The organism is Helicobacter mehlei, from assembly GCF_007280785.1.
GTDB classification, from domain to species: domain Bacteria; phylum Campylobacterota; class Campylobacteria; order Campylobacterales; family Helicobacteraceae; genus Helicobacter; species Helicobacter mehlei.
Map to the genome: position 1 here is coordinate 57,672 of NZ_VKGC01000004.1, position 57,671 is coordinate 115,342.

Annotated in this window: 55 protein-coding genes and 1 tRNA gene (2 of these 56 cut by a window edge); 29 read left to right on the forward strand and 27 right to left on the reverse strand. The window is 46.4% G+C overall.

The genetic code is table 11. The annotated features are described in order from the left end of the window. The 4 genes in view from FNE76_RS02625 to FNE76_RS02640 are tightly spaced (at most 47 nt apart) and all read right to left on the reverse strand, a layout consistent with a single transcriptional unit that may run on beyond the window. On the reverse strand, positions 1-1,204 hold the 5' portion of the coding sequence (locus FNE76_RS02625) for a hypothetical protein (RefSeq protein ID WP_185962973.1). It extends 38 nt beyond the left edge of the window; 1,204 of the gene's 1,242 nt are visible here — the first part of the coding sequence; its start codon is at positions 1,202-1,204; its stop codon lies off the left edge, out of view. Next, on the reverse strand, positions 1,171-1,617 hold the full coding sequence (locus FNE76_RS02630) for a CoA-binding protein (RefSeq protein ID WP_120947901.1): 447 nt from the start codon (positions 1,615-1,617) through the stop codon (positions 1,171-1,173). Before FNE76_RS02630 ends, FNE76_RS02625 begins: the two co-directional genes overlap by 34 nt. A 47-nt stretch (positions 1,618-1,664) precedes the next feature. Further along, a complete protein-coding gene (locus tag FNE76_RS02635; RefSeq protein ID WP_143928362.1) occupies positions 1,665-2,558 on the reverse strand; it encodes a DMT family transporter in 894 nt (297 codons plus the stop codon). 33 nt (positions 2,559-2,591) lie between these two features. Further along, positions 2,592-3,740: a glycosyltransferase family protein gene (locus FNE76_RS02640; RefSeq protein WP_235852331.1), complete on the reverse strand. Its 1,149-nt coding sequence runs from the start codon at positions 3,738-3,740 to the stop codon at positions 2,592-2,594. Between the two features lie 131 nt (positions 3,741-3,871). Here FNE76_RS02640 and gabT point away from each other — a divergent pair, with 131 nt between their 5' ends. The 7 genes from gabT to FNE76_RS02675 all read left to right on the forward strand — a co-directional run bounded on the left by gabT (position 3,872) and on the right by FNE76_RS02675 (position 11,399). After that, positions 3,872-5,134, forward strand: coding sequence for a 4-aminobutyrate--2-oxoglutarate transaminase (gene gabT / locus FNE76_RS02645; protein ID WP_120947900.1), 1,263 nt, complete (start codon positions 3,872-3,874; stop codon positions 5,132-5,134). Then, the gene (locus FNE76_RS02650) at positions 5,131-6,564 is read left to right on the forward strand and encodes an NAD-dependent succinate-semialdehyde dehydrogenase (RefSeq protein WP_120947899.1); all 1,434 of its coding nucleotides are present in this window, start codon (positions 5,131-5,133) and stop codon (positions 6,562-6,564) included. Before gabT ends, FNE76_RS02650 begins: the two co-directional genes overlap by 4 nt. Positions 6,565-6,757: 193 nt before the next feature. Beyond that, complete coding sequence (glaH, locus tag FNE76_RS02655) at positions 6,758-7,717, forward strand: glutarate dioxygenase GlaH (protein ID WP_120947897.1); 960 nt, start codon at positions 6,758-6,760, stop codon at positions 7,715-7,717. 1 nt (position 7,718) lies between these two features. After that, positions 7,719-8,918, forward strand: a complete 1,200-nt coding sequence (lhgO, locus tag FNE76_RS02660; RefSeq protein WP_120947896.1) for an L-2-hydroxyglutarate oxidase — start codon at positions 7,719-7,721, stop codon at positions 8,916-8,918. A gap of 56 nt (positions 8,919-8,974) precedes the next feature. Further along, positions 8,975-9,463: a PAS domain-containing protein gene (locus FNE76_RS02665; RefSeq protein WP_120947895.1), complete on the forward strand. Its 489-nt coding sequence runs from the start codon at positions 8,975-8,977 to the stop codon at positions 9,461-9,463. 9 nt (positions 9,464-9,472) lie between these two features. Then, positions 9,473-10,612, forward strand: a complete 1,140-nt coding sequence (locus FNE76_RS02670; RefSeq protein ID WP_120947894.1) for a methyl-accepting chemotaxis protein — start codon at positions 9,473-9,475, stop codon at positions 10,610-10,612. Between the two features lie 55 nt (positions 10,613-10,667). After that, complete coding sequence (locus tag FNE76_RS02675; RefSeq protein ID WP_120947893.1) at positions 10,668-11,399, forward strand: hypothetical protein; 732 nt, start codon at positions 10,668-10,670, stop codon at positions 11,397-11,399. A gap of 71 nt (positions 11,400-11,470) precedes the next feature. On the opposite strand, the gene FNE76_RS02680 is transcribed toward FNE76_RS02675, so the two are convergent. The 9 genes from FNE76_RS02680 to FNE76_RS02725 all read right to left on the reverse strand — a co-directional run bounded on the left by FNE76_RS02680 (position 11,471) and on the right by FNE76_RS02725 (position 19,479). Then, positions 11,471-11,686: a hypothetical protein gene (locus FNE76_RS02680; RefSeq protein WP_120947892.1), complete on the reverse strand. Its 216-nt coding sequence runs from the start codon at positions 11,684-11,686 to the stop codon at positions 11,471-11,473. Positions 11,687-11,729: 43 nt separating this feature from the next. Next, positions 11,730-12,584, reverse strand: a complete 855-nt coding sequence (locus FNE76_RS02685; protein WP_120947891.1) for a transglutaminase-like domain-containing protein — start codon at positions 12,582-12,584, stop codon at positions 11,730-11,732. A gap of 18 nt (positions 12,585-12,602) precedes the next feature. Beyond that, entirely contained in the window at positions 12,603-14,084 is a 1,482-nt protein-coding gene (locus FNE76_RS02690) for a catalase (protein WP_120947890.1), read from the reverse strand. 193 nt (positions 14,085-14,277) lie between these two features. After that, positions 14,278-14,772 (reverse strand): DUF1104 domain-containing protein, encoded by a 495-nt coding sequence (locus FNE76_RS02695; RefSeq protein ID WP_120947889.1) that lies wholly within the window; start codon positions 14,770-14,772, stop codon positions 14,278-14,280. A 98-nt stretch (positions 14,773-14,870) separates the two neighbouring features. After that, entirely contained in the window at positions 14,871-15,488 is a 618-nt protein-coding gene (locus FNE76_RS02700; protein WP_120947888.1) for a DUF1104 domain-containing protein, read from the reverse strand. Between the two features lie 67 nt (positions 15,489-15,555). After that, complete coding sequence (locus FNE76_RS02705; RefSeq protein ID WP_143928363.1) at positions 15,556-15,840, reverse strand: hypothetical protein; 285 nt, start codon at positions 15,838-15,840, stop codon at positions 15,556-15,558. Between the two features lie 405 nt (positions 15,841-16,245). After that, positions 16,246-18,114 (reverse strand): molecular chaperone DnaK, encoded by a 1,869-nt coding sequence (dnaK, locus tag FNE76_RS02715; RefSeq protein ID WP_120947887.1) that lies wholly within the window; start codon positions 18,112-18,114, stop codon positions 16,246-16,248. Between the two features lie 21 nt (positions 18,115-18,135). Further along, on the reverse strand, positions 18,136-18,663 hold the full coding sequence (gene grpE, locus FNE76_RS02720; RefSeq protein WP_120947886.1) for a nucleotide exchange factor GrpE: 528 nt from the start codon (positions 18,661-18,663) through the stop codon (positions 18,136-18,138). A 15-nt stretch (positions 18,664-18,678) separates the two neighbouring features. Then, a complete protein-coding gene (locus FNE76_RS02725; RefSeq protein ID WP_120947950.1) occupies positions 18,679-19,479 on the reverse strand; it encodes an HrcA family transcriptional regulator in 801 nt (266 codons plus the stop codon). A gap of 289 nt (positions 19,480-19,768) precedes the next feature. Here FNE76_RS02725 and FNE76_RS02730 point away from each other — a divergent pair, with 289 nt between their 5' ends. After that, positions 19,769-20,755 (forward strand): asparaginase, encoded by a 987-nt coding sequence (locus tag FNE76_RS02730; protein WP_120947885.1) that lies wholly within the window; start codon positions 19,769-19,771, stop codon positions 20,753-20,755. Between the two features lie 50 nt (positions 20,756-20,805). Here FNE76_RS02730 and rseP read toward each other — a convergent pair whose 3' ends face one another. The 10 genes from rseP to ppk1 all read right to left on the reverse strand — a co-directional run bounded on the left by rseP (position 20,806) and on the right by ppk1 (position 30,963). Then, positions 20,806-21,846, reverse strand: a complete 1,041-nt coding sequence (gene rseP, locus FNE76_RS02735) for an RIP metalloprotease RseP (RefSeq protein ID WP_120947884.1) — start codon at positions 21,844-21,846, stop codon at positions 20,806-20,808. Continuing rightward, entirely contained in the window at positions 21,843-22,400 is a 558-nt protein-coding gene (pgsA, locus tag FNE76_RS02740; RefSeq protein WP_120947883.1) for a CDP-diacylglycerol--glycerol-3-phosphate 3-phosphatidyltransferase, read from the reverse strand. Before pgsA ends, rseP begins: the two co-directional genes overlap by 4 nt. 13 nt (positions 22,401-22,413) lie before the next feature. After that, a complete protein-coding gene (locus FNE76_RS02745) occupies positions 22,414-23,034 on the reverse strand; it encodes a hypothetical protein (protein ID WP_120947882.1) in 621 nt (206 codons plus the stop codon). A 32-nt stretch (positions 23,035-23,066) separates the two neighbouring features. After that, a complete protein-coding gene (locus FNE76_RS02750) occupies positions 23,067-23,714 on the reverse strand; it encodes a restriction endonuclease (protein WP_120947881.1) in 648 nt (215 codons plus the stop codon). Further along, positions 23,695-24,822: an Eco57I restriction-modification methylase domain-containing protein gene (locus tag FNE76_RS02755; protein ID WP_104640648.1), complete on the reverse strand. Its 1,128-nt coding sequence runs from the start codon at positions 24,820-24,822 to the stop codon at positions 23,695-23,697. The genes FNE76_RS02750 and FNE76_RS02755 overlap by 20 nt, the downstream gene beginning before the upstream one ends. 53 nt (positions 24,823-24,875) lie before the next feature. After that, entirely contained in the window at positions 24,876-25,661 is a 786-nt protein-coding gene (locus FNE76_RS02760) for an enoyl-ACP reductase (RefSeq protein ID WP_120947880.1), read from the reverse strand. Further along, positions 25,658-26,542, reverse strand: coding sequence for a 4-hydroxy-tetrahydrodipicolinate synthase (gene dapA, locus FNE76_RS02765; protein WP_185962975.1), 885 nt, complete (start codon positions 26,540-26,542; stop codon positions 25,658-25,660). The genes FNE76_RS02760 and dapA overlap by 4 nt, the downstream gene beginning before the upstream one ends. A 3-nt stretch (positions 26,543-26,545) precedes the next feature. Further along, positions 26,546-27,835, reverse strand: a complete 1,290-nt coding sequence (locus FNE76_RS02770) for a M16 family metallopeptidase (RefSeq protein WP_407925308.1) — start codon at positions 27,833-27,835, stop codon at positions 26,546-26,548. Positions 27,836-27,899: 64 nt separating this feature from the next. Beyond that, complete coding sequence (gene pyrD / locus FNE76_RS02775; protein ID WP_120947877.1) at positions 27,900-28,940, reverse strand: dihydroorotate dehydrogenase (quinone); 1,041 nt, start codon at positions 28,938-28,940, stop codon at positions 27,900-27,902. Next, entirely contained in the window at positions 28,933-30,963 is a 2,031-nt protein-coding gene (gene ppk1, locus FNE76_RS02780; RefSeq protein WP_120947876.1) for a polyphosphate kinase 1, read from the reverse strand. Before ppk1 ends, pyrD begins: the two co-directional genes overlap by 8 nt. 105 nt (positions 30,964-31,068) lie before the next feature. Here ppk1 and FNE76_RS02785 point away from each other — a divergent pair, with 105 nt between their 5' ends. The 3 genes from FNE76_RS02785 to FNE76_RS08225 are packed head-to-tail and all read left to right on the forward strand — an operon-like array spanning position 31,069 to position 32,486. Then, on the forward strand, positions 31,069-32,130 hold the full coding sequence (locus FNE76_RS02785; protein WP_120947875.1) for an SAM-dependent methyltransferase: 1,062 nt from the start codon (positions 31,069-31,071) through the stop codon (positions 32,128-32,130). A 38-nt stretch (positions 32,131-32,168) separates the two neighbouring features. After that, on the forward strand, positions 32,169-32,345 hold the full coding sequence (locus tag FNE76_RS08220) for a hypothetical protein (protein WP_162983060.1): 177 nt from the start codon (positions 32,169-32,171) through the stop codon (positions 32,343-32,345). A 3-nt stretch (positions 32,346-32,348) separates the two neighbouring features. After that, on the forward strand, positions 32,349-32,486 hold the full coding sequence (locus FNE76_RS08225; protein ID WP_162983059.1) for a hypothetical protein: 138 nt from the start codon (positions 32,349-32,351) through the stop codon (positions 32,484-32,486). Between the two features lie 2 nt (positions 32,487-32,488). On the opposite strand, the gene FNE76_RS02790 is transcribed toward FNE76_RS08225, so the two are convergent. Further along, positions 32,489-32,566: transfer RNA gene (locus FNE76_RS02790), tRNA-Pro, on the reverse strand. A 209-nt stretch (positions 32,567-32,775) separates the two neighbouring features. Between FNE76_RS02790 and pxpA the strand changes: the two genes are divergently transcribed. Genes pxpA through FNE76_RS02815 form a run of 5 tightly spaced genes read left to right on the forward strand, consistent with a single transcriptional unit; the run spans position 32,776 to position 37,027 of the window. Beyond that, the gene (gene pxpA / locus FNE76_RS02795) at positions 32,776-33,549 is read left to right on the forward strand and encodes a 5-oxoprolinase subunit PxpA (RefSeq protein ID WP_143928364.1); all 774 of its coding nucleotides are present in this window, start codon (positions 32,776-32,778) and stop codon (positions 33,547-33,549) included. A gap of 9 nt (positions 33,550-33,558) precedes the next feature. After that, complete coding sequence (locus FNE76_RS02800; RefSeq protein ID WP_104752513.1) at positions 33,559-33,792, forward strand: acetyl-CoA carboxylase; 234 nt, start codon at positions 33,559-33,561, stop codon at positions 33,790-33,792. 3 nt (positions 33,793-33,795) lie between these two features. After that, positions 33,796-35,157 carry an acetyl-CoA carboxylase biotin carboxylase subunit gene (locus tag FNE76_RS02805; RefSeq protein ID WP_120947873.1) on the forward strand — a complete coding sequence of 454 codons (1,362 nt, stop codon included), beginning with the start codon at positions 33,796-33,798 and terminating at the stop codon, positions 35,155-35,157. 2 nt (positions 35,158-35,159) lie between these two features. After that, entirely contained in the window at positions 35,160-36,056 is an 897-nt protein-coding gene (locus tag FNE76_RS02810) for a 5-oxoprolinase subunit B family protein (protein WP_120947872.1), read from the forward strand. Continuing rightward, complete coding sequence (locus FNE76_RS02815; RefSeq protein WP_120947871.1) at positions 36,053-37,027, forward strand: 5-oxoprolinase subunit C family protein; 975 nt, start codon at positions 36,053-36,055, stop codon at positions 37,025-37,027. Before FNE76_RS02810 ends, FNE76_RS02815 begins: the two co-directional genes overlap by 4 nt. A gap of 30 nt (positions 37,028-37,057) precedes the next feature. On the opposite strand, the gene FNE76_RS02820 is transcribed toward FNE76_RS02815, so the two are convergent. The 3 genes from FNE76_RS02820 to ppsA are packed head-to-tail and all read right to left on the reverse strand — an operon-like array spanning position 37,058 to position 41,182. After that, entirely contained in the window at positions 37,058-38,086 is a 1,029-nt protein-coding gene (locus tag FNE76_RS02820; RefSeq protein WP_120947870.1) for a glycosyltransferase family 9 protein, read from the reverse strand. Beyond that, positions 38,076-38,774, reverse strand: a complete 699-nt coding sequence (gene pepE / locus FNE76_RS02825) for a dipeptidase PepE (RefSeq protein WP_120947869.1) — start codon at positions 38,772-38,774, stop codon at positions 38,076-38,078. Before pepE ends, FNE76_RS02820 begins: the two co-directional genes overlap by 11 nt. Continuing rightward, positions 38,774-41,182 carry a pyruvate, water dikinase gene (gene ppsA / locus FNE76_RS02830; RefSeq protein WP_120947868.1) on the reverse strand — a complete coding sequence of 803 codons (2,409 nt, stop codon included), beginning with the start codon at positions 41,180-41,182 and terminating at the stop codon, positions 38,774-38,776. Before ppsA ends, pepE begins: the two co-directional genes overlap by 1 nt. A 134-nt stretch (positions 41,183-41,316) precedes the next feature. Between ppsA and FNE76_RS02835 the strand changes: the two genes are divergently transcribed. The 13 genes in view from FNE76_RS02835 to mfd are tightly spaced (at most 55 nt apart) and all read left to right on the forward strand, a layout consistent with a single transcriptional unit that may run on beyond the window. Further along, the gene (locus tag FNE76_RS02835) at positions 41,317-44,166 is read left to right on the forward strand and encodes a RecB-like helicase (RefSeq protein ID WP_120955508.1); all 2,850 of its coding nucleotides are present in this window, start codon (positions 41,317-41,319) and stop codon (positions 44,164-44,166) included. Positions 44,167-44,191: 25 nt separating this feature from the next. Then, complete coding sequence (nhaA, locus tag FNE76_RS02840) at positions 44,192-45,514, forward strand: sodium/proton antiporter NhaA (RefSeq protein WP_120955506.1); 1,323 nt, start codon at positions 44,192-44,194, stop codon at positions 45,512-45,514. Between the two features lie 55 nt (positions 45,515-45,569). Further along, positions 45,570-45,890 (forward strand): preprotein translocase subunit YajC, encoded by a 321-nt coding sequence (gene yajC, locus FNE76_RS02845; protein WP_120947864.1) that lies wholly within the window; start codon positions 45,570-45,572, stop codon positions 45,888-45,890. 3 nt (positions 45,891-45,893) lie between these two features. Further along, complete coding sequence (secD, locus tag FNE76_RS02850; RefSeq protein WP_162983235.1) at positions 45,894-47,507, forward strand: protein translocase subunit SecD; 1,614 nt, start codon at positions 45,894-45,896, stop codon at positions 47,505-47,507. Beyond that, positions 47,494-48,462 carry a protein translocase subunit SecF gene (secF, locus tag FNE76_RS02855; protein WP_120947863.1) on the forward strand — a complete coding sequence of 323 codons (969 nt, stop codon included), beginning with the start codon at positions 47,494-47,496 and terminating at the stop codon, positions 48,460-48,462. The genes secD and secF overlap by 14 nt, the downstream gene beginning before the upstream one ends. Positions 48,463-48,483: 21 nt before the next feature. After that, on the forward strand, positions 48,484-48,825 hold the full coding sequence (locus tag FNE76_RS02860) for a DUF6394 family protein (protein ID WP_120947862.1): 342 nt from the start codon (positions 48,484-48,486) through the stop codon (positions 48,823-48,825). After that, on the forward strand, positions 48,826-51,252 hold the full coding sequence (gene leuS / locus FNE76_RS02865) for a leucine--tRNA ligase (RefSeq protein WP_143928365.1): 2,427 nt from the start codon (positions 48,826-48,828) through the stop codon (positions 51,250-51,252). It abuts the gene before it with no gap. 3 nt (positions 51,253-51,255) lie between these two features. Then, positions 51,256-51,756 (forward strand): LPS assembly lipoprotein LptE, encoded by a 501-nt coding sequence (gene lptE / locus FNE76_RS02870; RefSeq protein ID WP_120947860.1) that lies wholly within the window; start codon positions 51,256-51,258, stop codon positions 51,754-51,756. Further along, positions 51,753-52,916 (forward strand): Mur ligase family protein, encoded by a 1,164-nt coding sequence (locus FNE76_RS02875; protein WP_120947859.1) that lies wholly within the window; start codon positions 51,753-51,755, stop codon positions 52,914-52,916. Before lptE ends, FNE76_RS02875 begins: the two co-directional genes overlap by 4 nt. After that, entirely contained in the window at positions 52,909-53,838 is a 930-nt protein-coding gene (locus FNE76_RS02880; RefSeq protein ID WP_120947858.1) for a M23 family metallopeptidase, read from the forward strand. The genes FNE76_RS02875 and FNE76_RS02880 overlap by 8 nt, the downstream gene beginning before the upstream one ends. After that, entirely contained in the window at positions 53,825-54,757 is a 933-nt protein-coding gene (locus FNE76_RS02885; RefSeq protein ID WP_120947857.1) for a M23 family metallopeptidase, read from the forward strand. The genes FNE76_RS02880 and FNE76_RS02885 overlap by 14 nt, the downstream gene beginning before the upstream one ends. Continuing rightward, positions 54,682-55,113: a bactofilin family protein gene (locus FNE76_RS02890; protein WP_120947856.1), complete on the forward strand. Its 432-nt coding sequence runs from the start codon at positions 54,682-54,684 to the stop codon at positions 55,111-55,113. The genes FNE76_RS02885 and FNE76_RS02890 overlap by 76 nt, the downstream gene beginning before the upstream one ends. Then, positions 55,100-57,671: the 5' portion of a transcription-repair coupling factor gene (gene mfd / locus FNE76_RS02895; RefSeq protein ID WP_185962976.1), read on the forward strand. It continues 413 nt past the right edge of the window; the window shows 2,572 of its 2,985 coding nt (coding positions 1-2,572); its start codon is at positions 55,100-55,102; its stop codon lies off the right edge, out of view. Before FNE76_RS02890 ends, mfd begins: the two co-directional genes overlap by 14 nt.

A 57,671-nucleotide genomic window follows, 5' to 3' on the forward strand; every position in this document is an offset into this window, starting at 1 on the left:
CTTTATTTTTGTAGCGGATTTTAATCTCTCCTTGCTTTTTTTGTTTGATCAAAAAAAGATCAGGACGCTCTTGGATGCCATAGAACTTCAAACGTAAAGCCATTTGTTCGGAATCCACATGGATGGCATCAATGCCCTTTGCCTTGAGGGCCGTGGCTAATTCTTTGGCAATATAGTGGGTGCTGACAAAAGGATTATATCCCCCCCATAAAAACGCGCTCTCTAAAAAAAGTGTGCCAAAAACTAAACTATAGCGGATATAGTAATGGCTTCTAAAGACGGGCAAATGTAAGCGGATACTCGAGAGGACTTTTTGGAGCAAAATGGGCATGCCCACAGCCCCATAGCTCAAAAATTGGGGCGGGAGTTCTTGGCGCAAGGAGAGTAACAAGGGCAGAGCAAACCCAGTTGTTGCCACGATGCCTATTAGGCTATCTTGTTTGTAGTTTTTCACGACTTGGGCATAGAGGGCATAGGGGTAGTAAAGACACAAGCAAGGCGAATAGAGAACAAACATCACCACTAGGGTATCAATAAAAAAACCCTCTGGCATGCCCTTGATAGACCTAAAATAGTAGAGATTAAAACCCAAAGCCCCTAGCAAAAGCGCCATCTTTAGCGTGTAGCGTTGTTTGAGCGTATAGAGGCATAAACCCATTAACAAAACTATTGTGCTCCCATCTGCAAGGGCAATCACCACCACAAGGGGGTAAAAAACCCATGTATAAAAACCCAATAATGCACAAAATGAGAGGGTGAGCAAGAGGCTAACCTTGCCTAGCAAGATCGCCCCTAATTGCACGCCCGGGAGCAAAGCAAAGGTGAGAGCCACAAAAAGGGGATCATAGGGCTTTTTAAGGGGCATTTTGTGGCTAATGTGGTAAATTAAAATAATGTTGAGCCCGTGTAAAAACAAACCGGGCAAGCGCAATACCAAATCTTTTGGCAAGGTACACCCGACTCTTTCCACAAAGGCATGCAGGGCTTGGAGCAAGAGGCGATCGGCTAAGAAACGAGGCGTGCTAAAATAAAATAATGCTTCTTTATAGCTAACCGAGATTTCTAGGCTTTTATAGATACCCAAAGACAGGGAAACCCCCACAATCAAAGCTAGGAGAATGTAGTAAAGGGGCTTGGAAAGAATGTTTTTAGGGAGCGTGTTGGGCGCGCTCAAAATAGCTTTTGGTGTTCTACAAGCATGCACTTATCTTCCACCACGACCACCCCATTTTGCTCTAGTAATGCTTTAGCTTCTGCATTTTTAATGCCTAGTTGCATCCAAAAAACAAGAGGGATGGGATCATTTTGTAACATCTCTTGAGCAATCTCCAACACCGCTTCTGGTTTTCTAAAAACCACCACCACAAAAATCGTTTCACCCTGTTTGTGTTTATCTTGTAGGGCCGCACTCAAGGTCTTATAAACCCTTTGCCCCAAAATGGGTTGGGAGTCATCGGGATAAATGGGCGTGATGTGGTAACCTTGTTCTTGCAGATATGCAGCGACTCGGTGGCTTTCTTTAGAGGGATCGGGGCTCAAACCTACAATGGCCAAATATTTATACTGCAAAATCAACGCAGGAGTGGAGCGATCGCCATGCTCGATGTCAAAATCCATATCTAATCCTTTGCAAAAAGAATCATTATATCCCAAGAATGTTAATATCACTTTTTGCGCGCATAAGAAGCGATGAGCACGCCTGAAAGCACAATCAATCCCATGCCAAGCCCCTCCAAAAAGCCCAGCCATGGATCACCTAGCAACATCCCAAAACTCACACTCCAAAACAAACGGCTATAGATCATGGGCGAAATCGCCCCGGCTGGAGCAATCATGTAGGCTTTGGTTAAAAAGTATTGCCCAAAAGTCCCGGTTAAACCCATCCCCATTAACACCCAAAGATCCCAATGCCACCAAGCTCCGTTAAAGCGCATGGGGTGATAACCTGTGGCAAAGGGAGGAAAGTCAATCCAGAGCCCCACAAAACCAATGCAACTCAAGCACAAGCTAAAGATAAAAACGACAAATGCGCCGTTATAATATTCCTTGAGGCGATACAAGCTAGTGTAGGCGATGGCAACTAAAACCCCATTGAGCACGCCAGAGGCAACTTGCACCCAAGTTAGCCCGCTGGTATGGGGGTTAGCTACAAACACCACACCCAAAACGCCAATTACACCAGCTCCAATCAAGCGCAAGCTCACCGGTTCTTTAAAGATTAAAAAAGAGATTAAAATTGCATATAGGGGGGAACTTTGGTTAAAGGCACTAGCCATGCCTAGGGGCATGGTATAGACATTGTAGCACATCAAGGTCATGCCCAAAGCCCCCACAACCATGCGCCAAAATAGCAAAACCCCGCCACCCTTTTTGTAAGCCCGGAAGCTAAAGGGCTTGATAAAATAGAAGAATCCCAAAAAAAGGAGCGTGAAAAAGGCGCGGTAAAAAATATTCTCCAAGGGCGAATAATAGGCACTGGCAATTTTGATCAGGGCGTTCATTGCCCCTAGACTAAAAGCACTCAAAGCCATGTAAAGCAGACCCAATCTAATATCCATGCGCACTCCAAAGACCTATGTTAGCACACCTCTTTAAATTTTTTGGAGCAACTCTAAGAGCACAAGTTGGTTTTGCTGGGCACAGAGTTCTTGGGCGGCTTTTTGGGTGTTGTGCTTGTAAAACTCAATATCCTCATGGCGTAATTTGTGCAGTGTGAGGGCTAAATCTTGTGGGCTACTGGTTTGGCTCACCACCCCGATTTGGTATTTTTCAATGACGGCCTGCATTTCCACATTGGGCACAGCACACAGAGCCAAACGGCTCTGGATATATTCAAAAAACTTATTGGGCATGGCGTGCTTGATATTAAGATTGATAGGCGGGCTAAAATACAGCCCGATATCAAAGGCATTGCTAAAGCTAATGATCTTTTTAAACTCCACTGGGGGGATGATTTTGATGCGGGTGTGTGTGAGCTTGGCTCTGAGCTCCTCTAGGCGTGCAGGGGGGGCAACCAGCATCAAGGTCAGCCAAAAGCGCCAATCGCCTAAATGATCGCTCAAATATTCCATCATGGTTTGCAACCCCTCAAAACTGCGGTTATAGCTCGCACCCCCATGGTAGATCAAGTGGATTTGATCGGGCTTGGTGGGTGTGGCCTTAAGTTTGTGGTAAAAGGGGTAGGAATAAAATACGCTACTGGAAATCCCATGCTCACTCTCATAGAGCCCCTGTACGCCTTTAGACACACTCAAAATATGATCGCATTGTGGCATGTAGGTGTTGGTTAAACGGGTGAAAAAAGCTTTAAAGAGCCAACGCCAACGGATATTACTGCTATCTTGTGCCGGGTAGTATTCGCGCGCATCTAAGATCACCTTGGCATTTTTCTTGTAAGCTAGCACGATGGGCAAGAGCACCAGATCAAAGCAAAAGATAAAATCAAAGGCATGTTCGCGCAACACTTCCACAATTTGGGCACGGTTTTGGGTGTAGATGAGGGCGTGATCGTTTTGCAACCACACATCAATATAAAGCTTGCATTCTTGTAAAAAATTGCGCTTAGGGTAGGGCGGGTAAGTGAAAATCTCTAAATCCTCTTGAGGGGGCAGGGGTATTTTGCTAATGCCCATCACGCTGATTTGGTGGTAGGGTTTTAAGAGTTTTCTGAGGCGATAAGGGCGCGGGCTATTTAAGGGGTGGGCAGCCACTAATAAAAGCGTGCGCGGGGAATCGGGCATCATGTTCCTTTTTTGAGGCGTTATTATACAAGAAAAGCCCATTAAGGGCTGGTGTTTTTTGGGGGGACTTGTTATTTGTTTAGTTAGTTGCTATACAATCCCCCGTTAAATTAAGTATTTGAGGATCGATCATGGGAGATTTGTTAGGCCGTAGATTAAGCGCAACGCCCAAGGGGATTGGGATTGTGTGTGATTGGTTCGTGCAGGAGGCATATAATGCCACGCTGAAAAGTAGCGATGGGCGTGAATTTATTGATTTTGCGGGTGGGATTGCGGTCTTGAATGTGGGGCACAGACACCCGCGCGTGATTGAGGCGGTCAAAAAACAACTGGATCAATTCACACACACCGCCTACCAAGTCAGTCCCTATGAGAGTTATATTGAATTAGCCGAAAAGATCAATGCCTTAGCGCCCATTGAGGGGACCAAAAAGACATGCTTTTTCACCACAGGAGGGGAGGCTACCGAGAATGCGATCAAAATTGCCAAAGCCCACACCAAACGCTATGGCGTGATTGCCTTTGGGGGGTCTTTCCATGGGCGTACTTCGATGGCGGTGAGCATGACTGGTAAGGTCGTGCCCTATAAAGCCGAGCTGGGTGTGGGTAACCCGGGGGTTTATCACGCCTATTACCCCAATGCCTTGCACGGGGTGAGTATAGGCGATAGTATTAAAAGCTTGGAGCACATTTGCAAAAGCTCAATTTCCCCGCTAGATGTGGCGGCCATCATCTTTGAACCCGTGCAAGGCGAGGGGGGGTTTAACCCCGCACCTGTGGAGTTTGTGGCGGAGCTTAGGGAGTTTTGCAACACGCATGGGATTGTTCTGATCGCCGATGAGGTGCAGACTGGTTTTGCACGCACAGGTAAGATGTTTGCAATGGAGCATTTTAATGTCAGCCCCGATCTGATTTGCATGGCTAAGAGTTTGGGCGGGGGCTTGCCCCTTTCGGGGATTGTGGGTAAAGCAGAGATCATGGACGCACCTAGTCCGGGGGGACTAGGAGGGACTTATGCGGGTAGCCCATTAGCCACAGTTGCCGCCCTCGAGGTGCTAGAGATCATCAAAGAAGAAAGGCTAAATGAAAGAGCCCAAAACCTAGGCGTGCAACTCACCCAGAAGCTCCAAACCCTCCAACAAGAGATTAAGGAGATTGCTGAGGTTAGGGGGCTAGGCTCCATGGTGGCTATGGAGTTTTTTAAAGAGGGCAAGCCTAGCCCAGATTTGGCTAAGGGGGTGCAAAAAGAGGCGATGGATCAAGGGCTCTTACTCTTGACCTGTGGGGGTTATGGGAATGTGATTCGCTTTCTCTACCCGCTCACCATCCCTCAAGAGCAATTTGATCGCGCCCTTGAGATTTTAGAACACTCCATTAAAAAGGCTGTAAGATGAATTTCAAACTCCTAGATCACCCCTTTGTGAGCCAGCAGGAAAAAGAGGGCTTTATTCCGGTCACTAACCCGGCCACGGGCAAAACCCTAGCCTTTGTGAAGGATATTGGCCAAGAGGAGCTAGAAGGACTCATTGAGCAAGCGCATAAAGCCCAAAAACTATGGGCGGGCAAGTTAGCCCTAGAGCGTGCCAACATTCTACTCAAGTGGTATGCTTTGGTGTTGGAGCACCAAGAGGATTTGGCGCGTATTTTAACTCAAGAGATGGGCAAGCCCCTAAAAGAGGCGCGGGGCGAGGTTGTCTATGGGGCAAATTTCTTGCGCTGGTTTGCTGAGGAATGCCGGCGCATTGATGGGGATATTCTGCCCAGTGTAGCAAAAAATCAAAAAATCTTGGTGCTCAAACAACCTATTGGGGTGTGTGGGGCGATCACGCCTTGGAACTTCCCTTGTGCGATGATCGCGCGCAAGGCCGCACCCGCCCTAGCCTGTGGGTGCTCGATGATTGTCAAACCCGCTACCCAAACGCCCCTAAGCGCGTATGCACTCATGGTTTTAGCAATGCAAGCGGGCGTGCCTAGCGGGGTATTAAGCGTGGTGAGTGGAGGGGCTAGCATGATTTCTAGGGTGCTGTGTGGGAGCGATTTGGTGCGCAAGATCAGCTTTACAGGTTCTACACAAGTGGGGCGGCTTTTAATGGCACAAAGTGCACCTAGTATCAAAAAATTATCCCTAGAGCTAGGGGGCAATGCGCCCTTCATTGTCTTTGAGGATGCCAACTTAGAAAAGGCTGTGGAGGGGATTTTGGCTTCTAAATTCCGTAACAGCGGGCAAACTTGCGTGTGCGCTAACCGCATTTATGTGCAAAAGAGCATTTATGACCCAGTCAGCCAGATGCTGAAAACAAAAGTTGAGGGCTTGAAATTGGGCGATGGTTTGCAAGAGAGCACCACGCAAGGGCCTTTAATCGATCTCAAGGCATTGGACAAGGTGCAAGAACACATCGCCGATGCCACCTCTAAGGGCGCAAAAATTTTAAGCGGGGGCAAGCCCAGCACTTTAGGGGGGAGCTTTTTTGAACCCACGATTTTAACCCATGTCAATCAAGAGATGTTGGTTGCTAAAGAAGAAACCTTTGGGCCTTTAGCCCCCTTGTTTAGCTTTGAGGATGAAGAAGAGGTGATTGCCAAAGCCAATGCCACAGAATACGGGCTAGCGGCGTATTTTTATACCCAAAGCCCTGCGCGCATTTTCCGCGTGAGCGAGGCTTTAGAATATGGGATTGTGGGCGTGAATACGGGGATCATCTCGACAGAAACCGCACCCTTTGGCGGGGTCAAGCAGAGCGGATTGGGCAGAGAGGGCTCTAAATATGGCATGGAGGATTATTTGGAGCTCAAATACATGTGCGTGGATTTAGAGGAAAAGTAGCGCCAGAGGCTAGGTTCTTGTCAAAGGCTATCGGGCATAGTGGGGTTTTGGTGTTAAGTTTGTTCCCAATTTTAATCCCATGCCATGCACGGGATTTCACCAAACAAGCAACCAGCTACATTTGTGGTAGAATACCAGCGCATATATGGAGTGTCATGGCATTTTGACTTTGATTTTATGAAAAGGAGAACAAATGGCTTATCATATCCAATCTCAAAATTTATGCGTAAAACCCACTCCTTATTCTGATAGACTCTTGCAGGTTACGATCAGCAAAGAGGGCATTGCGCAATTTTTGAAAGAAATTGAAATTTACCCGGTGCAGGCTTTGGAATACAAATCTTTCTTGCGCTTCCGGGTGGCTCAGATTTTAGATCGAATCTGCGATCACCAGCTCAAACCTTTTTTGGAACGCGCTTTAGGCGATCGGGATGCGGGGGCGTTGTTGGTCAATCCAGAGGGGATTAATCGTGCTGAGCAGGGCGATGAGATGGTGAAAATCGCCACGGCTTTTGTGCATTTGATCGGACGATCCAACTTCGATCAGATGACCGGGCAATATTATGCCCGCTGGGCGGTGCTCAATACGGACAATTCGGACAGCTACCTAAGGAAACCTGACAAACCCCTAGAATTGCACAATGACGGGACTTATGTCAATGAGGTTACCGACTATGTGTTGATGTATAAGATCGATGAGCAAAACATGGAGGGTGGGGACTCGCAACTCTTGCACCTAGATGATTGGGAGGATCTAGGTAAGTTTTACAACCATCACATGGCCAAAAGGGTCATGCGTTGGGCGGCCCCACCGAGCAAGAATGTTACCCAAGATGTCTACCACCCCGTCTTTGAGGCCGACAGCCATGCCAAGCCGGTCATGCTTTACATCGATCAATTTGCCCAGCCCAAAGACTATGAAGAGGGAGTCTATTTGGCAGATTTGGGCGATTCTTTAGAGAGTTCCAAACATAAGCTTTCTTTCCCCGTGCCCGTGGGGCAGTTTTTGCTGATCAACAATCTTTTTTGGTTGCATGGGCGGGATAAATTCAAACCCCATGCGGGCTTACGCCGGGAATTGATGCGCCAAAGGGGTTATTTTTCTTTCAGCACCAACCCCTTTAGCCGTTATAAAAATTTCAAAAATTTTTAGCATGGCTGTTATCTATGATTTCATCATCATCGGAGGGGGCATTTTAGGGCATTCGGTGGCGATGCAGTTGCTGGAACAATACCCTAACTCCAAAGTCGCCCTTTTAGAAAAAGAGAATGCCAGTGCGTTGCACCAAACCGGGCGCAATAGCGGGGTGATCCATGCAGGAGTCTATTACACCCCCGGCACGCTCAAAGCGCAGTTTTGCTATGAGGGCAACAAAGCGACTAAGGCCTTTTGTGAGGATCATGGGATTATCTATGAGGAATGTGGGAAGCTACTAGTAGCCAGCGATGAACTAGAAATGCAACGCATGGAGGAGCTTTGGGAGCGCACTAAAGAAAATGGCTTGGAACGGGTACGTTTGGATGCTCAGGAGCTCAGAGAGAAAGAACCCAATATCACCGGCTTGGGGGGGATTTTCTTCCCCACCAGTGCGGTTGTGAGTTACCCGGCTATTGTGCAGACCATGCGGACTTTGTTTGCGCAACAAGGCGGAGAGGTCTTTTACAATGCTGGAGTAGTGGGTTTGAGCGAGCATGCTAGGGGGGTGAAAATCACCACCACGCGCGGGGTGTTTGAGTGCAATTATTTGATCACCTGTGCGGGCTTGCATGCCGATCGCATGGTGAAAATGCTAGGCTTAAAACCGGATTTTACAATCTGCCCCTTTAGGGGGGAATATTTCAAACTCACTCACGATCGTAATAATCTTGTCAAGCATTTGATCTACCCCATTCCCGATCCGGATATGCCCTTTTTGGGCGTGCATTTGACCCCCATGGTTGGTGGGGGTATCACCGTGGGGCCTAATGCCATCTTGGCACTCAAGCGAGAGGGGTATTCTAAACTTGATGTGAGTTGGCGGGATTGTAAGGAAATGTTAGGGCACAAGGGTGTGCGGCACGTGATCAAGAAGCACTTTAGAGTTGGCTTATGCGAGTTTAAACACTCTTGTTGCAAGAAAAGTTATCTCTCTTTGGTGCAAAAATACTGCCCTTCTTTAAGGCTTGAGGACCTAGAACACCACCCCTCTGGCGTGCGTGCCCAAGCGGTGAGTGGGAGTGGAGAACTTATTGAGGATTTTTTGTTTTACAACACGCAACGCACGGTCAATGTATGCAATGCGCCTAGCCCAGCAGCTACAGCGGCTTTACCTATAGGTAAGCATGTTTTGTTACAATTAGAGGCGATTGTTTGAGGATTATAAAATGTGGATTGCACCAGAATCTACACTTCTTTAAATAGGACGCAGTTATGGAAAAGTTTGTTAAGCCGGATCATTTTTTGGTTACCAAGACCAACTTAAAAGGTGCTATTACCTATGCCAATAAGCCTTTTTTGGACATTGTTCATTGTAGCGAAAAAGAGATTTTGCACAAGCCACACAATATTGTGAGGCATCCAGAAATGCCCAAGGTCATTTTTAGAATGCTTTGGGAGGCGATCATGGACAAAAGAGAGATTTTTGCCTACATCAAAAACAAAACCTTTGATGGGAATTTTTACTGGGTCTTTGCCAATGTAACCGCCTCTATTGATGGTGATGGCAAACCCATTGGTTATTACTCTGTGCGGCGCGCGCCCAACAGAAAAGCCTTGGATATTATCACGCCCATTTATGCGGATTTGCTCGAGATGGAAAAAAGGCATGGCATGCAGACAAGTGGCACGCGTTTGCAAGAGCTACTAGACAAACAAGGCTGTGGCTACGAAGAATGGGTCAATAAACTACAACGATTATAGAGGACGCACATGTTAGGGTTGTTTGATAAAAAACAAGATGCAGCATTAAGCAAGATCGAGGAATTTGTTAATGCCATTAAAGATGGGTATTTGGAAGTGCGCATTATCGATATTGATGAGAATTGCAAATACAAAAACATCATGCATGGCTTGAATGATTTTTTAGATCAAGTGGAATCGGTTTTTAGAGAGATGAATGCTTGTGTGCAGGCAGCCAAAGATGGCAAGGATTACCGCAATATGTTTTATGGGGGTTATCGTGGGGTTTTCAAACAATATGCCGAGCATGCCGAGTCCCATGTAGAGGGAATCATTGCCTCTAATAACAATGCCATTGTGTTGCAATTAGCCGATATGGATGGTGGTGCTAAGGGCATTAGAGATGTTTTGACCAAGCTTAGCACACGCATCGATCAGTGTATAGAGAATAAGGAGTTGGCACAAAATATTGAAAAAAGCTCGCTAAAAAACCAAGATGCGATCCAAAAAATCCATACCGATTTGCTCCACTTCAATGAAAATTGCACCAACATTAATGTTGTGATGGGTGAGTTGGAAAGTGGCATGGATTTTGTGATGCAAGTTACTAATGTGATTAGCGACATCGCCGATCAGACCAATTTGCTTTCCTTAAATGCTGCCATTGAGGCTGCGCGTAGCGGGGAACATGGGCGTGGGTTTGCGGTGGTGGCTGATGAGATTAGAAAATTAGCTGAGAGGGTGGCTAAGGAGGTGGGGAGCATTAAAAGCAGTTTTGGCGAGTTTAAAGGAGGGATTGACAAGTTAGGGCAGGAATTTACAGAAATTGCCCAACTGAGCACGGGGATTAACACCCACTTTGATGAGTTTTTAAAGATTTTACAGACATTTGTAACCGATAGCCACAAGAGCCTAAGCAATAATCAGGAATTGGAAATGGGGCTTTTAAATGTGATGCGCCACATCGAGTGGATCATTTTGAAAATGAATGTTTATCGGAGCGTGGTGACCAACAAGCAAGTCAATATTGAGCTAGAAAAGGCGGTCAGCCAAGATGGACTGTCCCTTATTAATGAGGTGTTAGAACATCTCAAAGCACATTATAACACACGCGAGGTAGATGACATGGTAGCGCGTTTGCGGAGTCTAGATGCAATGCCTGTCTCTTAAGGCTATGTTGTCTTAAGATCGCTAGAATCACCCCCATTTAACTTAAGGGGATGACATGAAGAAATTAGCTACGATCGGGATGGGGCTTGTTTTTTTGGGTTTTTTCATAGGCGGATTAGCCTTTGAGCGTTTTGTCTTGAGTAAGCACGCATCCAACAAGGATAAAACCCAAATCACCTTAGAAATCCAAACCACCCAAGAGGTTACACCCAAAACCTACACTACACACCTTGTTTTTAGCAGTGCAAATGCCCTACTGAGTGCGCCGGTTCTAAGCCCCCAACAAGAGGAAAGTATCAAAGCGGGCTTTTCAGAGATCAATAAGCTTGTTAAAAATGCCAACTTGTGCCATGCGACCAGTTATAGCCTCAAGCCCAACTACACCTTTGATAAGGACAACAGGCAAGTTTTGACTGGCTATAAACTCTATGCGGATATGGGCTGTAGCTTCAAAGCCTCCGCGCTATCCCAATATGAAACCTTGCGCGATAAAATTGCACAAGTGGCGGCTAAGAGCACGCTTTTTGTGCTCAATACCCCAGCCCTGCACTTCAAAACAGAAGATTTAGACTGGACTTCTTTGCAAGGTGTCTTGGTGCAAAAAGCCCAAAAACAAGCCACTTTTTGGACACAAAAACTGGGCAAGCAATGCCACATCCAACATCTTGATCTCTATGGGAATAACCCCACCACACGCTTAAGCACTCTGCCTGCTCAAAACAAAGAACACTTTTCTGACAAGTTGGAATTATCCTTAATGGCACGTTTAATGTTGGAGTGTGTTTAAAGAAAATCCAGTGCCACGCTGGGATTTCTAAACTTGGAGTCTGTGGCGCGGTTGCTCAGGCAAGACTAAAACTAATCTTGCTTGCGGAAGATAAATTTATCGATCTTAAAGAAAATGACGGCCCCGATGGTCTGCCCTAAGAAAAGATTGAGCCAAAGGGGGGTGTGCATCCACTCAAACAGAAGCATGAAGGGCAACATGACCACAGCGGAAAGCATCCAACGGAGCCAGTAAATCACAAAGAGTTTCGTTTTATACTCCATAAGGAGTTTTTTTAAAAATTCCATCCGATCCCCATACTAAGCCTACGCCAACCCGCCTCCACTCTTTTTAAACGGCGTGGAGTGTCTTATAGCTCAGATCTTGGATAAAATAGCTCGCATCGTAGTAAGCCAAATTATCCCCATCAATCAGAGCAAACGCCCCGTTAAACGAATCGATTAAGAAGCGATCCAAGGGCGTATCTTTTTGAAAATTGAGCGCAACAAAATCCCCTATCCAGCGACCTCGCCCATCTAATTTGGAATTGCGCGCACCTTGCAGATCGTAGCGCACCCAACCCGCACTAGGCAAAAAGACCTCGCTTTTCACGCCTAAAGCCAACTTATGCCCTAACTCAAAACCCTGCACCTCTCTAGCTGGAATACCTGCACTCCTGCATAGTGAAACAAAGGTAGCGGTTGTCCCATGGTCCTTAGCCCACGCATAGTAGCGATCCACGCTCTGTTTGGCAGAGAGCCCGGCCAACTCCTTTGCTTGTTTGATAGTCTCTAGATTGACTGGGATATAGCGCGTGGGTTCCAAAAAGCGCGCCAAGTCTTGTGAATCTTGGCTGGCAGAAATAGCATCTAGTTGCCACACATCCACTTGAATCTGCACGCGCTTAACGGGCTCTTGCTTGTCAAACACCACATGCAACATGGGCACCTGATCAGCGTCCCTAGCCTCCAAATGGGTATAATTGCCATGCACACGAAGATTGCTGGGTTGCTGGTAGTTTGTGGCTAGGGGGAGGGGAACCCACATTTTTGTTTGTTTGGAGGACGCTACATGGATTTCATAATCCAGGTGGAGGCGGTGTCTTTTAGACTTCGGAGAAGGGGACTGGCTAGCCCCCAAAAAGCCAGCCCCAACCAACATACCCGTTCCCATAATGCCCGTTTTGATAAAATCTCTGCGTTGCATATTTGCTCCAAACCTAATCTATGCCTTGTTTTTATGCATGCGTTTCATTTGTGCCCACAGCTCTGCAACCCGTTTGCCATAATTAGCATCGGCTTTTTTGAAGTGCTCGATTTGGCGTTTTACAATGTTATCGGGCACGCCATGCATAGAATGCACGATGTTAAGGCAAGTCCTCTCCTTTTCATCTTTGGGCATGAGGCGGTAGAGATCGCCAGGTTGGGTGTAGTAGTCTGTGTCATAATCCCTAAAATTATAGTCATAGGCAGCAAACTCATCCTCTAGCTTGGCTAAGTCTAGTTTAGGCTCTTTGGCATTGGGATCCTCTTTATAGCCCGGGAAAGAACTAGGGTTATAGTTAATCATGGAACCATAATAACCATTGGTCATAAAACCATCTCTAGAAGAGCTATGGAAGGGGCAACGGGGCGCATTCACGGGTAATTGGGTGTAATTAACGCCTAGCCGGTAGCGGTGTGTGTCCCCATAAGAGAAAAGACGGCCCTGCAACATGCGATCGGGACTATAGCCAATACCCGGGACAACATTAGCAGGGGTGAAAGCGGATTGCTCCACCTCGGCAAAATAGTTTTCTGGGTTCTTGTTGAGCTCTACAATCCCTACCTCGATCAGCGGATAATCTTTTTGACTCCAAGTCTTGGTAACATCAAAAGGATGGAAACGATAGGTCTTGGCTTCGCTCTCAGGCATCACTTGGATAGACATTCTCCATTTAGGGTAGTCGCCCCGCTCGATGGCTTCAAATAAATCCCTTTGGGCGGAATCTAGATCGTGTGCGCGCACCTTAGCAGCCTCTTCGCTGGTGAGATTCTTGATCCCTTGCATGCTTTTAAGGTGGAACTTCACCCAAAAGCGTTGGTTTTTGGCATTGATCAAGCTGAAGGTATGGCTACCAAAGCCGTGCATGTGGCGATAACCATCGGGAATACCCCGATCGCTCATCACAATGGTAACTTGGTGCAAACTCTCAGGCACATTGCTCCAAAAATCCCACACCATTGTGTTGTCCCGTAGGTTGGTTTGTGGGTGGCGTTTTTGGGTGTGGATGAAGTCGGGGAATTTGATGGGATCGCGCACGAAAAACACAGGGGTGTTATTGCCGACCAAATCCCAGTTGCCCTCTTCGGTGTAATACTTCATCGCAAAGCCACGTGGGTCCCTCTCAGCATCAGCAGAGCCTTTTTCACCTGCCACGGTGGAAAAGCGGAAGAAGCAAGGGGTTTTTTTGCCCACTTTACTAAAGATTTTAGCTTTGGTGTATTTAGTGATGTCTTTGGTAACTGTAAAAGTGCCATAAGCCCCGCTACCCTTGGCATGCACCACCCTCTCAGGAATGCGCTCGCGATCAAAATGGGCTAATTTTTCTAGAAACCAAGTGCTTTGTAAGAGCACTGGACCTCTTGGACCTGCAGTCAAAACATCTTGGTTATTGGCAATGGGCGTTCCCGTTGCGGTGGTTAAAACAACTTCTTTGTGTTTCATTGGGAAAATCCTTTATATTTTATTTAGAACCCTAGTGGATTCACCCAGAAGTGTAGCACAAAAACACTCTATCTAAGCCTTAAAAGGAAACAAAAACCCAACTAAATTCTCAAAATGTTATGTATGGTAACTATGTGGTCATTATAAGAAAAGACCCATTTTAGACGGGTCTTCAAGAAAAGCTAGAATGCGACTAGGATTCGTGTTTATTCTCGTGCTCGTGGTGCTCATGCCCGGGTTTGTGTTTGCGATCGTGCTTGTGCCCGTGTTTGCCACAGGTACAAGGCCCTGCAACATCGCAATTACACCTAGCATGGCAATTACAAGACTTGACAGATAAACCGCTATTTTTATATTCTGCACGCGTCATTTTAGCAATGCGCGCTTTGATAGCTGCACGGATAGCCTCACGGCGTTTTTCAAACTCCTCCATGGTCATGTTTTCGGTGTTTTTATCCGCGGCCTTTTTTAGTTGGTCATGGAATTCCTTTTTTTGCTCCGCACCCATGCCCTTCATGCGCTTAAAGAGCTCCATTTGGTAATCTGGGACCTCATTGGGAGCCACTTTGCCCGCTAACTCGATTAGCTCTTGGTTGCTCTTATTTTTAAAAGAGACCTCATTTGCCCACAAGCCTGTGCATAAACCAGCCAAGATCAAAGACGATAAGCCCAATTTTACAGATTTCATACACACCTCCCAACACTGAAAATTTAAAAAAGAGAAAAAGACAGAAAGGAATAAAAGCATGGGTCCCAAAGGACCCTAAAGTTCCAGACTATAGACTACTAGTGTTGTGCCTCTGATTTTGGAGCTTGTTCTCCAGCACCACCACTCTTAGCAGGGGCTTTTGGCATTTCTTTGTCGCCATGTTCCATGTGTTCCATAGATCCGCCCTTACCAGTACCAGATTTCTCCATGCCTTTATGACCACCCTCATGGTGTCCGCCATGGTGTCCGTGGGCTTTGCCCTCTTTGTGAGCACCTTCCTTATGCGCTCCCCTTTTCTTTTTAGAAGCACACCACACTTTACGCACCTCACCCTTACAAACATGGACTCCGGCTAGACCCATTTCTTTGAGTTCGTCAGGAGAATGCTCTTTTGTGGCACTTTCAAATTCCTTGCGGATTTCTTCGCGCATAGCCACAAAATCTTTCTTTTTCATTTTCTTAAAGTGGGCTTCAGCTGCTTGCTTGAATTTCCATTTGAAGCTATTTTTAGCCTTGGCTGTTTTTAAGCTCTCAACATGCTTATGGACCGCTGCACGCAAATCCAAAGCATCTTCAGCTGGCACCTTACCGGCTAACTTGAGCAACTCTGGACCACTTAGACTAGAGTAATCTTTAGCGTTTGCAACACCCAAAGACAACATGCCCATCAAAAAAATTCCTAAAAACCGACGCATAAACCGACCCTTTGTGATTGAAATAAAAAACGATCGCTATTCTAGCTAGTCCTAGTTAAATATAAGCTTAATTGTGCCCTAATCTTGCACGAACAAACCCCGCAACTACACCAGTAAGTGTGTGTATAGACATTGGTGAAGTGGAACCAAAAAACACTTTCATATGTGTTGGATTGCCGGTAAAGCCAATTGAGAAGTCTTCAAAAGGCAGATGTTTTTCCACCACGCAAGCAAGAACTTCGGCACAGATTTTGAGCACCATCACCCTAAAGCTCTCTTGAGATTCTAAAATCTCTTCTGTGAGTTCAAGTGTGTGGAAAGTTTGGCTAGCAAAATTGGCCTCTATTCTCAAGCCTTACGTGCTGAAGTGCAAGACATGATCTCTTGACATACTCCCCACAACTAAAGCTAGAGGCTTTACGGTGGGTTGGTAAATCCAAGATTTTAACGCCTTTTGGGTGCTTTGGGATTCAAAGTTGGCACAGATTAAGAGTCTATCCTTGGAGATGTGTGCATCATCCCCTTTTTGGTGAGGAGGCAGGGATTGGTGAGACTCGTTGCGTTTGTTAGGGCTAGGGTGTGGTTGTCTAAAGTGTAGCTGGTCGGATCAAGTGGGCTCTTACATGCCCCATTGGCGTAGGTAAGAGAATTGGAGTCTAAAAACCCATCCATGCTTGGGACAACGCAAGGTGTTCCCCCCTCCACAGAAAGGGTTACCTTGGGTGCTAAGACTCCCTAAATGCGTGGGTTCCACCCCCTACTCTACTTCAGCATCAATCACATCATCCTCTTTTTTCTTAGATGTTTGTGCTGCCCCTTGATCCTTTTTCATCATCGCCTCGGTGAGCTTGTGCGAACTCTCCGCTAAGGCTTTCATCTTGGCTTCTACCATCTCCTTAGTTGCACTCTCATCTTTAAGAGTGGCTTCTAAATCGTTGAGCGCGCCTTGGATTTTCTCCACATCACTGGGCTCTAGACCGGCTTTGTGCTCCTCTAAGCTCTTTTTGGTTTGGTGTGCGAGGCTCTCGGCTTGGTTTTTAGCCTCCACCACCTCTTTACGGCGGCGATCTTCCTCCTTGTGCAACTCCGCATCTTTGACCATTTTTTCAATTTCGCTATCGCTCAAGCCACTCGAACCAGAGATTTTAATCTCTTGGGATTTGCCGGTGTTTTTGTCCTTAGCCGAGACGGTCAAAATTCCATTAGCGTCGATGTCAAAGGTAACCTCAATTTGGGGCACGCCTCTAGGAGCTGGGGCGATCCCGGTGAGATCAAACTTACCTAGAGACTTGTTGTCTTTAGAAAATTCGCGCTCACCTTGCAAGACCAAGATGGACACAGCAGGCTGGTTATCCTCAGCCGTAGAGAATACTTGGGCTTTTTTAGCCGGGATGGTCGTGCCTTTTTCAATGACCTTAGTCATCACCCCACCCAAAGTTTCAATGCCTAGGCTTAGAGGAATCACATCTAAAAGTAAGACATCTTTGACATCACCCTTCAACACGCCCGCTTGGATACTCGCCCCCACAGCCACAACCTCATCGGGATTAACCGACTTGTTTAAATCTTTGTTGATGAACTCCTTAACCCGCTCTTGCACTTTTGGGATACGCGTAGAACCCCCCACCATGACCACTTCTGCAATATCCCCCTTGCTCAAGCCCGCATCTTGGATCACACTATCAATTTTCTTGATGGTATCCTCAATCAAATCATCAATCAAGCTTTCAAACTTGGCACGGGTGATTTTTTTGACCAAGTGTTTAGGACCACTCGCATCCGCTGTGATAAAGGGCAGATTAATTTCGCTCTCTTGTGCGGAACTGAGTTCCTTTTTAGCATTCTCGCTAGCTTCCTTCAAGCGTTGCAACGCCATAATGTCCTTTTTAATGTCAATCCCATTCTCGCTTTCAAATTCTTTGGCGATGTAGTCGATCACGCGGTTGTCAAAGTCATCGCCTCCCAAGAAAGCATCCCCACCAGTGGCCAAAACCTCTACGACGTTGTCGCCTGTTTCAAGCACAGTAACATCAAATGTCCCTCCGCCCAAGTCATAAACCATGATCTTTTCAGATTCTTTTTTGTCCAAGCCATAGGCAAGGGCAGCTGAAGTAGGCTCATTGATGATACGCAACACATTTAAACCCGCAATGGTGCCCGCCTCTTTAGTGGCTTTTCTTTGGCTGTCATTAAAATAAGCGGGCACGGTGATCACCGCCTCTGTAACAGGTTCGCCTAAATAGCTCTCAGCATCCTCTTTGAGTTTCATTAAAATTTTAGCCGAGATTTCTTGGGGGGTGTAGGTTTTGCCCGCAACTTCTATGGCACAAGCCCCATTGCGATCCACGATTTTATAGGGCAAACGTTTTTTAGCCTCTTGTGCCTTGTCTTCATTGCTCATCAACCCCATGATTCGTTTGATCGAATAGATCGTTTTTTCCGGGTTGGTAACCGCCTGGCGTTTAGCACTCTCACCCACTAAGATTTCACCTTTATCGGTGAAAGCCACCACTGAGGGGGTTGTGTTCTTGCCCTCTTTGTTAGCGATGATTTTTGCCTCATTGCCCTCATAAACTGCCATTGCAGAGTTTGTTGTGCCTAGATCAATACCGATCACTTTTGCCATTTTATATCCTTTGTATTAAGATTAATTGTTTTTAGCGATGCTCACCATCGCAGGGCGCAATAAACGCTCTTTATACTTGTAGCCTTTTTGGAAGACCTCTACAATCTCCCCTTCCTGCTTATGCTCTGCGCTCACATGCATGACCGCATTATGCACGCTGGGGTCAAATTCTGCCACGCACTCCACACACTCAATGCCATGTTTGGCGAGTACTTCATGCATTTTGTGCAAGGTGAGTTCTAACCCTTTAGAGATGGGTTGTGCCTCTCTGGTTTCCTCCTCTTTTTGTGCGCTCTGCAAAGCGGCATGCAACGCATCAATCACGGGCAAAAGATCGTTAGCGATTTTTTCATAGGCGTATTCTAACGCCATCGCCTTGTCTTTTTCTAGCCTTTTCTTAGCGTTTTCAAAATCCGCATGGGTGCGCACATATAAATCTTGCGCCTCCTTGAATTTGAGTTGGTAGTCAATCTCTGGTTTTTCAGATTTATCCAAATTAGGTTGGATAATCTCTCCCTCTCGATCCACCACTTCTTCATTTTCTGCCATTCTCTTCCCTTTCACTTAAGATGCACGCGTGATCGCGCTGTAAAACCCCTCAAAATCCCGCTCCAAGCTCCCCACACAAAGCATTTTACTTTTTAGCCCTTGTGTTGTGATGGATTGCACCACCCCCAAAAAGCCCAAGGGCAAAATACGCTCAAAGTGCAAGCCCTGCTTGAGATGCCAAAAAACACTCCCCTCGCAAATTTCCAAAAATAGCTTTTCATGCTTGGTTTGGGCTAGCAAGAGCTGGGCTAGAGCACAGAGTCCAAAATAAAAACGTTCTTGATAGAAGTTCTTAATTTGCTTGGCCAGACTGGTGATACACACTAATAACGCAGCATCTTGGATAGCCTGACACCCCAACCCCACCAAGTCTTTTAAAAAGGACTCGAGTTTCTTGCTATAGGCTAGCAACATCTGAGTCGCCCCAAAATCCAGGATCAAAAAGCGTTCTTGGAAGTTATAGACACCTAGCAAGATGGCTTGTTTGTAACGCTCAACAAAACTAAAGATTCCATAGCGGACACTGGCTTCTTGGATTTTACTCAGATCCACTTCTAAGAGTGTGGCGGTGTCTAACTTGGCACGCCAATAGTCTTTGAGGGCTTGGGTGGTGGGGATACGCCCACCACTGGTGTGGCTTTGACGCAATGCTCCCTCAGAAGTGAGGCGTTTAAAATAATTGCGGATGGTGGCAGAAGAAATCTGCATGTCCTCTCCTTGCAAGAGCAGACGCAAACTCTCCGATCCAATGGGCGTGTGGCTATCTAGGTAAGCTTTAATAAAAGCCTCTAAAAGCCACTCTTTTTTGACACTCATCAAATCCAACCTTTCCAAATCTTTTAAACCAAGTGCATTATAGCATGGAATTTGCAAATTTTAGCATTCTTTTTCAAATATTGCTAAGATTTAGGGCTTAAAATCCAAAACTTGATAGCAGTTATATCAATTTATATTACTTATTTAATTAATAATACTTGCTATAAATGGCATTTATTAAAGAATAAAAAAGTCCGTAGAGGGCAAAATAAGCCCGTGCTAACCATGCCTGTATCTAAATTTAGCCTTTTAGGCTAAAATGCCCAAAAAACTTAAAGGAGACTTCAAAATGAAGGCAAAAGTGATGGTGTTAGCCACAGGCGGGACGATTGCTGGAGGGAGTGAGAGTCAGATTAGTGGGGCTTATACTAGTGCCACAATGGGCATTGATCGCATATTAGAGGCATTGCCACCACTCCACCATGTCGTAGATATTGAGGGTGAACAGATTGCCAATGTGGGCTCTCAAGATATGGATTGGGGTATTTGGTTTAAATTATTAGAACGCATTGAAACCTTGGCGCAACAAGAGGCGATCAAAGGTTTCGTGATCACGCATGGCACAGATAGCATGGAAGAGAGTGCCTATTTTTTACACCTCACGCTCAAAACTTCTAAGCCTGTGGTGCTAGTGGGGGCGATGCGTAATGGATCAAGTATGAGTGCTGATGGCCCACTGAATTTATACAATGCGGTAGCAGTGGCTTTGAATAAAGAAAGTGTGGGTAAGGGCGTTTTGGTGGTGATGGATGATGAAATCCATTGCGCGCGCGAGGTGGTGAAAACCCATACGAGTAGTGTCCATGCTTTTTGCTCGCCTAATTGTGGCAAGATAGGGAGTATTTATTATGGGAAGGTGCATTTTTACATGCAGTCTTTGAGAAAACACACCCTGCAAAGCGATCTGGGTTTGGAGAAAATCCAAGAATTGCCTAAGGTAGTGGTGATCTATACCCATGTGGATTGCAAAGTATCTCTGTTAGAAAATGCGATCATCAATGGGGCTAAGGGGATTGTGGTTGCGGGTATGGGGAATGGCAATCCGGGGAGTGCACTCTTAAATGCGATGGGCAAGGCGGTTAAGGAAGGTGTGGTTGTTGTGCGTGCGAGCCGCACAGGGGGCGGACTTGTGAGCTCTACAGAGGTTGATGATGCCAAATATGGTTTTATCACCCCCGATAATCTCAACCCACAAAAGGCACGGGTTTTATTGCAACTAGCCTTGTTAAAAACCAAGGATGTGGCCAAAATTCAAGAGTTTTTCCACACACATTGATCCGGTATGCGGGGCGGTTAGGATCGCCAAGTTTGGCTATGGGGGGCTTTTCAGGCGTGCAAGAGTCTAATTAGATCGTTAAAAAGCCCAATGGCCATCAGTGTAATTAAAATCCCCAAACCAAGCATGTTGAGAGCTTGGATACTCTTAAGACCGATCTTTTTGCGCGCCAAGCTTTCATAGAAAACAAATAAAATCTGCCCACCATCGAGCATGGGAATGGGTAAAAGATTGAGAATGCCCAAGTTGATCGAGATAAACGCCACACTCAAGAGCAAAATACTCCAATCGCTTTGGTGCGCCATAAAATCCACAATACCCACTACAGAGCTTAACTCTGAGACACCCACCACGCCTACAATTAACTTTTCTAAGCCTTGGAGCACAAGGCCAACCATGCCCACTAATTGCGCTCCAGCGTGCTTAAAGGCCCCTAATACGCTATAGCGCAACACCACAAAGGCTTGAGCGGGTGCGATCCCAATGGCTTTGCTTGCCACATGTTCATGGAAAATATTTGTACGCTCTTGGGTGATGGGTGTGATGGGGAGGGTTAGGGTTTGTGTGCCACGCTTGAAGGTTACTTGTAAAGTGCCTTGAGATTTTTGGACGGCCTTTGTGAGGGCTTGCCAATCAGCAATGGGGTCGCCATTGATAGCTAAGATGCGATCTTGAGCTTGCAATCCAGCTTGCACAGCAGGCATGTTGGGTATCAAAGACCCCACAATAGGGGCTAGACTCTTTTGCCCGATTAGATTTAAACCTGAGTAAATCCCAAAGGCTAACAAGAGATTAAATAGGGGTCCAGCCATCAAAATAGCGATTTTTTGCAAGGGAGTCTTGCTATTGTAGCTATCTGGCTCTAAAGAGGGGTTTTCAAAGTCCTGTCCCTTGAGTTTGACATACCCCCCCAAAGGGATGAGCGAGAGGGCGTATTGGGTTTCGCCATGCATTTTAGCCCAAATTTTCCGCCCAAAGCCAATACTAAAAACCTCCACATGCACGCCACACGCCCGCGCCACCAAAAAATGCCCCAATTCATGGAAAAAAATCAAAAAACCCAGAGCCACTAAAGAAAATAACAAACTCATGGATTGCGCACCATTTGGTAATATTTGATCACATAATCCATGCCCGAATACAGAGTTGCAAACATTGCTAGGGCGACCAAATAATGCCCCACCACGACACTACCAATACGCCAATCAGCCAGCAAAGAGCTAATCGCGCAGATTTGCAAGAATGTTTTATACTTGCCCAAGCGACTCACGGCAATGTGCTTGCCCATATTAGAAACAGAAACGCGCAAACCAGCGATGAAAAATTCGCGCCCTAAAATCACAAAGGGCACCCACGGATTAATGCGGTTCAAATAGACTAAACCCAAAAAAGCCGCCAAAATCAAAATCTTATCGGCCAAAGGGTCAAAGATTTCGCCAAAAAGAGTTTTGAGCTGATAATTGCGGGCAATGTAACCATCTAAAAAATCTGTGAGCGCAGCGAGTAAAAAAATCAAGGCTCCCATAGAATTTAAGGTCGTCTGGGATGCCTTAAAAAAATGGGGGGCGTGGAGGATAAAGAACAGTAAAAAGATAGCCAAAACAATGCGCAAAATGGTGAGGATATTGGGGATGTGGCGGATCATGCCTCGCATCGTTTTAAGGTGTGGAGATTTGTTTGAGTCTGACAAAACCCAAAAAGATCATGCCCCAGCCAACCACCATACTCGCAACAAGTAAAATACCCCAATTTGCAACAAGAGTGGGTCCTAGATTGGCTAGGAGGAACAACAACCCCAAAGCCCCCCCGATGAGCAACACACCCCGTTTAAAGGCGCGATCTTGGGTTACACGGCTCAATTCATCAAAAAGTCGGTAGCTATAGTAGAGGTATAAAAGAAAAGTAATGGATTTGATGTGGAACAATTGATCTAAGCTGGCTTTGGGGAAAAGTATTAGGGCTACCAAGGAAAGAATCGCATCGGCAATGTAGGGGAAGGCGATACAGCGAAAAATCAACAAATTACGGCTCACTTTTGCCAGCTTGTAATAGCCCATAACTTGGAACACAAACACGACTAACATGCAAAATAGCAACACACGCATAAGGGGAGAGGTGAAAAATCCGCCCAACTGCTCTGCATGCCCCCCGCTTTTTTGCAACCAAGCAGCCAAGCCAAAGAATGCCCCTAAGGTGGTGAGAGCTAAGAGAACATGGGCAACTAAGATAGTCCTACGGGCAATCTGGAAGTCCTTGTTTTCTTGGATGTGGATGGTCATGGAAACTCTACCACGCTAAAATCATGGATGGACTAAGTATTTGCACCGTTTAAAGACCAATTACAGATTTTTTGATCGATGCTAGATGAGATCTCATGGGAGGGATAGCCCTCCACTCTTTTCTTCCAGCTTTCCCAATAAACGTTTAAAATGTATCGCGTGGCTTCGATCTCATTGCGCTTAGAAAATCCCCGATTCTTGTTCCACTTACATTGGAAAGGTAGGTTATTGCCAGTAGAATTTAAGGTTTCAATGCGTTTTAGGGAAGTCCAAAAACAATCTTTGGGGTCATTTTTATTCACAACCAAAAAATAATAGTCATAGCCCAATTTAAGTTGTTCGGCTAAAATAGCATGGAATTTCTCCCAAGGGGTGGGCAGGTTTTGCACGCCCGTTAAGGCATAACCCATGCCCAATTTGGCAGAAATGTTGTCTGCGCTATTGTTGTTGAGGTCCGAGACCTTGATGTTGACAAAAATCCCTTGGGAGTCCTTGACAATCTTAAAATCATACCAACAACGAGGGGGGGACATTTGCACCTCTGAAAACTTGTCAGTCAAGACAGCCAAAATTTGGTCCTCGTGGCTAATGGAATTGATGCGTCCATCTCGATTACTTGCATTCAAAACGACCGGCTTTTGTTTGAGGTAAGCGATGATATTATTCAAATAAGTTAGCATCAACTAAAGCCTCCTGAAGTGATTTTTGAGAAAAAATGTAGCGCCCACCCGTTACAAATCCCATATCTTCCCAATTAATTTCATTCAATGTATGGAGAGCATGCTTTAAATCCAATCCCTTTTTTGGGAAGAGTGCTAACACAGATCCATCCCATCGATTGCACTCGTTGATAAAAAAAGGGTTTGCATTCCTTGTTTTGCAATTCACATAAACCCGCGGCTCATTAAATCTGAAATTGACAGGCCGCCCCCAAGCCCACCAATTTTCTGCTGTAAAGTGCTTGATTTTGCGCTGGATCAAAATTTCCTTATACGGTTCTAAGACCCGATCAGGCCTTTCATAAATCATCTTTTTAAGCTTACCACTTTTGGCTGTTTGCGAACACACAAACGCATCGCCATTTTCATGTTCAAATAATTCATCCTTGCCACTGACCGCCCCTACCTTTATCTCAAAGTAGGCACCAATGGGCTTTACGTTTGTTGTCTTATGAAAAGAGAGGATACCATCCCTAATGAGCAAGTGCCGCTTACCATAGAAGGTATTGGTTAAATAAGAAAAATTGCCCTTTTCATATCTAAAAATACACACATTGGGACAGGCACCGCCAAAAAACTTTTGATCACCATAATCATAGAAATCGGTTATCGTCCCGTGTTCATAGAGCAAATGATTGACATATCTAGCAGAAGTGAGTTTGATGAAGTCTCTAGGCACAATAAAAATCATCTCACCATGCTTCTTGAGATGGTGGAAGCATTTTTCAAGGAAGTAAAGGTAAAGGTTCGTGCGCGCTCTGATCGCTGTTTTATGAGCGATCTTAAATAATCTACGATCGACATAGGGTGGATTGCCAATGATGGTGTCAAATTTTTCGCTGACGGGGTAGTCAAAAAAGTCAATGTTGAGCACCCTTTCATCACAAATCACGCTCCTATCTAATTCAATGAAAACAGCGTTGTTATCCAGCCGTGCATTAAAAGCCCCATTGCCACAAGAGGGTTCTAGCAACCGACCATTTTTGTAACGGATGAGCGATAAACACTGATTTACAAGCTTTTGAGGAGAAAAAAACTGCCCGAGTTCCCTCTTTAAATCAAGTCCCATCGCACCCCGTTTCAACACTCTGTATTGCCAGTTTGTATAATAAAACATTGTTCCTATTTAAAAGTGGTGCCCCCATCGACCACAATGGTCTGCCCTGTAAGCCATGCGCTTTGCTCGGGGTCGCACAAGAAATACACCGCCCCGGCTAGGTCGGTGGGGTTGCCCATGCGTTTTAGAGGTGATTGCTCCTCCACTTTGGCTTTGATCTCAGTGTAATCGGGGAAGGCTTTGAGTGCATCCGTGTCGATGGGCCCGCCACTCACGGCATTCACCCTAATGCCAAATTCGCCCAAATCCACAGCGGCGTATTTGACCATCGTTTCGACCGCATTTTTAGAATTGCCATGCCCAGCGTAATTGGGCATATAAACTAGGTTGCCCGTAGAGCTTAAGGACACAATCGCGCCCCCGCCCACAAGTTTCATGCGTTTAGCTGCCTCTTGCGCCCCCACCACAAAGGCTAAGACCGTGGCGGTGTAGATGTTGTTTAGACCTTTAGGTTTAAGACGCATAAAAGGGGCAAACCCGCCCACCACAGAGCGCCCATAAATGATCGCATTGGATACAAAAAAATCTACCCGTTCAAAGTCGGTGTCAATTTGCTTAAAAAGATCCACATATTGCTCGGGCTCTAAAATATCCAAATGATAGGGCTTGGCTTTGATTTTATAGAGTTCTTGCACTTCGGTGGCGATCCGCTGGGCTTCCTCTTGGTTCTTGTTGTAGGTGAAAGCCACATTCACACCATTTTGGGCAAAGCGGTATAAAATAGCCCTACCAATGCCCCGAGTCGCTCCACTCACCACTAGGGTTTTACCCCGCATGCCCATCTCATTCATTTTAATACCTCATATTTCTCTAAAATGGTTTCCAAGTACTGCATATGCTCAGCACTGGGTGCCACTAGCGGGAGTCTATAAGTTAAATTTTGGATCAGACCCGCCATGTACATTAGTGCCTTCACTGGAATCGGATTGGTCTCACAAAAAAGAGCCGTGTTGATCTCATAGAGTTCGTTTTGAATCTCCTTGGAGGTGTCCCAATCCTTCTCCAAGCACGCCTGCACCATGCCAGCAATTTTATTAGGAAGCAAGTTCCCTGTAACAGAGATCACCCCCACCCCGCCACTTGCCATGATGATGTGGTTTAATTTGTCCTCTCCGCTGTAAATTTGGATATCCGGGGCAAAGTGTACTAAATCCACCAGTCTTTGGGCCATGCCCGATGCCTCTTTAATCCCGATGATATTTTCCACATTTTGGAACAAACGCACTGCAGTAGAAACCTCGATTTGTACGCCTGTGCGCCCGGGCACATCATAGAGAATCAAAGGAATCTCCACAGATTGAGCGATACTCTTGTAATGTTGGTAAAGCCCCTCTTGAGTGGGGCGGTTATAATAGGGACTCACGCATAAAATCCCACTAGCCCCGCATTTTTGGGCAAACTTAGCAAGCATGATCGACTCACTGGTGGCGTTACTCCCCACACCAGCTAAGACCTTGATGCCTTTGGGTTTGCACACCTCTAGGGCGATCTCAATGCAACGCATGTGTTCTTGGTGGGTGAGTGTGGCTGATTCGCCTGTGGTGCCAACCGGCACGCAAGCATCCATACCTAGCCCAATTTGGCGCTCAATAAGGGAGGCATAAGCACTCTCATCCACTTCCAAATTTTCCTTAAAGGGTGTGATTAGGGCACTGAGGGCATGCATGGGCACTTCTTAGGGTTTGAGTGTTACAACACTATAGGCTTCATCGCGAAAATACTCGTTAGCTACACGCACAATGTCTTTGATCTCTAGGGCGTTAAATTCCTCTTGGTACTGTGCCATGTCCTTGATGTCTCCTTGTGTCAAGTATTCGGCAAACATTTCGGCTACATCAGAGGAATCTTCTAAGCTAGCGATGAAGTCCGCGCGGTTATTCACCTTGACCTTGTCTAGCTGTTGTTGGGTGATACCCCCTTTTTTGATGTTATCAATAATGGCTAAGATTTCTTTGCGGATTTGGGAGGCCTCCACATGTTGGTTGGCCCCCGCCACAAATAAAAACACACTGGCATCCTTGAGCTCCATATTTTGGGCAAACACCTGAGAGGCTAGGCGTTTTTGATCCACCAAGCCTTTTTTCAACAAACTGCTATCCCCCTCGCTGAGCAACTTAGCCAGTGCATTGAGGGCAACCTGATCTTTGTGCAAAAACGGCGGGACTTTCCACCCAAGGGCGATCCACTCTAAAGATAAATCTTTTTTGTGAATGACGGTCTCACGCAAACCATTTTGGATGGGCTCTTGGGTATAGACTTTGGGGATGGTGGTTGTGGTTTTGTTCTTGATGGGACCAAAATATTTCTTAGCCTGATCAAAAACCTGTTTGTAGTCTAAATCCCCCACCACGAGCAAAATTGCATTCTTGGGCTGGTAATAGAGGGAATGAAACGCCCTAATGTCCTCAATATTCCAGTTTTTAATATCCTCCATAAAGCCAATGGGTGTCCAGTGGTAGGGGTGATAGACAAAAGCCGTGTTGAAAAAGCGGAAGTAGAGATACCCTAGCGGGGAATTGTCCGTGCGCCATAATCTCTCCTCTGCCACAACTTGCCGTTCGGGTAAAAACTCATCTTCTTTGAGTTGCAAAGAACCCATCATGTCGGCAAATAATTCCAAAGACTTTTCCAGATTCTCATTGCTGGCTTTAATAAAGTAACGGGTGTAATCAAAGCTAGTAGAAGCGTTGCTCACCCCTCCAAAACTCTTAACAATGGCATCAAACTCGCCCTCTTTTAAGTGCTTGGTGCTCTTGAAATTCATATGCTCCAGCATGTGGGCGATCCCACTCTTGCCCATTCTTTCATTGCGTGAGCCTACCTTGTAAAGAACATTTACCTCAATCACGCCACTTTTATTTTTCAGGGGTACTGCCACGACTTGTAAGCCATTGTCTAAAATTGTAGTGTAGTGTGATGGCAAATAAGTGTGGTGCTCTTGTTTTTGTATTGCTTCTGCGCGCATGATCACTCCTGCTAGTGCTAAAGTTAAAACCTGCCCCAAAAAAGTCCTCAATCCCCGTCTTATCCTACCCATGATTGACCCCGATAGCTTCTTGAATAGAGCGCAAACCATCTCTTTGGAGTAATTTTACTATATCTTGCTTGATTTGTCTACAGATTAGCGGTCCTTGATAAATAAAAGCACTGAAGATTTGCACAAAATGCGCCCCCATTTTGATCCGTTCATAGGCTTCTTTACCATCGCTAATCCCCCCCACCGCCACCAAAATGGCCCGCCCAAAAAACGCCCTAGCCACCTCTGCAAACACTGCCCTAGCCTTAGCCTCCAAAACACGCCCACTAATCCCCCCAAAGTTTTTAGCTCCGGATAACAAGCTGTAATCTGTGGTGGTGTTGGTGGCGATGATCCCGCGCGCACCCTTGTCTAGGGCAATTTGGCAGATTGCTAAAAGCGTGTCTATGGGCATATCGGGGGCAACTTTTAAAAATAAAGGCTTGTGGGTGTACCCAACTGCCATGCTAAAAAGTTCGCCCACAAAGCTCTCATTTTGCAAATCTCTTAGATTTTTGGTGTTGGGCGAGGAGAGATTAAACACATAGTAATCTCCCACGCCCAAACTGGCTTGCAAGCCTTGTTTGTAATCCTCTAGGGCGTGCTCTAGGGGTGTATTTTTATTTTTGCCTAAATTGATCCCCACAACACTTTTTAAGGGCTTGATGTGCTCCAAACGGGATACAAGGGGTATAATGCCTTGGTTGTTAAAACCCATCGCATTTTGTAAGCTCTCTTGTTTGGCAAAACGGAAAAGTCTAGGTTTGGGGTTGCCAAATTGCCCCTTTGGAGTAACACTGCCCACCTCAATGTTCCCAAAGCCCAACACATCTAAACCTGCTAGCATGCGCGCGTCTTTATCAAAGCCAGCTGCTAGGCCGATGGGGTTAGGCAGTTTTAAATCTAAAAAGCTAGTCTCTAACAACGGGCTTTCAAAACGGCTAAAGAACCAAGGGCATGCTCCCAAAATGCGCAAAGCTTGGGTGGCTAGGGCATGCGCGTGCTCAGCCTCCAAACAAAAAAGCCCCTTTTTAAGTTGACCATAATCAAACATGCTCTTCTACTTCTTGCTCATAAAAGGCTTGGGCGTTAAAGGACTCGCCCACGCTGGGCATTTTACTATAAGACCCATCAGGGTTGAGTTCATAAGCTTTCACATTGTCTTTAAGCTGGATGTGCAAGATTCGCATCAGTTTTTGTTGGATTGCCTTAGAAGTGGCGGGCACGAGCAATTCGACCCGTTTTTCTAGGTTTCTGGGCATCATATCGGCACTGGAAAAATACACCTTGGCGCGATCGTGGGCAAAATAATAGATTCTAGCATGCTCTAAATACTTGCCCACAATAGAGAAAACCCGAATATTTTCGCTCAAACCCTTAATCTGTGGGCGCAAGCAACAAATCCCCCGAATGATGAGATCGATTTTAACCCCCGCACATGAGGCTTCATACAGGCATTTGATAATGGTGGGATCAACAAGCGCATTGGCCTTAAAAATAATGCGCCCTCTTTGTTTGAAGCGCATTTCTTCAGCGATCATCGCCATAATTTTGGGCTTGATCTGCATGGGAGCCATATAAAGGGTTTTAAGCCCAATTTCAGCCGCCACGCCGGTGCTCAAGGAGTGGAAGAGCTTTAAAATATCATAGGCAATTTGTTTGTTGGAGGTGAGTAGGCTTAAATCGGTATAGACTTTTGCTGAGGCGGTGTTGTAATTGCCCGTGCTCAAATGTACATATTCTTTAAGCTGTGCCCCCACTTGGCGCACCACAATGGCTAATTTGGCATGCACCTTGAGTCTAGGTACGCCATAGATCACATGCGCCCCAGCATTTTCTAGGGCTTGTGCCCAGTGCAAATTATTTTCCTCATCAAAGCGGGCTTTGAGCTCGACCAAAACGCTAATTTGTTTGGTGTGGGCAGCCTCTGTTAAGGCTTTGACAATGGGGGATTGCTTGCCCACTCGGTATAAAGTCATGCGGATCGCCACGACATCTTTATCCCTAGAGGCGTTTTCAATAAAATGCACGATGGGATCGAAACTCTCATATGGGTGGAATAAAAAAACATCTTGTTTGTCCAGCAACTCGAAGATTGCTGCGTTGTCTGTGAGCAAATCCATCCCATTCAGCGGGGCTAGGATTTTGGGGTAAAAAGTGGGGGATTTGAGCGCATCATAGCCCCTAAGATTAACTAATTCCCACAAAGAGCCTAAATTAAGCAGTATATCGCTTTTATAAATATCCTTTGTAACCCCAAACATCTTATGCTCAATAAATTCCAGCAAATCGGCATTACCCTCGCTCACTTCCAAACGCACTACATCACCCCGATCCCGCGTGCGCAAACCCTCGCTAATCAGCTCAGCTAGGTCATGCCCCTCATCCTCGATAATCTCCATGTCTGCATCACAAGTTACACGGAAAACCATGCTCTCCAGCACACTGTGTTTTTCAAAAAGTAAAGGAGCAAATTGTTTCACCACTTGTTCCACAGGCACAAAGACACCCTTTTCAACAGGAATAAAGCGTTTTAAAAGGGCGGGGATTTTAATGATCCCATAGGCTTTATGGGCATAATTGAGGTGTTGCAAGCCCAAAATGAGCCCAAAACTCAAATTACTTAAAAAGGGGAAGGGGCGGGCGGGGTCTAAAATGATGGGGACAACAACTGGATAAAGATAATTATCAAAATAGGCACGGAGCTTTTCGGTGTTCTTGGTACTCAACTCTTCGACACTCTGGATCGCCAAATGTTGCTGGGCTAATTTCTCCTTGAGTTGTAAAAACTGCTCTTGCACGATTTTTTGTTCGGCGACTAGATAACTGCGGATGCATTCTAGTTGCTTGCCATGCCCCATTTGCAAACCCTCTTGCACCACGCTATGATCGTAAAGGTGCTTCAAGCCTGCCACACGGATCATGTAAAACTCGTCTAGATTTGTGCCATAGATGGCTAAAAATTTAAGTCGTTCCAATAGGGGCAAACCCCCATCGCAAACCTGATCCAACACCCGTGTGTTAAAACGCAACCATGAGAGTTCGCGGTTAAAATACAAATCTGGTGGTAATTCCATCCATAGCTCTCTATGACAAGGTGGTTTATTTTAACAAAAGATCAGCTAATTTGGCAAATTAGGTCATTCTAGCTAACATGGGAACACACCAACGATAGGAGACTCATGCAAACTTTTAGCACGCTCATGCAAGAGTGGCTTTATGGCGATCAAGGCTATTATAGAACTGCCAAAATTGGGACACAGGGGGATTTTTACACCTCTGTGAATGCGAGTCGTTGTTTTGGCGGAACTTTAGCTTTTTATTTGTTATCTCTCTTAGAACAAGGGGTTTTGGATTTGCCCTTAAGCGTGGTGGAGATTGGCGCAGGGGAGGGATATCTGTTGCAAGATGTGGTGTTATTCTTGCGTGATCTGAGTTGTGGCGTTTTGGAACATACTGCCTTTTTAAGCGTCGAGCCCTTGAACGCATTGGCCACTTTGCAACAACAACGCCTCCAAAAAATCCAAACTAATTTAATCGGTGTGCCCAGCCTAGAGGCGTTAAGACCCCATCTCCGAAAAAGCACATTTGTCTATTGCAATGAGTTATGGGATAGTTTCCCCTGTCAAGTGTGCCAAGACTCCCAAATGCTCTATGTGGATTCTTTCAAGCCCATCTGGAGACCCCTTAGCCAAGAGGTTTTAGATTTTTTGTCCCACACACACCCACCAGAAAAGATCGCCCATTTTAAAGGTTGTGTGCCCCTCACATGGGAGGACTACGTTAAAGATTTGATCCCCAGTTTGCAACAAAGCCAAAAATGGGTGCTGGTGGGTTTTGATTATGGGCAATATGGCGCGCGCGGGGGCGTGGATTTGCGGGCTTACACCCAACACAGGGTGCTAGACTTTGCCGATATTTTAGCAAACCTAGAGGGCTACTACCAACAAGTGGATTTGACCTATGATATTGATTTCCAGCTTTTAGAAACGTTATTCCACAAACAAGGAGCCCACACGCTTTTTTACGGGACACAAAGTGCGGCCCTTATTAAAATGGGACTGACTCGGCTTTTGGAATTATTAGAACAAAACACCCCCTTTACCCTCTATTCCAAAGAAGCCCTCAAAGCTCGATCGCTCATTAGCCCCGAGGGTTTTGGCGAACGCTTTAAGGGATTGATTCTGGGCTCTCATTCAAAATCACCAAAAATTACCAACGATTCAACAGAACTTTACCAATGAGTGTTAAAATGGCGGTTCATTTTTATTAAAGGATTGTTATGAGAAATGTTTTTTTGTCCGCTCTGCTCGCTCTAGGTCTGGTCGCTTGCCACAAAGAGGGAAACACGCCTAAAAACCACCCACACGAGTCGCAAGATAGTACTAAACAACACCAGGGTGCAGGTGAAGATAAACCTGCTGTGCAAGAAAAATCACTCTTGCAAGGTGAAAAATAGGGCATGAGGGAGTTTTTGTGTTTAGCTGGTTTTGCTTTTGTGCTGGTAGGTTGTTGCCATTGCACACCACAGACCAAACAAGACAAACAAGAAGAAAAATCTTTGGCTAATCAAAAAACACTTATCCATGGGAAGCGTTGAAATGGTCGGAGTAGCGGGATTCAAACCCACGACCTCACCCACCCCAAGGGTGCGCGCTAATCAGGCTGCGCCATACTCCGCCAAAAAGGAGTGGCATTCTAACACAAGTAAAATTAACTCTAACTTATAAATACGCATCTGCCTCCTAGCGTTCCCCTTATATCTTGTTACTAAAAACCACAGACAAGCTCCGAGTGGCTATTTTTCACCCAAAAACCCCGATCCATACCCTTTGATTGTGATTCTTGTGCCACAATAGCACACCGGCAACTTTAGAGAGGAGATACAGGTGAAACAACACATTGATTTGAACAGCGACATGGGGGAATGTTTTGGTCCGTGGATTATCGGGGATGGGGTGGATGATGCAATTATGAAGCTCATTAGCAGTTGCAATATCGCGGCCGGCTTTCATGCTAGCGATCCTAGTATCATGCGCCACTCGGTGGCTAATGCCTTAGAAAATGGCGTAGAAATTGGGGTGCATCCGGGGTTTAGGGATTTAGTGGGCTTTGGGAGGCGGCATATTGTGGCTAACCCCACCGAGCTAACCAACGACTGCCTCTACCAGCTAGGGGCGTTGCGTGAGTTTGTGCATTTTCTAGGGGGCAAATTACACCACTTCAAGCCCCATGGGAGTTTGTACATCCACGCCAGCAAGGATCGCGCCTTTTCTGAAGAGCTCATCAGCACTCTGCACAAAATTGACCCCCATTTGCCCCTGTATTGCATGCAGGGCACCATCACCCACCAAGTCGCTCAAGAGCTCAAACAACCCTTTGTGCGCGAGTTTTATGGGGATCGCGATTATGGCGAGGATGGGCAGTTGGTGATGGTGCGCCGCGCGCGCGCCTACACCCCTGAAGAGGTCGCTAATAAGGTCTTGCAAGCCTGCAAGGAGGGCACGGTTCAAACGGTAACCGGTAAGGTCATTGAGGTAGATTTTGACTCGGTGTGTATCCATAGCGACACCCCCGGGGCGCTCTCTTTGATCAGCGCGACTAAAAAACTCTTAGAAGAACATGGCATTGCCATCCAAAAACCCACCATCCACCACCCTTAAGGAGAAATCATGCACGAAGTGATTAGCCCCATCCCCGGGACCTTTTATCGCAAACCCAACCCCGATGCCGCCCCCTTTGTAGAGGTGGGCTCTGAAGTCCATGAAGACACCATTGTCTGCCTAGTGGAGGTGATGAAAACCTTCAATGAGATCAAAGCCGGAGCCAAGGGCAAGATCAAAGAGATTAGGGCAGAAAACGAGCAGTTTGTCAATCCGGGCGATGTGTTGTTTGTCGTGGAGTAACCCATGGCTTACACCCCTCAGAAAATTAAAAAAGTCTTGGTGGCTAACCGGGGCGAGATCGCCGTGCGCATCATCCAAGCCGCCCATGAGCTCAATATGAAAGCCGTGGCGATCTACACCGATGCCGATCAGGGCAATTTGGCTTCTCAACTTGCCGATGAAGCCTACCGCGTGGGCGAGAACCTAGCCCATAAGAGTTATCTCAATATAGACAAGGTGTTAGAGATCGCCAAGCAGGCGCAGGTGGATGCGATTCATCCGGGTTATGGCTTTTTGAGCGAGAACGCCCAATTTGCTAAACGAGTGGAGGAGGCGGGGATCATCTTTGTAGGACCTTCTAGCAGACTTATTGAGACAATGGGCGACAAGGCAAAAGCCCTGCAACAGGCAAAAAAAAGCCAAGTGCCCACCATGCCAAATAGTCCCGTGCTAGAGAATGTGAATCAGGCTCTAGAAGAGGCGCGCGCCATTGGCTATCCTTTGCTCATTAAAGCCATTGCAGGGGGTGGGGGCAAGGGGATTAGGTTGGTGCAAGATGAAGCCCAGCTCATCACCCAATTTGAAATCGCTACCGCTGAAGCGCGCGCGGCTTTTGGCAATGGGGGCGTGTATTTAGAAAAGTATTTGCAAAACGCCAAACACATTGAGGTACAGGTGCTAGGCGATGGGGAGCGCGTGATTCATCTGTACGATCGCGAGTGTTCTTTGCAACGGCGCAGGCAGAAGGTGCTAGAAGAAGCCCCCAGCCCTAGCCTAGATTGCCAAACACGAGAAGCCTTGTGCGCGAGCGCGGCGCGCATGGCTAGCGATGTAGGCTATAAGGGCGCGGGGACTTTGGAGTTTTTATACGACACGCAAAGCAAGGGGTTTTACTTCTTGGAGATGAATACCCGTATCCAAGTCGAGCACGCCATTACAGAGATGGTGACCGGGATTGACATCGTGCGCCAAATGTTGCGCATCGCCGATGGCGAGCCCTTGGCTTACCAACAAGGGGACATTTCTTTGCGCGGGCATTCTATTGAGGTCAGAATCAACGCCGAAGACCCCCAAAATAATTTTTTCCCCAGCCCCGGGGAGATCACCCACTTGCAATGCCCTACGGGTTCTGGCGTGCGCTTGGATAGCATGCTCTTTAGTGGGCGCACGATTCCCCCCTTTTACGACTCGCTAATTGCTAAACTCATCGTCTATGATCAAAACCGCGAGTTTGCTCTTAGCAAGCTCAAACGCGCGCTCAACGAGCTGAAGATCGAGGGAGTCAAGACCACCACCGCGCTTTTTAAAGCCCTTTTAAACGATCCGCATATCCAAAAGGGCGATTACGACATCAATTTTTTAGAAAGCTATAAACTGGGAGGCTGAAGATGGCGTTTAGATATAGTTTTGGTGGCGACACCTTTTTATTTGTGGAGGTGAGCGAGGATGGGATGTCTTTGGAGGCATTTTTCTTAGCCATGGCAATTTGCAACAAGCTAAGGGAGATGAAAATTGAGGGCATTACTGAAATCTGCCCGGCTAACGCGTCCTATATGATCGCTTTCAATCCGGACATTCTGCCCCACACCAAAGCCCTAGAGATTTTAAAATCCTTAGAAAAGGAAATTGTGGGGGCGCGCACAGAAATTCAAACCCGCCTGATAGAAATGCCCGTTTTTTACAATGACCCCTACACCCATGAATGCCAAATGCGTTTCCGCAACAACCACCAATGCCGCGAACCGGGATCCACGCTCGATCCCAATATCACCGACATTGAATACGCCCGCCAAATCAATGGCTATGAGAGTGTAGAGGCTTTTATCAAAGCCCACTCAGAAAGCCCATGGTTTGTGAGCATGATTGGCTTTGTGGCTGGACTGCCATGGCTATACCAACTCGTGGAACGACAAGCCCAAATTGAAGTGCCCAAATACCCGGTGGCGCGCATTGACACCCCGGCACTGACCATCGGGCATGGGGGGTGTTTTGGCTGTGTTTATGCGGTGCGTGGGGGCGGGGGGTATCAGATGATGGGCATCACACCCGCGCCCGTGTGGGACCCCAAGCAGAGACTGCCCTATTTCAAAGAAAGCATGGTGTTTTTAAACCCGGGGGACATCATCAAATTCACCCCCTGCACTAAGGAGCAGTATGATGCCTATGTCAAAGAGGTAGAGGCGGGCACTTTTGATCTCAAGATTCGCCCCACTCTCTTTTCTTTGCAGGAGTGGCAGAGCGATCCTAAGGGTTATAATCAAGAAATCTTAAAGGCACTTGCATGAACTCTTTTAAAGTGATCAAACCGGGCATTGCGACCTATGTAGAGGATTTGGGGCGTTATGGTTACTACCACTTGGGCATCCCCCCCGGGGGCGCGCTCGATCAAGCCTCTTTCATCGCGGCAAATGTCCTAGTAGGTAATGAGCAAAACGCCGCGGCTTTAGAGGTAGCTTTGATGGCACCCGAATTAGAATTTGAAGCAGAAACTTATGTGGCGGTTACGGGCGCACACACCACGCCCCTTATCAATAACCAAGAAATGCCCAGTAATACCGCACTCAAAGTGCCTGCTGGGGGTAAACTTGGCTTTAGTTATTTGAAAAAAGGCGCGCGCGCTTACATCGCCATAGCCGGGGGAGTAGATGTGCCCGTAGTGATGGGCTCGCGCTCTACCTATCCTTTGGGGGGCATTGGGGGCTTTAAGGGGCGCAAATTAGAAGAGGGCGATGTGTTACAAATTGGCAAGCCCACAGGCAAACCCAGTAGCAAGCCTCTAGCAGAAGAGTTTCACTTAAAGCTTGAAGAGGTGGAGTCCTTGCGCGTGATCTTGGGGCTGCAAGATTACAAGCTCACAGAGCAGAGTCTGCATAATTTGTTTCATGATGTCTATGTCGTGTCCACCCAAGCAGATAGACTAGGCTATCGCTTTAAAAATGGGCAGAAATTCACCTATAAAGACCTACCCCAGCCCTTTGGGGCGGGCTCAAATCCTAGCAATATCGCCGATGCGTGTTATCCGGTGGGTTCTATGCAAGCCCCCGGGGGCAATGAACCCATTGTGCTCCAAAGAGATGCGCCCAGTGGGGGCGGGTTTGCGATGTATTGCACGCTGATTAGTTGCGATTTGGATCGACTAGGGCAGTTTGCCCCTAATCAAAAGGTGCGCTTTAAAAAGGTGGAGATGGAGGAGGCGTTGCAGGCGCGCAAAGCCTATCAAGACAAAATTAAGAAGATGATCGCCAGCCTGAGTTAGTAGGGGATCGGCGACAATGTCTGAGTTGTTTTATGGGGCTGTGGGGGTTAAAACACCTTGCACAAATTCTAAAACTTGACTAAGAGGGATTTTTAGTCCGCTTAAGTCATTAGCGGGGGTTACTGGGCTTGAAAAGCTCAAATGTGCCGTGTTGGTGGGTTGCCAGCGTAGCGCGCTAGAGGTGGCATGGCTTGGATAAAAGGCTAAAGTGGGGACATTGAAGGCCGCCCCCAAGTGTAGGGGACCGGTTGATCCGCAAATCAATAGCCTAGCACATGCCAAAGAGTGGGCAAAATCAAGCAAGCCTTGTCTAGATTCATAGACCACCACCGGTTTGGTGATCATTTTGACTAGTTGGTGTGCCAATGCACCCTCTGTAGGTCCTGCGCTTAAAATTAAGTCAATAGTAAAGTGTTCTAAAAGCGTATTAGCTAAGTGGGCATATTGTTCTAGGGTTAAAGTGGGGGCACTCCCACCCGATCCGGCGTGCAAAAAGACCCAAGGTTTGGCGCTAAGACCTAACTCTTGAGCTAGCTTTTCTCTTTGTCTAGTCAAAACATCCGGATTTAGCACCCAAAAGGGGGCTTGTGGTTCTATGGTTAGCACGCCCCGCTGTTTGAGGAAGAAACGGACTAAATCTAAATTGTATTCAAATTCGGGTTTGAGCGAGCGTGATCGCCGTTGGGTGAGGCGGTGGGTGTAGAAAATCTGCACCCATTTAGTCGCCGGGGCTAGGCGGTGGGGGATTTTAGCCCGCCACACCAACAGAGCGTTATAAGCGTTAGAAAAAAAGTTAATGGCATAGTCAAAATGATGGTCTTTGATGCGTGCCAGTAAATCTCGTTTAGCCTGCTTGCTGGCTTGTTTGCCCGGATCAAGGATCACACCATCTAAATAGGGGCAATTTTGCGCGATGGGGGCGGTGTATGCGGGTACAAGGGCGATGAGTTGTAACTTAGGCGCGCTCTTTTTGAGCATAGCAAGAGCGGGGAAAATTAGCATAAAATCGCCCAATTTGTCATTGCGGATCACCAATAATTTTTGCCCCTCAAAGTTCAAAGCTAGCCCCTGGGCTTAAGGGTGTGGCGTTGTAGGGGTGTGTAATTTGTAGCATGAGGGTGTTGTTAGGGTGTAAATAGCGTGCATGCCCCTCTTGCACCCATAAACAAGCCCCATCGGGCAGAGCATCCACCACGCTAGAGGGATTGAGGGCTAAAAACTCGGCCAGTCTCTCTTGCCTGCTCTCGCCCTGATGGTGTTTACCCCCCACAAAGTGGGGGTTGATGTGGTGGGGGAAAAGATCAAGGGCTTTTAGGCTGGGGGGGTAGATGATGGGCATGTCATTAGTGGTGTGGATACTAGGAGTAGCCACATTAGCCCCAGCTGACCAACCCAAGTAGGGCACGCCCTGCCTGACCCTTTGGGCGATCTTGTCTAGTAGATTGTATTTATAGAGATCGTGCAAGAGTTTAAAGCTATTCCCCCCACCCATTAAAAACCCACCGCAAGTATCCACTAGGCTTAAATCTGTATGCACGCTGATAATCTGCACGGGCAAACTTTTAAGGGCCTCTTGTACGCCTTGTGTGTAGGTTGCATAATCCCTTAAAACACTAGCAAAGGGCACAAGGGCGATTGTTTGCCCCTCTAGGCGGTGTTGGCCAATAAAATCTTGCAAGTTATCTAAGGCGTGGGTTAGAAAAGTGCCGGCATAGCATGCACTAGAGAGCAAGAGCAAAGAAGGCATTACAAAAGGTTTTGTTCTAGTTTAGCGATTTGCTCCCAAGTGGTGATGACCGAGTCAGGATTGAGCGAGAGGGAGCTAATGCCCTGTTTGACCAAAAATTCAGCGACCTCAATATAATCGCTGGGGGCTTGCCCGCAAATCCCGCAATACTTGCCATGTTTTTGGCATGCCACAATGGCGCGTTTAAACATTTCCAACATGGCGGGGTTACGCTCATCAAAAACATGGCTAACCAACTGCCCATCGCGATCCACGCCCAAAGTGAGCTGGGTTAGATCATTGGAGCCAATGGAAAAGCCATCAAAGAGGTTTAAAAAGTCATCGGCTAAAATTACATTAACGGGCAATTCACACATGATATAAATATCTAGCCCATTTTTACCCGATTCTAGTCCATTTTTACGCAAAATCTCCAAGACTTTTTTGGCTTCCTCAATGGTGCGCAAGAAGGGGATCATGATTTTCATGTTGGTTAGCCCCATTTGTTCGCGCACCAAACACAGAGCCTCACACTCCCAAGCAAAGGCTTCTTTGTAAAGATCGGAGTAATAACGACTCGCCCCCCTGAAACCGAGCATGGGGTTTTCCTCATGGGGTTCATAAGCACTCCCGGCAAGCATGCGCATGTATTCGTTGGATTTAAAATCGCTGGTGCGCACAATCACGGGTTTAGGATAAAAAGCAGCACTGATCATTCCCATCCCCTCAGCGATCTTTTTAATGAAAAAGTCTTTAGGGCCCTCATAGCCCGCAATCAAGCTTTCAATCTTTTCGCGATCGGGTACGCTTTTATTGTGGTGCATATCCACGAGGGCTAGGGGGTGGGCTTTGATTTGATTAAGCATAATCAATTCCATGCGCGCTAGCCCTACGCCGTGATTGGGCAATTGCGAGAATTTAAAGGCTTTTTCGGGGTTGCCAATGTTAAGATAGATTTTGGTTTTAGGTTCGTTCAAGTGATCTAAAGCAATGCGTTCTACCTCAAAGGCATGCGCCCCACTATAAATATAGCCCTGTTCGCCCTCAGCACAAGAGATCGTAACCTCCATGCCCGTATAGAGCGATTCGGTAGCACCCAGTGCCCCGACAATGGTGGGCACGCCAATTTCGCGCGCCACAATAGCGGCATGGCAAGTGCGCCCACCCCGATTGGTGATAACCGCACTCGCCTTTTTCATAATGGGCTCCCAATCCGGATCGGTGTTGTCAGTTACCAACACCTCGCCCTCTTTAAAAATATTCATGTGATCCAAACTATTGATCACACGTACCTTGCCGATGCCAATTTTGCTCCCAATGGCTTTACCGGTGAGTAAAACCTCCTTGGGTGCTTTATCCTTAAAGCGGTATTTTTCATAGACGCGGTTTTCCATCTGCTGGCTTTGTACGGTTTCTGGGCGGGCTTGCACGATAAAAATCTCCCCGCTATCTCCATCTTTAGCCCATTCAATGTCCATTGGGCGGTATTGCCCAGCCTCTTTGCTATAATGCTCCTCAATGATCACGCCATAGCGTGCCAAACTCAAAATATCCTCATCGCTCAAGGAAAAACGATAATATTCATCAACTGGGGTAACCACGCTCTTGGTGGGGCTCTCACTCCCCCTAGAGGCATAGACAATCTTTTGGGATTTATCCCCTAATTGGCGTTTGATAATGGGTTGTTTGCCCGCCTTAAGCGTGGGTTTGAAGACATAAAACTCATCCGGATTGACTAACCCACCGACTACGCTTTCCCCCAAGCCCCAGTTAGACGTGATAAAGACGGCATCTTGAAACCCGGTTTCGGTATCAATGGAGAACATCACGCCCGCGCTGGCTTTATCAGCACGCACCATCTTTTGCACGCCCACACTCAAGGCAACTTTGAGGTGATCAAAGCCCCTAGAGGCACGGTAGCTAATGGCGCGATCGGTAAAGAGCGAGGATAGACACGCCTTAATATAATGCACCAACTCCGCCTTGCCCTTCACATTCAAATAAGTATCTTGTTGCCCGGCAAAGGAGGCATCTGGCAAGTCTTCAGCGGTAGCCGAACTCCTCACGGCAACATCGGCTTCACGCATATTGTATTCGTCGCTGAGCATTTTGTAGGCTTGCAAGATTTCATCGCGTAAATCTGCCGGAAAGGGAGTGCCAAAAATCAGATCGCGGATTTGCTTGGAGCGCATTTTAAGCACATCTAGCTCGGTGGCATCCACATTTTTTAACAGCTGGATGATCTGCTCTTTAATGCCCCCATGCTCTAACAAATACCAATATGCCTCGCTGGTGATAGCAAAACCATTGGGCACTTTGATCCCACTGGGCACTAATTCTTGGAACATCTCCCCAATGCTGGCATTCTTGCCCCCAACTAGGGCAATATCTCTATTGTTGAGCTCTTGATAAAACTTGATATATCGCATGGCACTCTCTTTTTAATTTGTATGCTCTCATTATAACATGGACATGCTAAGGGAGGGTATTAAGCAAGGAGCAAAGGCGTTTTTTAAATTAAGGCTTTTTGAGTATCATTTGTTAAAACCTTAAAGAGAGTGTGATGTTAAGGGGCAATTTTTCATCTTTGGCATTAAGGGCTTCTGCTGGGAGCGGGAAAACTTTCCACCTCACTTTACGCTTTGTCGCCTCGCTACTCAGAGAAAAATTAATGTTTAAAAATAACGCTAGAGCTTCTGAAATTTTAACCCTGACTTTCACCAACAAAGCAGCGGCTGAGATGAGCGAACGCATTGGGAAGGCTTTGCACGAGTTGCTAATAGAAAGCCAAGCGTATTTGCAAAATCCAAGTGCCTTTGACCCTAATACAACGCACCCAAGCCCCCTCATTACTGAACTCAAAAACAAGTATGGCATCGCGCTAGAGGCAATCGCCCCGTATATGGAGTCCATTTACCAAAGTTTCCTGCAAGATCGCTTGCAAATCACCACCATTGATGCGTTTTTGCAAAAAATCTTGCGTAAATTTAGCTATTTTGTGGGGGTGAGTGCGCATTTTAAGGTCGGGCATTTAGATAACCAAGATAAACTCAATTCCTTTATCGCCACACTCAAACCCCATGAATTGCAAGACTTAGAGCAATTTTGTCTCCAAGCCCTAGATTTGAGCCAAAGCACGCAAGTGGCGCAAATTTTAGAGCCCCTCTTAGAACTCTACTACCAAGGCATTAAGAAACAGCATTTGAGAATTGCACCCCAACAACAGAGTTTAAAAACCTTGCAAGAACAGCTTAAGCAAAATTGGCAAGCCCTAAGACTAGAGGTTTTAAGCCGTGTGGAGGGCAAAATAGCTACAAATGCACTCAAGCCCGATTTAGAAGGTTTGCTAGACTCTTTAAACCCCCTCATAGAAGGCTCACAATACAAATTTTTTAAAAAATTCAAGTTGCAAGATTTAGACCCCAAGTTCCAAGCCTTGCTAGGGCAACTCAAAGAGTATTATATCCTCAAAGAAGCTACGATCTTCCAAAAACTAGGCGATCTATTGGATCGCTATGACAAACACACCCATAGCCCCCAACATCTTGACTTCGCTAGCATTGCCTTGAAAGCTTACCAACTCTTAGAAGAACGCGATTGGGAGAGTTTTGCTAACTTTTTTTACTTCCGCTTGGATACGCAAATCCGCCATATCCTGTTAGATGAATTCCAAGATACGAGCATCTTGCAATACCAAATACTAAGACCCATGATTGATGAAATCTTAGCGGGTAAGGGGCAAAAGGAAGGGCGGAGTGTATTTTTAGTCGGGGATTCCAAACAGAGCATTTATGGCTTTCGGGGGAGCTATAGCCTCTTATTTGATCGCCTTTGTGCCGATTCTAGGTTCCACCCGCAGAGCTTGCCCCATAACTTTAGAAGCGATAAAGTGATCATGGATTTTGTCAATGAGAGTTTTAAAAACTCCATTGGGGGGTATGAATACCAAGCATTGCCCCCAGAGAGCCCCGCACACAAACAAGGAGGGTATGTCAAGGTGATCCAAGCCCAAGCCGAAATGCTGGAAGCGGTTTCTCAAGAAGTGCTAATTCTCTTAAGGGCGGGCATAGAACCCAGCACAATCACCCTACTTTGCTTTAAAAATGACGATGTGCGCGCCTTAAAAGATCATTTGTTGGAAATGCGGGAAAATTGCGCAGAATTGCAGGGGATAGAAATTGTCAGCGATGCAGATATGGGCTTATTGGCGCAAAAAGAAGTTAAAATCATGCTCTATGCGCTCCAACACGCCCTAGCTACCCCCAAACACCAACCCTATTACCAAGCCTGTATCCTCAAGTTGTTGGGCTTAAACTTGGATACGCCCCTAACTTTACCCCCCTTTACAGAATTAAGCCCCTATCTTTTTACACTCATGCAAGAATTGGGGCTATATAGCCCCGGGGCTTGTTATTTGCTAGAACTCTCTTTAGAATACACCAACGCCCTAGACTTCTTGGATACTCTAGAGAAAGAAAAACCCGCTTTTGGCCAAAGCAATACGCAAGGGATTACGCTCATGACCATCCATAAGTCTAAGGGATTGGAATTTGAGCATGTAATTTTGGTAGATCGCTTAGGTGGGGCACGCCCAGATACCAACAAATTTTTCACCACCTATCAACACGGCACGATGCAGGTTTTTTACAAGCAAAAACATAGAAAGTTGGTGGATGGGGATTACAAGCAAGCCCTTGAGGAATACCAAAAAACCCAAGAACGCGAGGATACCAATGTCCTCTATGTGGCTTGCACGCGCGCCAAGCACAGCTTAATCATCATCCAAAAGCCCGACAAAAGTGCTTTTAAGTCCTTAAATCTTAATCCCTTGCAAAGAGGTAGTTTGACACGCCAAGATAAGTGCTTACAAGATGAGTTAAAATCTTGTGATTGCCAAAATACCCCCTCTTTGTTAGAGAGCCAGGAGTCCTTTGGGGAACAAAGCGATCATTTAAGACAAGAAACCCCCATAGAGGAAAACGCGCTGGGGATGCTCTTTGGGATCATCTTGCACAAAGCCCTAGAATTGCACTATGGTTATGGGGTTAATTTGGAGGAAGCGCAAGCCTATTTGACCCACCATTATGGCTTTGGGGGCATAGAGATCGCCAAGGTGCTTGCGCGCGTCCAACACTTGCAAAAAGCCCCCCAATTTTTGGAGTTGTTAAAGGGGCACATGGAAGTTGAGGTGGGCTTTAAAATCCAACGCGATATTTGGCGTATGGACATGCTTTTATTTGCAGGCAATCAGATCACGATCTTGGATTTTAAAAGTGGAGAGGGCAACCTTGAGGAAAACCGCGCGCAAGTGCAGGGTTATAGGGAGCGTGTTGGGCGCATTTACCCCCATGCCCATGTGCAAGCTGCCCTAATCTATGTCTTATCCAATCAAATAGAAGTGCGCCCGATTTAAATGATTTGAACAAGAAAGGATTGCCATGCCAGATTCGGTAGTCAAGAGGAATATATTTTTAGATTTTATTAAAAGCGAATCCTTTGGTGGGATTTTTTTATTTGTTAGTGCCGTGTGGGCGATGATCTATGCCAATTCTTTTTTATCCACCTATTATTTTGAGCTGTGGCACACCCAGGTAGGCTTCCAGTTTGGCAAAACCTTTATTGGGTTTTCCTTACACCAGTGGATTGATGATGTGCTGATGGCATTTTTCTTTTTGATGGTGGGCTTGGAGATCAAGCGGGAAGTTTTGTACGGGGAATTATGCGGGTTTCAAAAGGCTGCCTTCCCCGTGATTGCCGCCCTAGGGGGCATGCTAGCCCCCGGGATCATCTATTATAGCCTGAATGCGGGCACCAATAGCGCGCATGGTTTTGGGATTCCCATGGCAACTGATATTGCCTTTGCTTTGGGGGTGATTTTGATTTTAGGCAAGAGAGTCCCCACATCGCTAAAGGTTTTTTTAGTTACTCTGGCGGTAGCCGATGACTTGGGGGCAATAGTGGTGATCGCCATTTTTTATAGCACCAATTTACAAGTGGGCTGGTTGGTAGGCTCGGGGATTATCCTACTGGTGTTGGCATTACTCAATAAAATAGGGGTGCGTAGCCTGTGGCCCTATTTACTCTTAGGAGCAATTCTTTGGCTAACTACACATAGTAGCGGGGTGCATGCCACTATCGCTGCGGTCGCCCTAGCTTTTACGATTCCCATTAAGGTCCCCCAAGATAAAAAACTAGTATATGGATTTTCCCAACTCGTGGATAATTTTAAACAAACCTTTGATCCACACACCTACCACGCCAACAAGCCCTTAGAACAAAATCAACGCGACATTCTCTACGCCTTGCAAAGCACCACTAAGAGCCTACAAAGCCCCCTAGAAAAGCTAGAGCACTTCTTGCACCCTTACGGGGCTTACTTTATTATGCCCTTGTTTGCTTTGGCCAATGCTGGGGTGCATGTGGGTAAAGAAATGCACTTTGGGGTTGATGAAATCTTATGGGGTGTGGTGTTGGGCTTGGTGGTTGGTAAGCCTGTGGGGATTTTGGGGATCACATTTTTAGCTGAAAAACTCCACATTGCTAAACGCCCCGAGGGGGTGGGCTGGGGGCAAATTTTGGGTGCGGGTATGTTGGCTGGTATTGGTTTCACAATGTCTATGTTTATCTCTAATTTGGCTTTTAATAGCCAAGAAAGCATGGAGGTTTCTAAAATCGCTATTTTACTAGGCTCGATCATCTCCGGGGTCTTAGGCACGCTCTATCTCTTTGTATTGGGTATGTTTTCCAAGCCCAAGGTCTAAAGCCAAAAATTAAGAAAAATGGCTATAATGCTAGGTTTTAAAATAAAGGATTGCGATGAGTCAGACTAAGGAGCTCTTAACCTCTTTGTTGCCCTTATTGGTGCTTTTTTTGATTTTTTACTTTTTGATTATCCGCCCCCAAAGGGTGCAGGCTAAAAAGCATAAAGAGATGTTAGATAACTTGCAAAAGGGCGATAAAATCGTCAGCCAAGGGGGGTTGATCTGTGAAGTGATCAAGCCTGAAAACACCTTTTTTAAGGTCAAAATCAACGACAATACAGAGGTTAGGTTAGCCAAAAACCATGTGGCCTACAAATTAGAGGATTTGGAAAAAGAGTCGGGCGATTCTAAGGTATCTTTACAAAAAGAGAACTAGCCTTTGAGACGGGTTTTAAACACGCGTTTGTTAGCCTTTTTGATCGCCCTAGTGGTGGGGGTGGGGTTTTCTCTACCCAGTTTGTTGCAAACTAAGGGTCCCAAGATTACTTTGGGTTTGGATTTAAGGGGGGGGTTGAGCTTACTATTAGGTGTGCAATTAGAGGAAGCCTTGAAAAATAAATACAGCTCTATGGCAGCCTCTTTGGACTATGCCTTTAAAAAGGGTAACTTATTGGTGCAAAACTTGCGCTCTTCCTTGCAGGGTGTCGAATTTGACCTGCCTGATAAAGACGATGTTAAAGCCCTCAACCAAATCTTGGAGGGTTTGCGTAAAGATGGCGTGCAGGTTTCTATCGAGCAGGATCATTACACCTTAGGTCTAGATTTCCCCAAAATTCAAGAGTTCCACCAACAGACAATCGCCCAGGTGATCAGCACCATTAGAAACCGCTTGGATCAATTCGGGCTAGCTGAGCCCACGGTCTTACAACAAGGCAAGGATGCGATTTTGGTGCAATTACCCGGGATTAAAACGATCCAAGAGGAACAACGGGCTAAGGGGCTCATCACCAAATCCGCACATTTGCAGATGATGGCAGTTGATGAGGAAAAAGACCCGTATGTGCATGAATTGAGCGAGGAGGAGATTCAAAAATTAGGTGATGTGGTGTTGTCCTATGCGGATAACAGAGCGGGCAAGTTGCTCTTAAAGGCGGTACCAATCCTGGATGGGGAGATGCTCACCGATGCGCAAGTAGTCTATGACCAAAATAATCAACCCGTGGTGAGTTTCACGCTGAATGCCCAAGGGGCACATATTTTTGGGGATTTTTCTGGGGCTAATGTGGGTAAGCGCATGGCAGTCGTGCTGGATAATAAGGTCTATTCAGCCCCCTACATTCGCGAACGCATTGGCGGGGGGAGCGGGCAGATTAGCGGGAGTTTCAGCGTGGAGCAAGCCAGCGATTTGGCCATTGCACTTAGAAGCGGGGTTTTAAGCGCGCCCATCGTGGTGTTAGAAAAGCGCATTATTGGGCCCAGTCTGGGGGCTGATAGCATTAAAACCTCCATTGTGGCACTCATTGGGGGCTTTGTGATGGTCATGGCTTTTATGATTGTGTATTATGCGATGGCGGGCGTGATAGCCAGCGTGGCCTTGATTGTGAATTTGTTCTTGATTATCGCCGTGATGGCACTCTTTGGGGCAACCTTGACTTTGCCGGGTATGGCAGGCATTGTGCTCACCGTTGGGATGGCAGTGGATGCTAATATCATCATTAATGAGCGAATCCGCGAAGGGTTGCGGGCTAATGAAAGTGTCGCCCAAGCTCTGTATTCAGGTTATCTAAACGCCTCTAGGGCGATTTTTGACTCTAACCTCACCTCTTTGATCGCCTCTTTTTTGCTCTATGCCTATGGCACAGGACCCATTAAGGGCTTTGCGCTCACAACCGGGATTGGGATTTTAGCCTCGATCTTGACTGCCATTGTGGGCACGCAGGGCTTTTACCAAGCCATTTTGCCCAAGCTCTCCCGCAAGAAAAATCTGTATTTTTGGTTTGGAGTGCAAACTTCTCCCAAGCACTCCAAAAAGGCTTTGCATGGAACTTTTTAAGCGCGCGCGTATTTTAAATTTTATGGAGTATTCTAAGTGGGGTTTGGGGGTTTCTCTTGCTGTGCTGGTAATTTGCTTGGCTCTGATCTTTTTTAAAGGTTTTAATCTAGGGGTAGATTTTGCTGGGGGGAGCGTGGCACAGGTGCGCTTTAGCCAGCAAGCCCCTTTAGAATCTATCCGCAAGGCTTTTGTACAAGCGGGCTTTAGTGGCGTGCAGGTGAGCGAGTTTGGCTCTTCTAGCGAGGTGGTGATCAAAATCCCTTTATTAAGCACCAACCACGCTAAGGATTTAGGCGAACAGATTAGCCAAATTTTAACTCCCTTAGGCAAATTTGAGATTCGCAAGCTGGATAGCGTGGGCCCCAAAGTGGGCGACGAATTGCGGGAAAAAGGAATACTCTCCTTGGTCTTGGCGATCGTGGCAATGATGATCTATGTGAGTTTCCGCTATGAGTGGCGTTTTGCTTTGGCTGGGGTGTTGGCTTTAGTCCATGATACCTTGATTACCGCAACTAGCGTGATTGTTTTTAACATCGATCTGAATTTAGAGGTGATTGCCGCGCTTTTGACCCTCATTGGCTACTCCATCAATGACACCATCATCATTTTTGATCGCATTCGTGAGGGCATGTTGGCTAGGCGTTCTAGTGATCTCAATGCTGTGATCAATGAGGCCATTTCAAGCACGCTCACGCGCACGCTTTTTACCTCGCTGACCGTGTTTTTGGTGCTCTTAGTGCTCTATATTTTTGGCTCTAAAATCCTCGTGGGTTTTTCTTTGCCCATGCTGGTGGGCACGATTGTGGGCACTTATAGCTCGATCTTTCTAGCCCCTAGAATTGCGGTGTTACTGGGTTTTGATTTGGGACGCTACCATGACAATGAATTAAAAAAGATCAAGCGCAAACAAGAAAAGGAGCGTTTGCGCCGTCAATATGAACATGGGCGGCTTTAAAATCGTAATATAAGGATTGGCATGGATTGGGGTCGGGTAATCTTTACGATCTTTAGTTTGTTGAGCACCACTTCTTTGGCGGGTTTTTTATACGAGCCTAATGTTGTGATCTTATTTACAGCCATGGCCATTAACCTTATCACCACCACGCTTAAAATTGGTGTGCAAAAACAATTTGCCTCTGAACTGATGGGAGGCTCTTTGGTTGCGCTCTTGCACCTCTTGCCTGCTTTTGTATTCTTGCAGATTTTAAATAATAGCATCTTTCCCTATGTGCTGGTGATTGGCGCACTGATTAGCAATGTTTTTTGCTTGATCTTGCTTATCATTGATAGCACCAAAAATACAGATACGGAATACTAAATGAAACATTATGACCCCAAAGAAATTGAAAAAAAATGGCAAAAAGTGTGGGCGCAGACAAAAGCCTTTGAACCTAGTCGCAATTTTAGTCAGCCCAAGAAATACATTTTGAGCATGTTGCCCTATCCTAGTGGGGAGGTGCATATGGGGCATGTGCGCAATTACGCCATCGGGGACGCTCTAGCGCGCTATTACCGCCAAATGGGCTATAATGTCTTGCATCCGATGGGCTTTGATGCCTTTGGCATGCCTGCTGAAAATGCCGCCATCAAGCACAAAGTCCATCCCAAGAGCTGGACCTATGACAATATGCTAAAAATGCAGGAGGAGTTTTCAGCTTTAGGCTTTTCTTTTTCTAAAGAGAGGGAATTTGCCACCTGCGATCCACATTACACCAAAATTGAACAAGAATTTTTCTTGCAGATGTATCAAAAGGGGCTGATTTACCAAAAAAAGGCGTGGCTGAATTGGTGCCCTAATGATAAAACGGTCTTGGCTAACGAACAAGTGGTCGATGGGAAATGTTGGCGTTGTGATTGTGTGGTCGAGCAAAAAGAAATGCCCCAATACTACCTCAAAATTACCCAGTATGCCGAGGAACTCTTAGAGGGCTTGGAGGTATTAAAAGGGCATTGGCCCCCCCAAGTGTTGCGCATGCAAGAAAATTGGATTGGCAAGTCCATAGGCATGGCTTTTAGCTTTGAGCTCACCCCCCAGAGCGTGCAACTCAGTGGCGCAACAGGCATTGAGGTTTTCACCACCCGCATAGACACCATTTTTGGCGTAACCTTCATCGCTCTAGCCCCCACCCACCCCATTGTTAAAGCCCTCTTAGAACAAAAAGCCCTTGAGCCTGCCAGCCAACAAGAGATTTTAGACATCCAAAACACCAACATGCGCACCCGATCGCTGGAAAAACGGGGCGTAGGCTTGCCCCTAGAGGCAATCCACCCGCTCACAAAAGAGTTAATCCCGATCTATGTGGCTAACTTTGTATTAGAGGGCTATGGGAGCGGGGCGTTAATGGGCGTGCCCGGATGCGATCCTAGAGATTATGATTTTGCTAAACTCCTTAATATCCCCATCAAAGCCATTATTGCTAACCAAGAGGTCCCCTGCATAGAGGGTATCTTGCAAGATTGCCAAGAATATAGTGGTCTAAGCACCGCGCAAGCCAAAGAAAAATTAAGTGTTTTGTTTGAAGAACGCAAATTGGGGCATTTGGTGATCAATTACCGCTTACAAGATTGGGGCATTTCACGCCAACGCTACTGGGGTGCACTCATCCCGATGGTGCATTGCCCTAGTTGTGGGCTGGTGTGTGAAAAAGCCCAAAATCTCCCCATTTTGCTCCCTGAGGATGTGCGCATTGATGGGGAGGGTAACCCTTTAGAAAAACACCCGACCTTTAAAGATTGTTTGTGCCCCGAGTGTGGGCAGGAAGCTGTGCGGGAATGTGATACAATGGATACCTTTTTCCAATCCAGTTGGTATTTTTTGCGCTACACCACGCCCAAAGAACTTTGGGATAAACAAGCCTTTGATACCCCAGAACTGGCCTATTGGATGGCGGTTGATGAATACATCGGCGGGATCGAGCATGCGATTTTGCACCTGCTCTATGCGCGCTTTTTTACTAAAGCCTTGAGAGATTTGGGCTATCTTCAGATTAATGAGCCCTTCAGTGCGCTAACCACGCAGGGCATGGTGCTTAAAAGTGGGGCGAAAATGAGCAAATCTAAGGGCAATATTGTGACCCCCAGGGAGATTTTAGAAAAATACGGCGCAGACATTGCACGATTATATATCCACTTTGTCGCCCCGCCCAATAAAGAACTAGAGTGGAATGACAAAGCTCTAGAGGGGGCAGCGCGTTTTATCAAACGCTTTTATGAAAAATCTTTTCTAGCTAAGCCTAGCCAAGAATGCCCCACCCCACAAAATTTAAACGATGCGGAAAAACAAGCCCGCCAAAAAATCCATGTGGCTTTGCAAAAATGCCATGCCATCTTTGAAAAGGATCAGCCCCATTACCCCTTTAATACCTTGATTGCCACTTGCATGGAAGCCCTCAACGCCCTAGAAAAAACCACCAACACGGAACTATGGACAGAGGGCTACTATATTCTAACCCACATCTTAGAACCCATCATCCCCCACGTGTGTTCTGAGATTGCAAAACGCCTTTTTGAACGGCGCAATTTTAAGCCTTTGAGTGTCGATTCAAGCGCATTAGAACAAGAACAAATCAGCATGGCCGTGAGCGTGGATGGCAAAAGGCGCGCAGAGATTGTGGTGGCTAAGGACTTGGATAACGCCACCCTTTTACAAGAGGCTAGAGCTAGCGTGCAAAAATGGTTGGAGTCCAAAGAAATTGTCAAAGAAATTGTCGTGCCCCAAAAGTTAGTGAATTTTGTGGTGAAGTGATCTTTGCGGGTCTTGCTTGTTTTGTGGCTCTTGGGTTTGGGTGGCTGTGGTTATAAACCCATTGCGAACTTTGCGGATAAAGTCTTGGGTAAGGGGGTTTATGTGCGCTTGGTGGTGAATATGCCCAACCCCAAAAACTCGGTGGAATTTAAAGACATGATCAATCGTGTCGTGGTCCAACGCTTCCAAAACACTCTCACCAGCGAAAAACAAGCCGATTCGATCATCACCATTGAGATGAATAAGGTGCTAGACACTTCCATTAGCCAAAACCAAGAGGGTTTCACCACCTTTTACCGCGTAACCGTCTATGTTACCTACACTTATGATAACAAAATGGGCACGACCAAGAGTTTTGAGTTCAGCGGGTATTACAACTATGCCGTCTCCTTGCAAAACCCGTTGATCACCTATAATAACCGCTTGTATGCGATCTCCCAAGCCTTAGATCAAACCATGACGCAATTTGTTTCCCAAATCGCCTATGAGGGCAAGGTCAAATGACTCTACAGGCTTTTTTAAACACCCGTGCGCATGAACTAGCCCACTTTGACCCAACGCGTTTTAAGCGTATTTATGCGCAATTTAGGGCGCACTTTGAGGATTGCGTACCCAAAATCCAAATCATCGGCACAAATGGCAAAGGCAGCACGGGGCGGTTTTTAACTTTGGGCCTAGAACATGCAGGTTTTAAGGTCTTGCATTTTAGCTCGCCCCATTTGTGTGATTTTGCCGAGCGTTTTTACAAACAAGGGGCGGTGATTACAGCCCATGAGCTAGAAGATGCCCACCAGTTTTTGCAAAGTTTGTCCCTAGAGCCCCAAATTAGCTATTTTGAATACGCCACGCTTTTAGCGGTTGTCTTGGCTAGAGATTGTGATTATTTGGTGCTAGAGGCAGGCCTAGGTGGGGAGTTTGATAGCACCACGCGTTTAGATAAGCGTTGTGCTATTGTCTTCACACCCATTAGTTTTGATCACACCGACAGACTGGGCACTACTCTTCAAGCCATTGCCACCACCAAGTTAAAAGCGATGCAAAGCCTAGAGCCCCACACCCCGATCATTTGTGCCCCCCAAGAGGATTTAGTGCTCCAACTAGCTAAGGAAATGGCAAGCCAAGCCCATTTGCCCCTAACCCTAGCCCCCCCACCCTCCAAGCTAGTTTGTGATTATGCCTATAAACATCACTACCCGCCCTTTTTAGCCCAAAATCTCCAAAGTGCCCTGAGTACCCTAGAAGTTTTGGGGATTGCTTATAACCTTGATTCTTTTCCTCCTTTGAATTTAGGGGGGCGTTTTGAACGCATAGCACCTAATTTAATTGCCGATAGTGCCCACAATGTCAGTGGTGCACAGGTCTTAGCCCAAGCTCTCAAAGGAGCCAAAGCCAACTTGGTATATAATAGCTATGCTAGAAAAGATGTGCGGGGCGTGCTTGCTTGTTTAAAACCCTTGATAAGCCATGTGTTTATTTTTCAGATCGATGATCCCCAAATCATCCCCCAAGAGGACTTAGAACGCATTTTACAAGACTTAAAAGTAACTTTTAGTATCTTTAGCTGGGAGCATTTTAAACCCAAACCCAATACGCTTTGGTTGGTAACGGGTTCTTTTAGTGTGGTGGGAGGATTTATACAATCTTATAGGCACATGCATGCATGACAAATTAGTTTTAACCATCATTGATGAGAATGGCTCTAAACAGCTCAGACTCTCCAAAAAAATCAAACGGCATTTATTCTTGAGCGCGCTGTTTGTTGTGGCGGGCATGGTGGCTGGGGGCTGGTTTTTAAGCTATTTGGTGCAAAAAATCGGGCATTTGAATTTGGAAAAGCACATCGTGGAATCGGATTACCAAAGCCTCTACCATAAAAATAACAGCCTCAAAAAAGAGATTGCCCAAAAAACCCAAGAAATCGCCATCATCACCCACCGGATTAGGGAATTAAAGAAAATCTTAGAGGTCAAAAAGAGCGATGGGGCAGATGCTTATAGCGGGGTGGATTTAAACAAACTCTCTTTAGCCAACAAAACCCTAGCCCTAGCCCTAATCCCCAATGGCGAGCCTTTAAAATCCTACACTTCTAAAGCCCCTACGGCTAAAAAGAAAAATGGGAACTATGAAGGCTATGATTTTAGCGCGCCCCTTGATACCCCCGTTTATGCCACCGCCAGCGGGATTGTGGATGTGATCTTTTTAAACAGACACCAAGGTTATGGGAATGTAGTGCGTTTGGATCACGCCTTTGGGTTTAGCTCCATTTATGCGCATTTGAGTCAAATTGTGGTTAAAAGGCACGCCTTTGTGCAAAAGGGCGAACTCTTGGGTTATAGCGGGAATAGCGGGGGTTTGAAGCGCGCACAATTACACTATGAAATCCGCTTTTTGGGGCAGATTGTGGATATGCCCCGGTATTTGAATTGGGATTTGGTGCACTTTGAATCTATTTTCAAGGAAGATTCGCAAGTGAATTGGAAGAATCTCTTTTATAGTATCAGCGACATGGCGCAAATACAGGGCTACCAAAATGCCGATCAGCTCACGCAAAAATCTAAGGGGAGCGTTTTGAATGTGGCTCAATAGACGGCTGATTTTGATGATCACCCACCCCGATGGGAGTAAATTTATCAATGTCCCCATTATCTATAAACAACTGGCTTACTATTTTTTATTATTCATTTTGGGCGTATTGATCTTTTTGGGTAGCGCGCTCTATACCTTCAACCACGAAATCAAAGCCACCAAAGATCAGACCAAAACCCTCAAAGCTGAATACCAAAAGAGCACCCAAACCAATTCACGCTTACACCAAAAAGTGCAGGGCTATATCGAAGAGATGATGTTGGCGGGCGATCGCATTAATGATTTAGAAGATTTGGTGGGTATTGAGAGTGTGGAGGATCAGCAGGACGATGCCCCTTTGAGCGCGCGTTTGGATGTCGCCAGCATCACCGGTGCACAAAAAACCTTCATCATGCGTTTTATCCCCAATGACTCCCCGCTGGTTTCATATGTACGTGTCTCCGACGGGTTTTATAAACGCTTCCACCCGATTTTGCACACCATGCACCAGCATACCGGTGTGGATTTGAGCACGCCCGTTGGGACACCCGTTTATGCCACTGCTAATGGGGTGGTGGGGTTAGCCAATAACGGGTGGAATGGCGGGTATGGGCGGCTTGTTAAACTCTTCCACCCCTTTGGTTTCAAGACTTATTATGCCCACTTGAGTAAAATTGTGGTCGAGAATGGGGAATTTGTGAAAAAAGGGCAACTCATCGGTTATAGTGGGAGTAGTGGCATGAGCACCGGACCCCACTTGCATTATGAGGTGCGTTTCATGGACAAGCCTATTAATCCCATGTTTTTTATCAAATGGAACATGAAGAATTTTGACTTCATTTTTACGCAAGAAAGGAATATCGCATGGCCATCTTTACTAACGATTATAAACAACCTGCTAATGGATCGGTTACCATCGTCGCCCAAGGTACCAAAGTAAAAGGAGAGGTCGATATTGATTGCCACTTGCATGTCGATGGCATGCTGGAGGGCACGATTCACTCCTCTAGCACAGTGGTGATTGGCAAAAATGGCGTGGTGGTGGGCGACTTGGTGGCAGCGCGTTTGGTGGTGAGCGGGAAGTTTATGGGCAATGCCCAAGCCGATTTGATTGAAATCATGCCCTTTGGATATGTGGATGGCAAGATTGTAAGCGCGGAGCTGGTGATTGAGCGCAAGGGTATTTTATCGGGGGAAAGCCGCCCCAAGGGTGAGATGTCCTCTAATTTATTGCAAGATAAAAGTCCAGAAACCCCCATTTTAGCCCCCAAAGATAAAGCCAATGATCCAAGCTAGTTTTTATGCCGCCCTCCAACATGCCTTTTCTAGCCAAATTTTAATCGTGCAAGATAGCCTAGAGGCTAGGGAGGCGTTGCAGGTATGGCACTTTTTTAGGGATCATTCTTTAGCCTTTACCTTGCCTGATTTGCGCGCCCGCTATTTGGATGACATGCGCGCTTTTAGCACGGAGATTCAAGAACTTTTAACCCAGTTGCGCTTGTTTTATCAAGCTAAAGAGCGCGGGCAAGATTGCTTATTGGTTGCTCCTTTAAGCGCGTTATTGCACCCCTTGCCCCAATCTTGCTTGCTCCAAAGCTTTCACCTAGAGTGTTTAGAGAGCTATGATCTGAGCGTCCTCAAAGAGGATTTGATCCATTATGGTTACGAATTTGTAGAAGTGGTGGAATTGCCCGGGGAAGCTAGCTTTAGAGGCGACATTGTGGATATTTTTATCCCCGGACAAGAGTTACCCTATCGTTTGGGCTTTTTAGGCGATGCTTGCGAGGATATTAAACGCTTTGATCCACGCACCCAACTTAGCCAGCCTGAACTCATCGAGAGCATAGAAATCACCCCCGCTCTTTTTAGCCTCACCAAGCAACAGATGGTGCAAATGCAAGCACGCCTAGAGGCATTAAAAAGCGATGCCTTGATCCCAGATATCGCCTCTTTGGGCTTTTGGGTGCTAGGCGATTTAGGGGTGGATTTTTTAAGTACATATAGTGCCACCCTCACACCCAAAGCTCTAGAGGAGGCGCGCGAACTCTCCAGCTTGGAGTCTTTAAAGAGTTTGGAGCGTGCTTTAAATTTGCCTGTGTTGGCTACGCCCCCTAAATGCCAAGATATCCAAGTGGATTTAGACAAACTCCATGGTTTTTTAGAACTCAACCAGCACCGCAAAATCACCTTGCTAGCCAAAGACAAAAGCCTTGTCCCCCCCTTGCCTAAAATGGCACTTGATGTGGTTATTTCAGATTGTGTCTTGCATTTTGCCACCCCCACACAGATTTTTTTATCCTTGCATGGCTATATTAAGCAACGGGTGCGTGGGCGTTCCAAATTGATCCTAGATGAACTTAGCTTGGGCGATTATGTCGTGCATGAAGATTATGGTGTGGGCAAATTTCAAGGCTTGGTGCAAAATAGCGTGCTAGGGAGCGTACGCGACTTTTTAGCCCTAGAGTATGGCAACCACGATCGCCTCTTGCTCCCAGTGGAAAATTTGCACCTCTTGGATCGCTACATCGCCCCGGGTAGCCCAACTTTAGATCGTCTAGGCAAGGGCAGTTTTGCCAAACTCAAAGCCAAACTCAAAGCCAAATTACTAGACATGGCAACAGATATTATTAATCTAGCAGCCACGCGTAATTTAATCGCTGGGCAGGTTATCGCGCCCCCCACGCGTGCTCTAGAGCGTTTCAAACGCGCTAGTGGGTTTGCCCTCACTGCTGATCAAGAGCGTAGCATCACCGAGATTTTACAAGATCTGGCTAGTGGGAAAGTGATGGATCGGCTTTTAAGTGGAGATGTGGGCTTTGGCAAGACAGAGGTTGCTATGCACGCCATCTATGCGCTTTTTTTAGCCGATAAGCAAAGTGCATTTTTTGTGCCCACCACGCTTTTAGCCAACCAACATTTTAATAGCCTCAAAACCCGCTTAGAACCCTTTGGCATGCGGGTAGCCAGGCTTGATCGTTCTAGCAAGCCCACGGAAAAAAAACACATCCTAGAGGGCTTAAAGCAGGGTAGTTTAGATGTGGTGGTTGGCACGCATGCCCTCTTGGGGGCAGAGTTTGCTAACTTGGGGCTGGTGGTGGTGGATGAAGAACATAAATTTGGAGTCAAGCAAAAAGAGACCATCAAGCTTTTAGCCCAAAGCGTGCATTGTTTGAGCATGTCTGCAACTCCCATCCCAAGAACCCTTAGCATGGCACTCTCCCACATCAAGGGCATGAGTTTTTTAGCCACTCCGCCTAGCTATAAAGTCCCTAGCCGCACGTTTGTGAAAGAAAAAACCCCCAGTTTGCTCAAAGAGATCATTTTAAGGGAACGCAGACGGGGCGGGCAGGTCTTTTATATCCACAACCATATTGAGAGCATGCCCCAAGCTAAAAAAACTCTTGTTGATCTCTTACCCCATTTGCAGATTGAAACCCTGCATGCCAAAACCCCCTTACAACAGAGTCAGGATATTATGCAAGCCTTTGAGCAAGGGCAATTAGATATTTTAGTCTGCACTTCGATCGTGGAATCGGGATTGCATCTCCCCAATGCCAATACGATCATCATTGATCGTGCCGATCGCTTTGGTTTAGCCGATTTGCACCAGCTTAGGGGGCGTATAGGCAGAAGCCACAAAGAGGGCTTTTGTTATTGCTTGGTGGAAAACAAAAAGGATTTAAGCCTAGATGCCCTCAAACGCTTAGTTGCGCTTGAAAAAAATAGCGATTTGGGGGCGGGCGCGAGTCTAGCTTTGCATGATTTAGAAATTCGGGGGAGTGGGAATTTTTTAGGCCAAGATCAGAGCGGGCATATCCAAAATATCGGGTATGGTCTGTATAGCAAAATGCTAG

What these genes read in the sequence shown, in the direction of transcription:
- FNE76_RS02760 (WP_120947880.1), bottom strand. Translation starts at nt 25,661, where the DNA reads ATGAATGAGATGGGCATGCGGGGTAAAACCCTAGTGGTGAGTGGAGCG.
- yajC (WP_120947864.1), top strand. Translation starts at nt 45,570, where the DNA reads ATGAGTCAGACTAAGGAGCTCTTAACCTCTTTGTTGCCCTTATTGGTG.
- pepE (WP_120947869.1), bottom strand. Translation starts at nt 38,774, where the DNA reads ATGCCTTCTTTGCTCTTGCTCTCTAGTGCATGCTATGCCGGCACTTTT.
- FNE76_RS02800 (WP_104752513.1), top strand. Translation starts at nt 33,559, where the DNA reads ATGCACGAAGTGATTAGCCCCATCCCCGGGACCTTTTATCGCAAACCC.
- FNE76_RS02675 (WP_120947893.1), top strand. Translation starts at nt 10,668, where the DNA reads ATGAAGAAATTAGCTACGATCGGGATGGGGCTTGTTTTTTTGGGTTTT.
- FNE76_RS02890 (WP_120947856.1), top strand. Translation starts at nt 54,682, where the DNA reads ATGGCCATCTTTACTAACGATTATAAACAACCTGCTAATGGATCGGTT.
- FNE76_RS02745 (WP_120947882.1), bottom strand. Translation starts at nt 23,034, where the DNA reads ATGACCATCCACATCCAAGAAAACAAGGACTTCCAGATTGCCCGTAGG.
- FNE76_RS02730 (WP_120947885.1), top strand. Translation starts at nt 19,769, where the DNA reads ATGAAGGCAAAAGTGATGGTGTTAGCCACAGGCGGGACGATTGCTGGA.
- dnaK (WP_120947887.1), bottom strand. Translation starts at nt 18,114, where the DNA reads ATGGCAAAAGTGATCGGTATTGATCTAGGCACAACAAACTCTGCAATG.
- FNE76_RS02860 (WP_120947862.1), top strand. Translation starts at nt 48,484, where the DNA reads ATGGATTGGGGTCGGGTAATCTTTACGATCTTTAGTTTGTTGAGCACC.
- ppsA (WP_120947868.1), bottom strand. Translation starts at nt 41,182, where the DNA reads ATGCGATATATCAAGTTTTATCAAGAGCTCAACAATAGAGATATTGCC.
- FNE76_RS02785 (WP_120947875.1), top strand. Translation starts at nt 31,069, where the DNA reads ATGCAAACTTTTAGCACGCTCATGCAAGAGTGGCTTTATGGCGATCAA.
- FNE76_RS02810 (WP_120947872.1), top strand. Translation starts at nt 35,160, where the DNA reads ATGGCGTTTAGATATAGTTTTGGTGGCGACACCTTTTTATTTGTGGAG.
- FNE76_RS02750 (WP_120947881.1), bottom strand. Translation starts at nt 23,714, where the DNA reads ATGCTAACTTATTTGAATAATATCATCGCTTACCTCAAACAAAAGCCG.
- pgsA (WP_120947883.1), bottom strand. Translation starts at nt 22,400, where the DNA reads ATGATCCGCCACATCCCCAATATCCTCACCATTTTGCGCATTGTTTTG.
- FNE76_RS02700 (WP_120947888.1), bottom strand. Translation starts at nt 15,488, where the DNA reads ATGCGTCGGTTTTTAGGAATTTTTTTGATGGGCATGTTGTCTTTGGGT.
- FNE76_RS02835 (WP_120955508.1), top strand. Translation starts at nt 41,317, where the DNA reads ATGTTAAGGGGCAATTTTTCATCTTTGGCATTAAGGGCTTCTGCTGGG.
- FNE76_RS02885 (WP_120947857.1), top strand. Translation starts at nt 53,825, where the DNA reads ATGTGGCTCAATAGACGGCTGATTTTGATGATCACCCACCCCGATGGG.
- leuS (WP_143928365.1), top strand. Translation starts at nt 48,826, where the DNA reads ATGAAACATTATGACCCCAAAGAAATTGAAAAAAAATGGCAAAAAGTG.
- grpE (WP_120947886.1), bottom strand. Translation starts at nt 18,663, where the DNA reads ATGGCAGAAAATGAAGAAGTGGTGGATCGAGAGGGAGAGATTATCCAA.
- FNE76_RS08225 (WP_162983059.1), top strand. Translation starts at nt 32,349, where the DNA reads ATGAGGGAGTTTTTGTGTTTAGCTGGTTTTGCTTTTGTGCTGGTAGGT.
- FNE76_RS02630 (WP_120947901.1), bottom strand. Translation starts at nt 1,617, where the DNA reads ATGGATTTTGACATCGAGCATGGCGATCGCTCCACTCCTGCGTTGATT.
- secF (WP_120947863.1), top strand. Translation starts at nt 47,494, where the DNA reads ATGGAACTTTTTAAGCGCGCGCGTATTTTAAATTTTATGGAGTATTCT.
- nhaA (WP_120955506.1), top strand. Translation starts at nt 44,192, where the DNA reads ATGCCAGATTCGGTAGTCAAGAGGAATATATTTTTAGATTTTATTAAA.
- FNE76_RS02690 (WP_120947890.1), bottom strand. Translation starts at nt 14,084, where the DNA reads ATGAAACACAAAGAAGTTGTTTTAACCACCGCAACGGGAACGCCCATT.
- FNE76_RS02805 (WP_120947873.1), top strand. Translation starts at nt 33,796, where the DNA reads ATGGCTTACACCCCTCAGAAAATTAAAAAAGTCTTGGTGGCTAACCGG.
- FNE76_RS02685 (WP_120947891.1), bottom strand. Translation starts at nt 12,584, where the DNA reads ATGCAACGCAGAGATTTTATCAAAACGGGCATTATGGGAACGGGTATG.
- FNE76_RS02755 (WP_104640648.1), bottom strand. Translation starts at nt 24,822, where the DNA reads ATGGGACTTGATTTAAAGAGGGAACTCGGGCAGTTTTTTTCTCCTCAA.
- FNE76_RS02680 (WP_120947892.1), bottom strand. Translation starts at nt 11,686, where the DNA reads ATGGAATTTTTAAAAAAACTCCTTATGGAGTATAAAACGAAACTCTTT.
- FNE76_RS02695 (WP_120947889.1), bottom strand. Translation starts at nt 14,772, where the DNA reads ATGAAATCTGTAAAATTGGGCTTATCGTCTTTGATCTTGGCTGGTTTA.
- ppk1 (WP_120947876.1), bottom strand. Translation starts at nt 30,963, where the DNA reads ATGGAATTACCACCAGATTTGTATTTTAACCGCGAACTCTCATGGTTG.
- lhgO (WP_120947896.1), top strand. Translation starts at nt 7,719, where the DNA reads ATGGCTGTTATCTATGATTTCATCATCATCGGAGGGGGCATTTTAGGG.
- FNE76_RS02640 (WP_235852331.1), bottom strand. Translation starts at nt 3,740, where the DNA reads ATGCCCGATTCCCCGCGCACGCTTTTATTAGTGGCTGCCCACCCCTTA.
- FNE76_RS02670 (WP_120947894.1), top strand. Translation starts at nt 9,473, where the DNA reads ATGTTAGGGTTGTTTGATAAAAAACAAGATGCAGCATTAAGCAAGATC.
- FNE76_RS02725 (WP_120947950.1), bottom strand. Translation starts at nt 19,479, where the DNA reads ATGAGTGTCAAAAAAGAGTGGCTTTTAGAGGCTTTTATTAAAGCTTAC.
- FNE76_RS02665 (WP_120947895.1), top strand. Translation starts at nt 8,975, where the DNA reads ATGGAAAAGTTTGTTAAGCCGGATCATTTTTTGGTTACCAAGACCAAC.
- FNE76_RS02770 (WP_407925308.1), bottom strand. Translation starts at nt 27,835, where the DNA reads ATGCGCGCAGAAGCAATACAAAAACAAGAGCACCACACTTATTTGCCA.
- FNE76_RS02815 (WP_120947871.1), top strand. Translation starts at nt 36,053, where the DNA reads ATGAACTCTTTTAAAGTGATCAAACCGGGCATTGCGACCTATGTAGAG.
- rseP (WP_120947884.1), bottom strand. Translation starts at nt 21,846, where the DNA reads ATGAGTTTGTTATTTTCTTTAGTGGCTCTGGGTTTTTTGATTTTTTTC.
- FNE76_RS02875 (WP_120947859.1), top strand. Translation starts at nt 51,753, where the DNA reads ATGACTCTACAGGCTTTTTTAAACACCCGTGCGCATGAACTAGCCCAC.
- glaH (WP_120947897.1), top strand. Translation starts at nt 6,758, where the DNA reads ATGGCTTATCATATCCAATCTCAAAATTTATGCGTAAAACCCACTCCT.
- gabT (WP_120947900.1), top strand. Translation starts at nt 3,872, where the DNA reads ATGGGAGATTTGTTAGGCCGTAGATTAAGCGCAACGCCCAAGGGGATT.
- FNE76_RS02635 (WP_143928362.1), bottom strand. Translation starts at nt 2,558, where the DNA reads ATGGATATTAGATTGGGTCTGCTTTACATGGCTTTGAGTGCTTTTAGT.
- pyrD (WP_120947877.1), bottom strand. Translation starts at nt 28,940, where the DNA reads ATGTTTGATTATGGTCAACTTAAAAAGGGGCTTTTTTGTTTGGAGGCT.
- FNE76_RS02880 (WP_120947858.1), top strand. Translation starts at nt 52,909, where the DNA reads ATGCATGACAAATTAGTTTTAACCATCATTGATGAGAATGGCTCTAAA.
- FNE76_RS08220 (WP_162983060.1), top strand. Translation starts at nt 32,169, where the DNA reads ATGAGAAATGTTTTTTTGTCCGCTCTGCTCGCTCTAGGTCTGGTCGCT.
- FNE76_RS02650 (WP_120947899.1), top strand. Translation starts at nt 5,131, where the DNA reads ATGAATTTCAAACTCCTAGATCACCCCTTTGTGAGCCAGCAGGAAAAA.